The organism is Streptomyces sp. NPDC104367, assembly GCF_055583825.1.
Window position 1 is genome coordinate 112,959 of the sequence record NZ_JBVJND010000003.1, and the last position, 53,401, is coordinate 166,359.

Sequence of the window (53,401 nt, forward strand, 5' to 3'; positions counted from 1 at the left end):
CGACAGGGCGGCGGAGGTGACCCGGCTGCGGGCGCTCGGCGCCACCGACCTCGACCTCGGGCAGGGTGACGTCCCCTGGACCTGCCTGAGCGACCCCGAGGGGCACGGGTTCTGCGTGCTCGCGCCGCCGCAGGAGCGGCACCCGGTGGACGAGGGCGGGGAGCCGCGCGGCTAGTCTGCAAGCCGCTGCCCACCTCTGAGCCGGTCCGCGAGGAGCACCGCCGATGGCCCGAACGACCCCGTCCCGTCCGCTCGATGTCGAGGCGCTGTTCCCCGAGTTGGCGGCGCACCGGAAGGCCGCCGTCCGGCTGCATCCGCGGGTAGGTGACCCCGGTCCGCGGGACAGTTCGGTCGGCGGGCCCGTGCTGTGGCCGCGTTCCGAGCCGTGGCCCCACTGCGAGGACGACCACCCGGACACCGCGTACTCCCCGCCGGGGCGGGACCCGGTCCCGTTCGTGCCGGTCCTTCAGCTGTTCGCCTCCGACGTGCCGGAACTGGCCTTCGCGGACGGCACCGACGTGCTGCAGGTGCTGTGGTGCCCCTTCGACCACGAGGAGGGTTACGTACCGCGCCCCGAGGTCTTCTGGCGGGACGCCTCGCAGCACGGCATGGAGCCGGTTCGGCCGCCCCGCCCCGCCGGTGCCGACGGCGACTACCTTCCGGACCCCTGCGTGCTGCACCCGGAACGCGTCACCGACTACCCGAACCGGGATCTGCCGAAGGACGTCGCCGACGCGCTCGCACCCCGCTTCGAGCAGTTGGAGGAGGAGACGGGCTGGTCGTACTGGTCCCATCTCTCCGTGTCCGACGGCATCAAGGTGGGCGGCTTCCCGACCTGGACGCAGGACCCGGACTGGCCGGTCTGCCCGGACTGCCGGCGGCGCATGGAGCACCTGCTGACCGTCAGCAGCGCGGAGTTCGACGGCGCGAGCTGGCGGTCGTGGCTGCCCGTCGAGGACACCCCCGCCACCGGCACGGTCTGGGACCTGCCCTACGAGGAACGCACGCTGGTCCAGCGCCCGCCGGGCCTCATGCTCGGCGACATGGGCGGCATCTACCTCTTCGAGTGCCGCAGCTGCCCCGGACGGCCGTTCGCCCACCGGTCCGACTGCTCCTGACGGCCGGCCCGGTGCGCGGGTGTCTCAGTCCCACCAGAAGTCCCACTGGTTGATGCCGACGAGCCGGTCGGCGTACGCGGCCAGGGTGCAGGGGCGGCGGCCCTGCCAGACGTTGTCCGGGCAGAAGGCGAAGTGCTCGGCGGCGACCCGCAGCGCCTCGGGCCCGGTCGTCGGCGGCGCGGCGACGCTCAGGTGCAGCGTGGCGAAGCCGACCGCGACGACGCGGGCGCCGAAGCGGCGCTCCCAGTCGGCGACGACCGCGGAGTACTTGGCCGTGTCGCCGTCGTGATTGGCCGGGCCGGACCAGCCCGCCGCCGTGAGCGCCTCGGCGCCGCTCGCCGCGGCGACCAGTCCCAGGCGGGCATGGGGGTGCAGGGAACCGAACACCTCCGCGTACTCGGCGGCCAGTCCGTCGGCGTCCGTCACGTCGGCGCCGCCGGGAGCCGTGCCGGGCCAGTCCTGCCCGAAGGGGGCGGTGACGGCCAGGCGTTGCGCGCGCGAGAGCGGGTCGCCCTCCTCGCCGACGGCCGTGTGAGCGGCCCACCAGCGGGCGAGGAGGGCGGCCGCGTCGTGGCTCGCCGGGGCGGTCATCCCCTCGGGGTACAGCTCGCCCGACGCCCAGGGGCGGAACGACTCGTCGGCCGTGTCGAGCGGCTCCAGCAGCAGCGGCCACAGGCCCGAGCGCGCGTGTTCGGCGTGCGCGCGCTCCCACAGCCGGGGCGCGGCCGGCCCGTCGCTCAGCCACAGCGGCCGGATGTCCGCGTCGCCCTCGTCGGCCGCGACCGTCCGGCCCGGCGGGAGCAGGGCGTGCAGTGCGGCGCGGGCGTCCGCGCGCTCGCCGTCGAGCCCGACACCGGGTCCGGCGGTCATCGGACGCCCCCGGTCGCACCGTCGCAAAACGGCCGGAGGGCATGCGCCGAGGTGATCGTCTCGGGCGGGCGAAGCAGGAGTACGTCCCGGTTCATGACGTCCTTCCCTCACAGGAACGGGGGTTGTGGTGCCGACCGGAGCATCCTGGCAGGCACCACTGACAACGCCGCCGGCGGGACCGGAGCGGGGGCGATCCGCTGGTTGCCCACTCCTGCGGGTGATGTCCCGCCCGTGTCGGACCGGGCGGCCGGTCCCTCGGGGGAGGGTCGCGCGGGGGGCCGGTCACCGGCCGCCGACGTGCGCCGCCGCCCGTGCCCCCTGCCCTGACGGCCCCGATGACCCCGATGAGGTGTGCAGTGAGTTTCGGCAGGTATTTCGAGGAGTTCGAGGTCGGACAGGTTCTCAGCCACTGGCCGGGCAAGACCGTCACGGAGTACGACCACCACCTGTTCTCGCTCCTGACGATGGTGCGCCACCCGCTGCACCTGGACGCCCACTACGCCAGGACGGCGACCCGCCACGAGCAGCCGCTGGTCGTCGGGAGCTATGTGTTCTCGCTGCTCCTCGGCCTGTCCGAGGCGGATGTCGCGGGGCGGGCCATCACCCACCGCGGCTTCGAGCGGATCGAGCACCACGCGCCGGTCCTGCACGGCGACACCCTCTACGCGGAGAGCGAGGTGTACGCGATGCACGACGATCCCGGCCGCGAGGGCCGCGGCCTGGTGGGCGTGGAGACCCGCGGTCGCAACCAGGACCGGACCCTGGTGATGACGCTGCGCCGGGAGATCGTCGTGCCCAGGCGGCCGTAGGGTCAGGCGGGCCCGCGGACCAGCCAGCTGCGCAGGTCCTCGGGGAGCCGGCCCACCGCCCGTTCGTGCAGGGCGAGTTCGTCCTCGCAGAACCGGGTGCGCCACTGTCCGCTGGTGCCCTTGTGGAAGAAGTCCCACGAGCCGAGTGCGGAGCCGGTCGGGCCCGAGTCCCAGATCTCGTGGGTTCTCGACCTCATCTCGGCGAAGGTGCAGGCGCGCACCAGGTCGGGCCAGTGGCGGTCGTCGACGGTGATCCCGAGGAACTCCGCCAGCCGGCGCATCTGGCCCGCCAGGTCGTCGAGCAGGTCCTGGTAGTGCAGGAAATGGATCCGGGGCTCGGCGAGGGAGCGGTGTTCCCACCACGAACGCAGGTGGTGGGTGGGTGAGTTGTAGGGCCAGCCGTCGGTCTCCCCCGGGTAGGCGCCGCGGGTGAAGAACTCCCGCCAGAACGCGTGCACGTCCTCGGGCACTTCGGGGGGACGAAACGCCGGGGCGTCGCTCTCGCCGTGGGCCCGCAGTGCCGCCGTGACGGCGGTCCGGGTCTTCTCCGAGCACATGCCGCGGGCGTGGTGGTGGGTGGACAGGGCGAGGTCCCGCAGGTCCCGGCCCACCACCAGATAGGACACGTCCGCGTGGAGCGGGAGCGCGTCCGGCGGCAGATGCGTCTTGATGAAACGGCGGTGGCGCTGCGCGGAGAGCGAGGCGAGCACCTCGTCGAGCGGGGCCATCGCCATGTCCAGCCACGGGCTCAGTTCCATGAGCGGACGCGGCGGTCGGGCGTCCTGGAAGACGAGGGCGGCCACGATCCGCTGGGTCCACGTGGTGCCGGCCTTGGTGGCGGTGGAGATCACGACGTCCCCGGGCCGGGGTGTGTAGGAGTCCCAACGGGTGCTGTCGAGCAGGGCACTTCGGTACACCCGTGAGGGCGGACGCACGATCTTCGACACGGCTTTCACCGCTCCCTTCTCCCCCGCCGCCACGGTATGCCGGCATCGCCCGTGACCTGCCGCGCAACGGTGTGGTGTCACTCGATGAGGTAGCCGAGGAGCGCGTGGGTGATCACCACGGCGCGACGGCCGCGAGCGCCGTCGCGCGATGCGCGCGGACGGCGCGGGTGCGCGGTGCCGTGGGGCGTGACCGCCCCTGTGCTACGAATTCGATCTTTAGTGGCGTTTGTGGAGATTCTGCGCTTCCTGCCGGTTCCGTACCCCCACCATGGCGTGTGACAGGGCCCCGCTCCGTCGGGGCCTACGGGACGAAAGGACTTACGCATGCGAGGCAAGCGAGCGATCGGCGCCGGCGTTCTGGCTCTGGCCCTGGCGACCGGGGCCGGCTGGGCGGCCCAGGCCAGCACGGGCGAGGCCGCCACCGGCACCGCCGCTGCGGCCAAGGTGCCGACCCGGGCGGCGGCCGTGGACGGCTACCAGATCGTCCAGCTCCCCAACGCCAACGTGCCCAACTTCCAGCGCCGTACCGTCTACTGCCCCGCGGGCAAGAAGGTCGTGGGCGGCGGCGGCGAGGCGCAGGGCAACGGGGCGATCCTGGTCGGCAGCTTCCCGACGCCCGACGGCTCGGGGTGGATCGCGCTCGGCCGGCAGGACGGCTACTCCTCCGTCGGCATCAGCGTGTACGCGATCTGCGCCAACGCCTGACCGGCGGCCTCTGACCCGGGGGCAGGTCCCGCACCCGGCGGGAAACGCCCCCGCGTAGCACCGCGGCCACCACCGTCCCGGACGGTGGTGGCCGCGGTGTTCCGGGCCCGTGCCGGACGGCGAAGGGCCCGCGGGGTCCGGCGCCGGGGACATCCCGACGCCGGACCCCGCGGCGACGGACAGCACCCACCGGTCCGGCGCGGGCCCGCCCGAGGGGGGTGGTGTCAGCGCGGGCCGTCGAGGAGGACGACGTGCACCAGGTAGGGCAGTACCTCGTTGACACGGGGGTCCTGGTCGAGGAGTACCGCAACCGGGGTGAGGCCCTGGGCACGCAGGGCCTCCAGCGGCCGGGACCAGTGCACGGGGCCGGGCGGCCCGGCGCAAGGGGCGCTCTCCCGGTCCGGGCCGATCGCGGGCAGGGCGCGCTGGGCGCGGCCCGCGGCGGCGGCCCGGCCGCGCAGGGCGCGTGCGGTGGCGCGGCGGACGGCCTCGGCCCGGGTGGCCCCGGTGGCGACGACCGTGTCCGGGCGCGGGCCCACCCGGATCGCGCAGCCGGGCAGCGAGAGCAGAGCGGACAGGTCGTGGGCGACGGGGTCGCCCGCCGCGTAGAGCGGCCGGGAAGCGCCCGTGGCGCGCTGCGCGCAGCCGTTGCCCGAACATCGGCCGTCGCACAGGCCCGCGGGGCACAGGCGTGGCACGCGGGTGGCGGGCTCGGCGAGTCGCCGGGCCAGCAGCGCCTCGCAGTGCGCGGTCATCCCGGCCTCCAGGGCGCTCACCCAGGTGAGGCCCGCCGCCACGCCCACCTCGGGGTGTCCGGTCGGGTCAGCCGGGACGGCCAGTCGCCCGGCGGGGACCCGGCGCAGGACGCCGCTGTCCAGGTCCAGCCCCCATACGGTGGACCGGGGGCCGGCCGCGCCGAGGCAGGAGCGGCCGGCCAGGTGTCCCGCCAGCGCGGCCAGCACGGTGGTCAGCTCCTCCTCGTCGCCGGTCCGGCTCGCCCGGTCCCCGGTGACGGCGGGCGGCAGCAGGGCCGCCGCCCGCTCGATCAGTTCCCCGGCGTCCGCCGCCGCCCCGGCCGCCCGGGACACGAAGGCGGCCCGCGCCTCCTCCTCGGTGGGAGGGTGGGTGAACTCCTCGGTAGTCATGCCTGGTCGTTCCTCTCCGGGCTCCCCCGTCGGAGACCCTCGTCGGTCGATGAAACCGGCAAGCGATCTACAGCGGATGGACGCTCGATCCCGCCAACTGTCCGGTAGCTGAATGCCTGCCGCATGTCAGCCGTCGGCGGGGCGGTCGCGGATCTCGAGGGTGCAGCACTTCACGCTGCCGCCGCCCTTGAGCAGTTCGGACAGGTCGAGCCCGACGGGTTCGAAGCCGCGTTCGCGCAGGCGCCGGGCCACCCCGGCGGCCGACTCGGGCAGGACGACGTGGCGGCCGTCGCTGACCGCGTTGAGCCCGAAGTGCTCGGCGTCGGCCTCATCGACGAGGATCGCGTCGGGGTAGAGACTCCGCAGGACGGCCAGGCTGTGCGGGGCGAAGGCACCCGGGTAGTACATGATCTCGTCGTGGTCGAGGACGGTCAGGGCCGTGTCGAGGTGGTAGAAGCGCGGGTCGACCAGTTCCAGGCCGACGACCGGGCGGCCGAGGAACTCCTGGGCCTCCGCGTGGCTCTCGGGGGTGCTGCGGAAGCCCGTTCCCGCGAGCAGCCGGTCGCCGGCGAGCAGGAAGTCGCCCTCGCCCTCGTTGACGTGGACCGGGTCGTGCACCCGGTAGCCGCGGTCGCGGAACCAGTCCAGGTAGGCCGGGCCCTCGGCCGCCCGTTCGGCGTCGCGGAACCTGGCGCCGAGGACGCGGCCGCCGACGACCGTGGCGCCGTTCGCCGCGTACACCATGTCGGGGTAGCCGGGCAGCGGGTCGATGAACTCGACGTGGTGGCCGAGTTCGCGGTGCAGGGCGACGAGCTGTTCCCACTGGGTGACGGCGAGCGCGGTGTCCACCGGCTTGGCGGGGTCCATCCAGGGGTTGATCGAGTAGGTGACCTCGAAGTGGGCCGGGCGGCACATCAGGTAGTGCCGGCGGCTGGCGGTGCGCTGGGGGCGGAGTTCCATGGCGGTCGTCAGTCCTCACGGTGTCGGGGAAGGTTGCGGAGGGTGCGAAGGGGGCCGGCGAGCAGGACGAGGGCGGCGGTCAGCAGCACGGCGGACATGATCCAGATGGTGGGCCTGCTGCCCACGGCGCCGCCCAGCCAGCCGCCGAGCAGGGCGCCGACGGGGATCGCGCCGTAGTTGACGGTCGACGCGCTCGCCCGGACCCGGCCGAGCAGGTGGGAGGGGCAGTACGTCTGGTAGAAGCCGGCGACGATGACGTTGCCCGCGACCACGCCGCACACCGCGACGCCCCAGGCGAGGGCGCTCACCATGAGCGGCAACTGCCGTCCCGCGAAGGGCAGCAGGAAGATGAAGGGCGCCACGACCAGCATGCACAGCAACAGTCCGCGGGCGGTGCCGAACAGCCGGCCGATCCGCCCGGCGACGGCCGCCCCGGCCAGGCCGCCGACGCTCACCACCGCGAACACCGTGCCGACGGCGCCCGGCTGGAGGCCGACGTCCCGGACGAGGAAGACGGTCTGGACGGCCTGGATGCCGTTGAGGGCCAGGTTGGCGAGGGCGCCGAAGCCCGCCAGCGTCCGCAGGTACGGGTCGCGGACCACGAACCGGACGCCTTCGGCGATCTCCCGCCGCAGGGCCCTGCGTTCGGACGGCTCGGGCGGGTTCTCCCGTACGTCGATCCGGCCGAGGCAGAGCGCGGAGACCAGGTAGGTCGCCGCGTCGAGGAGGACCCCGGTGACCGCGCCGAGGGCCTGGGTGACCAGGCCCGCCACGCCGGGTCCCGCGACGTCCGCCGCCGATTCGGCGCCGTGCAGCTTGGCGTTGGCCTCCAGCATGTCGTCGTCGCTCACGAGCGCGGGCAGCAGGGCCGAGTAGGCGGTGCTGAAGAACACCTTCGCCGCGCCGGAGAGCAGGGCGACGAGCACGACCTGGGTGAGGGTGAGCACGCCCAGCCAGGCGGCCACGGGAACGCTGCCGAACAGGACCGTCAGCGACAGGTCGCTGACCAGCATGGTGCGGCGGCGGGGCCAGCGGTCCACCCAGGCGCCCGCCGGGAGGCCGATGAGCAGCCACGGTGTCCAGGCCGCGGCGGTCAGCACGCCCATCATGAACGGGGAGGCGTGCAGGGTGACCACCGCCACCAGGGACAGGGACACATGGCCGACCGCGGTGCCCAGACCGCTCGTGGTCTCGCCCAGCCACAGTCTGCGGAAGTTGCGTTCGGACCACAGGCCCAGCCGGCCCCGGGCGGGCCGCTCGGCCTCCCGCTCGGGCGTGGCGGGATCAGCGTACGCGCGGCTCATCGGTGTGCTCCCGGCTGTGCGGTGCGGAGTTGCTTGGCGACCGCTTCCGCGATCAGGGCGATCGGTCCCGGCCGGGTCATCGCGCCGTGCTCGCAGGCGAGCAGGTCGTGTTCGATCAGGCCGGTGACGTACGGCCGCCAGGCGCTCTCGTAGGGCCAGTCGGCGGGTTTGTCGAGCGCGGCGCCGATGAACAGGGCGTCGCCCCGGTAGACGCCGGGCACGTGCGCGGCGAGCAGTCTGTCGTGGTCGGCGAAGACCCGGGGCAGGGCGTCGGCGGCGTCGCCGAGCATGGCGCGCAGGGCTTCCGGCAGGCCGGCCGGGCCGTCGGCGCCGGCCTCGTCCTCCCGCCGGTCGTCCGGGGTGTGGCCGAGCGAGGCCAGCAGTGCCGCGAGCGGGTCGGCCGGTTCCCCGGCGGCGGTGGCGTCGTCGCCGGGGCCGGGGGCCGGGGTGGGCGGGTAGCCGTCCAGCAGGATCAGGGAGCCGGTCTCCTCGCCGTCGGCCTGGAGCCGTACGGCCATCTCGTGGGCGACGACGGCGCCGAAGGACCAGCCGAGCAGGTGGTAGGGGCCCCGGGGCTGGACGGAGCGGATGTGCCGCAGGTAGGCCGCGGCCAGTGCGCCGACGCTGTCGGGGGTGGCGCCGCGCAGGCCGGGGGCCTGGAGGCCGTAGACCGGGTGGGCGGCGTCGATGTGGCGCAGCAGGCCGGAGTAGACCCAGCTGATGCCTGCTCCGGGGTGCACGCAGAACAGCGGGGCCGCGGTGCCGCCGGTCCGCAGCGGCAGCAGGGTGCCGAGGGAGTCCTGCGGTCCGCGTTCGGTGTCGAGGTGGCGGGTGAGACCGGCCGGGGTGGGGTGTTCGAACAGGGCGCGGATGCCGATGTCCTCGCCGAGTACGGCGCGGATCCGGCTCAGCAGCCGGGTCGCCAGCAGGGAGTGGCCGCCCAGGGCGAAGAAGTCGTCGTCCACCGAGACCGATTCCAGCGTGAGCACCTCGGCGAACAGGCCGCACAGGGTCTCCTCGCGGGGGCTCGCGGGGGCGCGTCCGGCGGCCGTGCCCGTGAAGCGCGGTGCGGGCAGCGCCGCGCGGTCCAGCTTGCCGTTGGCGTTCAGGGGCAGCGTGTCCAGCACCGTGACCACCGCCGGGACCATGTACCCGGGCAGCACGCCCGCCGCGAACTCCCGTACGGCGGTGCCGTCCACGGCGCCGGTCACATAGCCGGCCAGCCGGCCCTCGTGGGCGACGACCACGGCCTGGGCGACTGCGGGGCAGCGGGCCAGCACGGCCTCCACCTCGCCGAGTTCGATGCGGAAGCCGCGGATCTTGACCTGGTGGTCGGTGCGTCCCAGGTACTCCACCTCGCCGTCCGGGCGGCGGCGCACCAGGTCGCCGGTGCGGTACATCCGCTCCCCCGCCGCGAACGGGTCGGCCACGAAGCGCTCGGCGCTGAGGCCGGGCCGGTTCAGATAGCCGCGGGCGATGCCCGCGCCGGCGAGGTACAGCTCGCCCGCCACCCCGACCGGGACCGGGCGCAGCCCCTCGTCCAGCACATGGACCCGGGTGTTCGTCAGCGCCTGCCCGATGAGCGGGGTGCCGTGGTCGGCCAACCGGGCGTGGAGGGCGTCGACGCTGTACTCGGTCGGGCCGTAGAGGTTGTGGCCGACCACGCCGGGAGTCTCGCGCACGGCGGTCCACAGGGCCGCTCCCGCGGCCTCGCCGCCGAGCATCAGCACCGGCAGCGGGCGCAGCTCCAGCAGCCCCTCCTCCAGGAGTTGTTCGGCGTAGGTGGGGGTGACGTCCATGGCGTCGACGCCGGCTTCCGCCACGTAGCGCACCACGGCGGCGGCGTCGCGCCTGCGGTCGTCGTCGAGCAGGTGCAGTTCGTGCCCGGCCACCATCCAGAGGATGCCCTCCCAGGAGGTGTCGAAGGACAGCGAGGCGGTCAGCGCGAACTTGAACCGCTTGGCGGGGTGGGCGCGTTCGGCCTCGGCGATGGTGGTGGCGCGGTGGAAGGCGTGGAGGTTGGCGACGCCCCGGTGCTCGATCACCACGCCCTTGGGGCGGCCGGTCGAGCCGGAGGTGTAGATGAGGTAGGCGGCGTTGCGGGCGCAGGGCCGGGGCGCGGCCGGGCGGCCCGGACGGCCGGTCGCCGTGCCCTGCTCGTCCGTCGACAGCAGGGGCAGGCCGTCCAGGACGGCCGGCAGGGGCCAGGCCGCGTGGGTCAGGGCGAGCAGCGGGGCGGTGTCGCGCAGCATGTGGGTCAGGCGGTCGGCGGGGAGGTCGGCGTCCAGCGGGAGGTAGGCGCCGCCCGCCTTGAGCACGGCCAGGAGCCCCACGACCGAGTCGGCGGAGCGCTCCAGGGCGAGGGCGACGACCCGCTCGGGTCCGACGCCGGCGTCGGCCAGCCGTGCGGCCAGGTCATCGGCGCGGGCGTCCAGTTCACGGAAGGTCAGCGAGGTGTCGCGGGTGACCAGGGCCACGGCGTCGGGGGTGCGGGCGGCCTGTGCCGCGAAGATCTCGGGCAGCAGGGCGTCGGGTTCCGGGGCGGCGGTGTCGTTCCAGCGCTCCAGCGCCGTGCGGTCGTCCGCGGTCAGGATCTCCAGGTCGCCGACGGCCCGGCCGGGGTCCTCGGCGACCTGGCTCAGCACCGCGGTGAGGGCGGTGGTGAGCCGCTCGGCGGTCTCGCGGTCGAACAGGTCGGTGGCGTATTCGAGGGCGCCGCCCAGGCAGGTCGTGGCGCCGTCGGGGCCGTGGCGTTCGGTGACGTTGAGGCACAGGTCGAAGGGGGAGGTGGTGAAGTCGGTGGTCTCGTGCTCGGCGTGCGCTCCGGGGAAGGCGATGTCCGCCTCGGTGGTGTTGTCGTAGGCGAGCATCACCTGGAAGAGCGGGTTGCGGGCCGGGGAGCGGACCGGGTTGAGCTCCTCCACCAGCCGTTCGAAGGGCACGTCCTGGTGGGCGTAGGCGGCGAGGTCGGCGGTGCGGACGCGGTCCAGCAGTTCGGTGAAGGCCGGGCGGCCCGACAGGTCGGTGCGGAGCACGAGGGTGTTGACGAAGAAGCCCACCAGGTCGTCCAGGGCGCCGTCGGCCCGGCCGGCGACGGGGGTGCCGACGGGGATGTCGTCACCGGCGCCGAAGCGGTGCAGCAGGGTGGCGAACGCGGCCTGGAGGACCATGAACAGGGTGGTGCCGTGGGCGCGGGCCAGCTCGGTGAGCCGGGTGTGCAGGGCGGGGTCGAGCTCGAAGCGGACGGTGTCGCCGCGGTGGCCGGGCACCGCCGGGCGGGGCCGGTCGGCGGGCAGGGCGAGTTCGTCGGGGAGTCCCGCGAGGGCGTGCCTCCAGTAGCCGAGCTGCCGGGCCATCAGGCTGTCGGGGTCGTCCTCGGTGCCGAGCAGTGCGCGCTGCCAGAGGGCGTAGTCCGCGTACTGCACCGGCAGCGGCCGCCAGTCGGGGGCGGCGCCGGCGCGGCGGGCGCGGTAGGCGGTGGTGAGGTCGTCGAAGAGCGGGCGCAGGGAGGCGCCGTCGGCGGCGATGTGGTGGAGGACCAGGACGAGGATCTGTTCGCCGGGTCCCTCGGGGATCAGGTGGGCGTGCACCGGAACGTCCGTGGCGAGGTCGAAGACCCGGCCCGCGGCGTCGGCGACGGGCAGGTCTCCGACGGTCAGCAGCGGGGCGGGCGGTGCGTCGAGGACGTGCTGGTGGGGGACGCCGCCCGTGGTGCGGTAGACGGTGCGCAGGGCCTCGTGGCGGGCGACGACGTCCCCGAGGGCGGCTTCCAGGGCGGTGGTGTCCAGGGTGCCGCGCAGCCGCAGGGCGAGGGAGACGTTGTAGGTGGCGCTGGGGCCCTCGGCCTGGCCGATGAACCAGAGCCGCTGCTGGGCGAAGGAGAGCGGGAGCCGCTCCGGCCGGTCGGCGGGGCGGGGCGCCGGGCGGGCCGGGGCACCGGTGGCGTCCGTGAGGCGCTCGGCGAGGCCCGCGGGTGTGGGCGCCTGGAACAGCTCGGCCAGCGGGATCTCGGCTCCGAGGACGGTGCGGACGCGGCTGACCAGGCGGGTGGCGGTCAGGGAGTGGCCGCCGAGGGCGAAGAAGTCGTCGTCGACGCCGACCGAGGGGAGGCCGAGGAGTTCGGCGAACAGGCCGCACAGGATCTCCTCGCGGGGGGTGCGAGGGGCGCGTCCGCCGGCCGGTCCGCCGAGGTCGGGGGCGGGCAGGGCGGCGCGGTCCAGTTTGTCGTTGGCGGTCTGCGGGAGCCGGTCGAGGACCGTCACGAGCGGGACCATGTAGCCCGGCAGGGTGTCGGCGGCGTGGCGGCGCAGGACGGCGGCCAGGTCGGGGCGGTCGTCCGCGGGGGTGCAGTAGGCGACCAGCCGTTTCTCGCCGTCGTCCTCCCGGACCACCACGGCGGCCTGGCCGACGCCCTCGTGCCGGCCCAGTACGGCCTCGATCTCGCCGGGTTCGATGCGGAAGCCGCGGATCTTGACCTGGTGGTCGGTGCGGCCGAGGAACTCGATGGCGCCGTCGGCGCGGTGGCGTACCAGGTCGCCGGTGCGGTACATCCGCGCGCCGGGCTCGAACGGGCAGGCCACGAACCGTTCGGCGGTCAGCGCGGGCCGGGCCGCGTAGCCGCGGGCGAGGCCGGCGCCCGCCACGTACAGCTCGCCGCGGACGCCCGGCGGCACCGGGCGCAGGCTGCCGTCCAGGACGTAGGCCCGGGTGTTGTCGAGGGGGGTGCCGATAGGTACCCGTGCTCCGGTGAGGTCGTCCTCGGTGACCCGGCGGAAGGTGGCGAAGGTGGTGGTCTCGGTGGGGCCGTACCCGTTGCCGAGGACCAGGCCGGGGCAGGCGTCCAGGACCCGGCGCAGCATGGCCGGGGCGGCCGCGTCGCCGCCGGTGGTGACCGCGCGCAGTCCGGCGAGGGCCCGCGGGCTCTCCTCGGCGACGACGTCGAACAGGCCCTTGGTGAGCCAGGCCGCCGTCACCCCGTGGCGTTCGACCGTGTCGCGCAGGACGGCGGGGTCGAGGTGGCCCGGCGGGGCGACGACGACGGTGCCGCCCGAGAGCAGGGGCGCCCAGAGTTCGTAGGTGGCGGCGTCGAAGGCGTGCGGTGAGTGGAGCAGTACGCGGCGGTGGTCCTCGCCGTCCCAGCGGTGGTCGCCGGCGAGGGCGACGACGTCGCGGTGGCGGACCGCGACGCCCTTGGGCAGCCCGGTGGAGCCGGAGGTGTACATCACGTAGGCGAGCTGGTCGGGGTGGGTCCTCGGCACCCGGAATCCGGGCACCGGATCGCCCTCGGGCCGCATCACCAGGGCGGCCGGGACGAAGCCGAGGTCGTCGCGGTCCGTCAGCAGGACCGGGGCGCCCGCCTGGTCCAGCACCCACTCCAGCCGGTCCGGCGGCAGGGAGGCGTGCAGCGGCACGTACGCCCCGCCCGCCAGTACGACGGCGAGGGTGGCGACCACGACCTCGGCCGAGCGCTCCAGCAGCATCGCCACCGGTGTCTCCGGCCCCACGCCGAGGGCGGTGAGCCGGGCCGCGAGGCTCTGGGCCCGGGTCTGCAACTGGGCGTAGGTGTAGGTGACTTCGTCGGAGACCACGGCGAGGGCGTGCGGGGTGCGCGCGGCCTGGCGGGTGAAGGCCCCGGTGAGTGTGCCGTCGCCCGGGACGGAACGCGCGGTGTCGTTCCACTCCCCCAGGATCCGGGCCCGTTCCGCCCCGCTCAGCAGGTCGTGCCGGCCGACGGGTGCGCCCGGGTCGGCGAGGGCGGCCCTGAGCAGCCGCTCCCAGCGGGCGGCGAACGCCTCGACGGTCGCGGTGTCGAAGAGGTCGGCCGCGAACTCGATGGAGCCGGTGATGCCGGCCGGGGTGCCGTCCGGGGCGTGGTTCTCCTCCATCCCGATGTTGAGGTCGAACTTCGCGACCCTGATCCCGAGCGGTTCGGGCGTGCCGGTCAGGCTGTCCGGGCCGGACGGGTGCGTGGGGTCCTGGGGGGCGTGCTCGCTGTTCTGGAGGACGGCCATGACCTGGAAGAGCGGGTGCCGGGCGGTGGAGCGGACCGGGTTGAGCTCCTCCACCAGGCGTTCGAAGGGGACGTCCTGGTGGGCGTGGGCCTCCAGGTGGGTCTCCCGGACCCGGGCGAGGAGTTCGGTGAAGGAGGGGTCGCCGGAGACGTCGGTGCGCAGCACCAGGGTGTTGACGAAGAAGCCGACGAGGTCGTCGAGGGCCTCCTCGGAGCGGCCCGCGACCACCGAGCCGACCGGTACGTCGGTGTCGCCGCCCAGCCGGGAGACGAGCGCGGCGAGAGCCGCCTGGAGCACCATGAACAGGGTCACCCGGTGGGTGCGGGCCAGTTCCAGGAGTCCGGCGTGCAGGTCCGCGTCGAGGCGGAGGGGGGTCGCGTCGGCGCCGGCGCCCAGGGCGCGCGGCCGGGGCCGGTCGGCGGGCAGGGCCAGTTCCTCGGGGAGGCCGGCCAGCTTGCCGCGCCAGTAGGCGAGTTGCTGCGCCAGCAGGCTGTCCGGGTCGCCGTCGTCGCCGAGCAGTTCGCGCTGCCAGAGCGCGTAGTCGGCGTACTGGACGGGCAGCGGCTCCCAGTCGGGGGCCCGGCCCGCGCGCCTGGCCGTGTGGGCGGTGGCCAGGTCGCGCAGGAACGGTCCCTTGGACCAGCCGTCGCCGGCGATGTGGTGCAGCACGGTCAGCAGCACCCACTCGTCGGGCGCGAGGACGAACACCCATATGCGGACCGGGAGTTCGCAGCGCAGGTCGAAGGGTTCGGCGGCCGCCGCGTCGCGTCGCGCGGGATAGCCGTCGGGGTCCGCCGTGCAGTCGACCACCGTGAAGGAGAGATCCGCCGCCGCCTGCCCGGCGGGCACCACCCGCTGCACGGGGACGCCGGCCACGGCCGGGAAGACCGTGCGCAGCGCCTCGTGCCGGGTGATGACGTCCACGGCCGCGGCGCGCAGCGCCACCGGGTCCGGCGCGCCGCGCAGGCGTACCGCGAACGGCAGGTTGTAGAGCGGGCCAGGCCCTTCGATCTGGTCGGTCAGCCACAGACGCTGCTGCGCGAAGGAAACCGGGATCACGGATCTGTCCTTACGTCACGGGCCACGGGGGCGTGGTCAGGCGGTGGGCAGGGGTGCGGCGCGGAACGCGGCGGGCGGCACGCTGGGCCGGCAGTCCAGGACGTCGACCGGCGATCCCATGGCGACGGCGATCCTGCGGTCGCCGCTGAACGGGTCGCGGCCGTGGGCGGCGAGGATGTTGTCGACGAGCATCACGTCGCCGCGCTGCCAGGGTTCGCGGACGGTGGCCGCCTCGTAGACGGCGTTGAGGGCCTCCACGTCGTCCCGGGTGAGGGGGGCCGCGTCGCCGACGCCGGTGTTGAAGGGCAGTCCGTCGGGGCCGAACTCGTCGGTCAGGGCCTCGCGGATCACCGGGTCGAGGGACCACTCGTTCCAGAACGCGAGGTGGTTGAACCAGACCTCCTCGCCGGTCTCCGGGTGGGTGATGGTGCCCGGGCGCAGCTGCCGGGTGCGCAGCCGGCCGTCCTCCCGCCACTCCCAGGAGACGAGGTTCTCGGCGCAGTACTCCTCGACCTTCGCCGGGTCGTCGGTCGCGAAGGCCGTGCGCCAGTCCAGGGAGACGTATTCGGAGTAGTTGCGGGTCAGGGTCCAGCCGCTCGCGCGCACCCGGTCCACGAGGGCGGCGGGCAGGTTCGCCAGGACCTTGCGGCAGTCGACGACGGGGGTGGCGCCGCCCTCGGCGGGGGCGGTCAGGCAGGCGAAGAGGAGCTTCCCGGGGAAGGTGAGCGTGTAGCTGTTCTCGTTGTGCATGCGGATCGACTGGTGGGAGGGCAGGTCGGTCGAGGAGAAGACCCCGTGGCCGAAGTCGCTGCGCGGGGTGGCCTTCTCCCGGTAGGGGGTGGGCTCGGGCAGCAGCACGTCGCGGACCCGGGCGACGTCCTCGCTGCCGGTGACCGGCAGGCCCCGGAGGAAGATCGTGCCGTGCTCGGCGAGGGCCGCCCGCAGGTGCGGGCTGTTGTCCTGGAGCCAGCGGACGGCCGCGTCCATGTCGTGGACGCCGGTCACCCGGGTCAGGGCCGGACGGCCGGGAGCGGTCTCCCAGCGCGGTGCGGTCGGTGCGGTCGACACGGCGGGGCCTCCTAGCGGCCGAGGGAGGCGAGCAGGCTCGCCGGGCGGATGTCGGTCCAGTTCTCCTCGATCCAGGCGAGGCAGGCCTGCCGGTCGGCGTCGCCCAGGGCGACCGTCCAGCCGGCCGGGACGTCGATCCACGCGGGCCACAGGGAGTGCTGGTTCTCGTCGTTGACGAGCACCTTGTAGGTGCCGTTCTCGTCCTCGAAGGGATTCGTCATGATGGTTCTTCCTCCGTCGTGAGCGGGGCGGAATCGCGCGGGGCTCCGGGATTCCGGGGGCCGGGGGGCCGGGGCCGGGATTTCTGATCGCCGTCCGGTTTTTCGAAGTTATCGGCGCCCGGTACGGCCGACAGGCAGGAATTCCGGCAGGAGAGCGGAAGTTCAGCGGGCGGGCAGGCGCACCGGGAAGTGGTCCAGGCCGAAGTTGATGATCGAGCGGTTGTACCGGACGGGACCGGCCGGCTCGATCCTCTCGACGTGCTCCAGCAGGGCGGTGAAGAGCGCGGTCAGCTCCGTCCGGGCGAGCGGGGCGCCGATGCAGTAGTGCGCGCCGAGGCCGAGCGCCACATGGCGGTTGGGGCTGCGGTCGAGCACGATGTCGTGCGGGCGGTCGAAGACGGCCGGGTCGTGGTTGGCCGCCCAGGTCCAGACGACGACGCGCTCGCCGCGCCGGATGTCGTGGCCGCCGAGCACGGTGTCCCTGGTGGCGGTGCGCAGGGTGTGCAGTCCCACCGAGGTCCAGCGCAGCAGTTCGTCGAGGGCCGGCCCCATGTCCGCCTCGCCGCTCTGCAGCCGGTCCCACAGCTCGGGGTGGCGGACCAGCGCGAGCAGGCCCATCACGGCGGTGTGGCGGACGGTCTGGACGCCGCCGACGACGATGTTGTCCAGGTTGAGGACCACGTCCTCGACGGGCAGCAGCCGGCCGGCGATGCGGTAGCCGGCCATCATGCTGATGAGGTCGTCGCGGGGGTCGGCCCGCCGTTTCATCACCTGGTGCATGAGGTACGGGATGAGCCGCTGGTGACCGGCCCTGCGCTCCTGCGCGGTGCGGCCGAGGAAGGCGTCGTCGCAGACCTGGACGACCATCTCGCGGTCCTGGTCCGGGACGTCGAGCAGGTCGCACATCACGGTCAGGGGCAGCGGGGAGACGACGTCGACGAGGTCGACCTCGCCCCGTCGCACGGCGTCGGTGACGATACGGCGGGACAGTTCGGTGATGCCGGGGGCCGCCCCGCGGGCTCCGCCGGGCGAGAGGAACGGGGTCGCGGGCGCCCGGAGTTCGCGGTGCCGGGGCGGGTCGGTGAGGGCCATCATGCGTCCCGCGCCGACCGGGGTGTTCCCGGCGCCGGCCCCGAGCAGCGAGCCGCCCTCCGAGCTGTAGGTGGCCGCGTCCTTGAGGACCTCGACGGCAAGGTCGTAGGAGAGCACGGACCAGACCGGCCCGTCGTCGGCGGTCTCGGTGCGCTGGACGGGGCCCGCCTGACGCAGCCGGTCGACGACGGCGGGCAGGTCGGGGCGGGTCCACAGCTCGGGGTCGCTCAGGTCGACGGCGGTGACCGGCGCGGGTGCGGAGGTCAGTGGACGAGGGGCTGTGCTCGTGGCCATCGGGGCTCCCTGGGGGTCGGATCGGGCCGGTGCCCGACGATCGAGGTCAGCAGGCCCACGGGTCCGGGCCGTTGTACGGTCGCCAGCAGGTGGCCGCCGGGGACCACCGTCAGGCCGAAGGCGCCCGAGGTGTGCTCGGCCCAGCCCGCGAGGAGGGTGGCGTCGAGCAGCGGGTCGGCGTCGCCGGCGACGGCGTGCAGTGCGGTGTCGAGCAGCGGGGCGGGCCGGTACCGGTAGGTGTCGCGCACCGTGAGGTCGGCGCGGATGGCCCGCAGTGCCAGCTCCCTCAGCTCCGGCTCCGAGGCGACGAGTTCGCCCATGCCGCAGGTGCGCAGCAGGTCCTCGGCTCCGTACTGCGGCGGGGTCGGGGCGGACCAGGTGCCGGGCGCGGAGGCCGAGGCGGCGATCACCGACTCCGGGCGGCGCCCGGCGGGCAGGGCGCGTGCCACCTCGTAGGCCAGCAGGGACCCGAAGCTCTGTCCGTAGAACCCGAAGCGGCCGGTCAGGTGCGGGAGGAGGGCGTCCGTCACAGTCCGCACCAGCAGGTCGAAGGTGGCGGGCATCGGGTGGCGGCTGCGTCCGCCGCGGGCCGGCATGCGCAGGGCCCACACCTCGGCGGCCGGGGCGAGCGCCTGGGCCAGCGGGGCGAAGGCGGTGGCGTCACCGCCGGCGTGCGGGAAGCAGAACAGCCGGTAGGGGCGGTGGTCCTGGGGTGCGGGCACCAGCAGCCAGTCGCCCTCGATCCGTGGCCGCGGGGGCACCACCGGGATCACCGGGCACCCGCCGCACCGCCGACGAGGGCCGGCCGCCGGGGCGCCGGGGCCCGGCCCGCCGTGCGGACCGCCTCGGTGAAGTCGGCGAGGTCGCGGGCGTCGAGCAGGTGGCGCAGCTGGAGTTCGGCGCCGAGGCTGCGGCGCAGGATGTGGATGACCCGCAGGGCGGCGAGCGAGTGGCCGCCGAGGGTGAGGAAGTCGTCCTCGGGCCGGATGTCGTCGCGGCCGAGGACGGTCCGCCAGACGTCGGCGACCTGTTCCGCCAGACCGGTCCCCGCCGGGCCGGCCGGCCGCGGCCGGGGCGCGGCGGCGGGCGCCGGGGCGGGCAGCGCCGCGTGGTCGAGCTTGCCGTTGGGGGTGAGCGGCAGCGCGTCGAGGACGACGGCCGCGGCCGGGACCATGTGGGCGGGCAGCAGGGTGCGGGCGTGGGCCAGGACGTCGTCGGTGCCGGGGGCCGGGGTGCCAAAGACGGTGACGTAGGCGATGAGGCGCTGGTCCCCGGGGGCGGCCTCGTGGACCTTGACGGCGGCCTCTCGGATCCCCGGGTGGCGGGTCAGGGCGCCCTCGATCTCGCCCGGTTCGATGCGGAAGCCGCGCAGTTTGAGCTGGCGGTCGGCGCGGCCGGCGAACTCCAGGGTGCCGTCCGGGCGGCGGGCGGCGAGGTCGCCGGTGCGGTACATCCGCGCGCCGGGGGCGAAGGGGCTGGCCACGAAGCGTTCGGCGGTCAGTCCCGGGCGGCCGAGGTATCCGTGGGTGACGGCGGGACCGGCGACGTAGAGCTCGCCGGTGGCGCCGGGGGCGACCGGCCGCAGCTCCCGGTCCAGCAGGTGCAGGGTGACGGCGGGCAGGGCGTCGCCGATGTGCGGCCGGGGGCCGCCGATCCGGGTGGCGGTGGAGTCGACGGTGCACTCGGTGGGGCCGTACAGGTTGAGGACGTCGGTTCCGGCGGCGGTGATCTCGTCCCAGGTCGCCTGGGGCACCGGCTCGCCGCCCATGAACAGCCGTACCGGGCGGGCCTTCAGCGGCTCGCGCAGCAGTTCCCAGTGCGAGGGCGTGAGGTCCAGGTCGGTCACGCCGTGCTCGTCGAGCAGGGCGGCCAGCCGGACCGGGTCGGTGCGGGTGGTGTCGTCGACCACGACGAGGGTGTCGCCCCGGCAGACGCGTGCCCACTGCTGCACGGAGGCGTCGAAGGAGACGCTCGCGCTCCAGCCGACCACGCCCGGCTCGGCCCGGTACATGCCGCGTTCCTCCAGGCCGGCCAGCAGGCGGGCGACGCCGCCGCGGGTGGCCTGGACGCCCTTGGGGCGGCCGGTGGAGCCCGAGGTGTAGATGACGTAGGCCGCGTCCGCCGCGGTGACCGGGGTGTCCGGGCCGGGGTCGGCGGTCGCGTCGGGGCCGAGGGCCGGGACCCCGTCGGGCAGCTCGACGGCGCCCGGCTCGGCGGTGATCAGCAGGGCCAGGCCCGCGTCCTGGGCCATGAAGGCGAGCCGTTCCGCCGGGTAGGCGGGGTCGAGCGGTACGTAGGCCGCGCCGGCCCGCCACACGGCGAGCAGCGCCACCGGCAGGTCGGTGGTGCGGCGCAGGTGGACGCCCACCCGGTCGCCGCGGCCGATGCCGTGGGCGCGCAGGGCGGCCGCCAGCCCGAGGGTGCGGCGGTCGAGTTCGGCGTAGCTGAGGCGGCCGTCGGCGGCCGTGACCGCGGTGCGGGCGGGGGTGGCGCCGGCGGCGGCCAGGAACCGGGTCAGCGGGTCGGCCGGACGGGGGCCGTGGGTGTCGGTCATGGGGTTCGTCTCGCTCTCTGTTCGGTCTGCGCGGCCGGTCACAGGGCCGCGTCCATGTCGTGCAGGGCCGTCTCGTAGGCGTCGAGGAAGGCCTCGGCGAGCGCGTCGGGCACCACGGACCGCTGGTGGTCCACGGCGAGCAGGACGCGGTCGGAGACGGGGTCCTGGATCAGCGAGGCTCCGAAGGCGAAGCTGTTGGGTTCGTGGCGCATGGTGGGCTCGCAGCCGATCCGGTCGTCCTCGATCCGCGCGCCGCCGAGGTCGCCGAGGGCGTGGAAGCGCAGGAAGCCGAACTGGCTGTCCAGCCGGGTGCCGGTCATCAGCCGGGCCAGCCGGGCGATCGGGACCCGGCGGTGCGGCATCATGTCCAGTTCCTCGCGGTGCACCTCGCGCACCAGCGCCAGCGGGTCGTCCCGGTCCTCGCCGTCCGCCCCGGCCACCAGCGGGACGGTGTTGAGGAACAGCCCGTACACCTCGGTGCCGCCGCGCCGTTCGAGGCGGCCGTTCATGGCGAGGCCGGTGGTGATCCGGCGGTGACCGGTGATCTGCCGCAGCGCGCGCACATGGGCGGCGAGCGCCACGGACTTGACGGGGACGCCGGTGGCGTCGGCGACCCGGCGCAGCCGGCCGGGGGCCTCGGGCAGCACCCGTTCGACGGTGCGGGCCAGTTCATGGGTCTCGCCGGCGCCGTCCCACAGCTCGCCACTGACGCCGTCGAGCTTGTCGCGCCAGTACGCCAGGGACGCGGGGTCGGCGGCGGCCTCCCGTTCGACGGCCACGAAGTCCCGGTAGCGGGAGCCGGGCGGGGCGGCGGGGGCGCTGTCCGGATCGGCGGACAGCTCGGCGTGGCGTGCCAGGAGTTCGGCGAGGAGCGAGGTGAAGCTCCAGCCGTCGAGGATGGCGTGGTGCTCGGAGACGGTGAGCTGGAAGGAGGTGTCGGCCAGCCGCTGCACGGTGATCCGGAACAGCGGCGGTGCCATCAGGTCGAAGGGGGTGCGGCGGTGCCGCTCGAAGACCTCGGTGACCGCCGCGTCCCGCTCGGGCGCGGTCAGCGGCCGCAGGTCGTCGAAGGTGACGGGCGGTGCCAGTTCGCCGTGCACGAGCTGGAGGGGTTCGGCGTAGCCGGAGATGTCCAGGCCGGTCCGCAGGACGGGGTGGCGGGTCATCGCCTCGGTCACGGCCCGGCGGAACGCCGTCTCGTCGAGCGGTGCGCCGATCCGGTAGCTGTTGACGTTGTGGTAGCTGTCGGTCGATCCGGCGATCTCCATGTGGAAGACCATGCTGAGCTGCATCGACACCATCGGGTAGGCGTCCACGAGGCCGGCCGGGAGTTCGGCGCGGGTCTCGGCGTCGACCAGTGAGAAGGGGCCGTCGGCGGTGTCCGCGCCGGCCACCGGGCGGGCCAGCGGCGCCAGGGCGGCGATGGTCGGGGCGTTGAAGATGTCCCGCAGGGTGACCGCCCAGCCGGCCTCGTGCAGTTCCCCGGAGAGCTGGACGGCGCGGATCGAGTCGCCGCCGAGGTGGAAGAAGTCGTCGTGCGCGCCGATGCCGGTGACGCCCAGGACCCGTGACCAGACGTCGGCGAAGTCGCGTTCGGTGTCGTTGCGGGGTGCCACGTGTCCGGCCGTGCCGCCGGTGGGCGCGGTGCCGTGCGGGCTCGGGTCGGGCAGGGCGCGGCGGTCGACCTTGCCGTTGACGGTCAGCGGCAGGGCGTCCAGGACCGTGACGGTCGCCGGGATCATGTAGTCGGGCAGTGAGCGGGCCAGGAACTCGCGCATCCCGGCCGGTTCGCGGCCGGTGACGTAGGCCGCGAGCCGCTGCTGGTGGACGGTGACCACGCAGGTGTCGACGTCGGGGTGGGCGCCCAGCGCGTTCTCGATCTCGCCGAGTTCGATGCGGAACCCGCGCAGCTTGACCTGGAAGTCGGCGCGCCCCAGGTATTCCAGTCCGCCGTCGGGCAGCCGCCTGGCCACGTCCCCGGTGCGGTACATGCGGGCCCCGGGGGCGGTGGCGTAGGGGTCGGCGACGAAGCGCCCGGAGGTGAGGCCGGGCCGGTCCCAGTAGCCGTGGGCGAGGCTGCCGCCGCCGATGTACAGCTCGCCGGGGACGCCCACCGGGCAGGGCCGCAGCCAGTCGTCGAGGACCGTCGCGCCGAGGTGCGGCATCGGTGTGCCGATCAGGCTGCGGTCGAAGTCGCCGGTGTCGGGGCCGAGGTCGTGGGTGGTGACGTGGACGGTGGTCTCGGTGATCCCGTACAGGTTGCACAGGCGGGCCGGGGGCAGCGGGTCGAGGGCGTTCCAGCGCCGCACCACGGCGGGGTCGAGCGCCTCGCCGCCGAGCATGATCTGTTTCAGCGCGGGCAGGGCGCGCGGCCGTTGCCGCAGGGCGAGTTCGAGCTGGCGGAGCGCGGAGGGGGTCAGGCACAGGAACGAGACGCCCTCGGTGGCGAGCAGTTCGGCGAACTCCTCGGGCGAGCGGCTGGTCAGGTACGGCACCACGACCAGCCGTCCGCCGTGCAGCAGGGCGCCCCACAGCTCCCAGACGGTCCAGTCGAAGGCGTAGCTGTGGAAGAGGGTCCACACCTCGCCGGGGCCGAAGGCGAAGTGCCGGGCGCCGGCGTCCATCAGGCGGCTGACGTGTTCGTGGGCGACCGCGACGCCCTTGGGGCGGCCGGTGGAGCCCGAGGTGAAGATGATGTACGCGGTGTCCGAGGGCCGGACCTCGAGGGCGGGCCGGGTGGCCGGGAGGCCGGCCGGCTCCGTTTCCCCGAGGGCCGGTTCGAGCAGCTGCCAGGGGCCGTCCGGGACGCGGTCGGGGCGGTCGGTGACGACGGCCCGGACCCCGGTGTCCCCGAAGACCATCGCGGCCCGGTCGGCGGGGGCGGTCAGGTCCACCGGCACGTAGGCCGCGCCGGCCTTCAGCACACCGAGCACCGAGACCGGGATCTCGTGCGTGCGGTCGAGGAGCAGGCCGACCCGGTCGCCGGGGCGGACACCGCGGGCGATCAGCGCGTGGGCCAGCCGGTTGGCCCGCTCGTCCAGCTCGGTGTAGGTCAGGGACCGGTTGCCGAAGGTGAGGGCCGTACGGGCGGGGTGCGCGTCGGCGGCGTCCTCGAACAGCCGGTGCAGACCGCGGCCCTCGGGTATGCGCTCCGCGGCGGCGGGCGGGCGCGGGTCGGCGGCGCGGGTCAGTTCGCGCACGGTGCGGCCGGTGTCGTCGAGGGCGGCGGTGAGCAGGGCCCGCCAGTCGTCGGTCATCCGGCGCACCGTCGCGGTGTCGAAGAGGCCGGAGCTGAACTCGACCTCGCCGCGCAGTTCGCCGTCGTCGTAGACGGACCAGGTCAGGTCGAACTTGCTGGTGCCGTTGGAGTGCACCCGCCGGTCGGCCGAGGCGGGCCCGAAGGCCAGCGGCGCGCGGTTCTCGGTGTGCGAGCCGAAGACGACCTGGACGAGCGGCGGGTGGGCGGCGGAGCGGTCCGGGGCGAGCTGGTCGACGATGGTGTCGAAGGGCACGTCCAGATAGCCGTAGGCCTCGAAGGCGACGTCCGAGACGTGGGCGAGGAGTTCGCGGAAGGTGGTGCGGGCGCCGAGCCGGATCCGCAGCGGCAGCAGGTTGACGAAGTAGCCGACCAGGTTCTCCAGTTCGGGCCGGTCGCGGGTGGTGACCGGGGTGCCGATCACCATGTCCTCGGCGCCGGTGTGGCGGTTCACCAGGAGGGCGAAGGCGGCCAGTTGCACGATGAACGGCGTCACCCCCTCGCTCTCGGCCAGGGCGCGGACCCGGGCCGCGGTGCCGGCCGGCAGGTCGAAGGGCTCGGTGCGGCCGAGGTGTCCGCGCTCCGCGGGGCGCGGCCGGTCGGCGGGCAGCTCCAGCAGGCCGGGGGCGCCGTCCAGCCGGTCCTTCCAGTAGGACAGGTGGTCCTCGAAGGAGCGGTCCGCCTCCCCGGCCGCGTGGTCGGCGTACTGGAGGGTCAGCCGGGGCAGCCGGGGTGCGCGGTGTTCGGTGAGGGCGGTGTAGGTCTCCGCCAGCTCCGTCTCGAAGACGTCGGCCGACCAGCCGTCCCAGACGATGTGGTGGACGACGAGGACGACGGTGGTCGCGGTGTCCGACCGCAGCAGGGCCGTGGCCCGCAGCAGCGGTCCGGCGGCGAGGTCGAAGGGCGCGGACGCCTCGGCGGCGAGCCGCTGCGCGGCCTGCCGTTCCCGTTCGCCTGCGGGCAGCTCCCGCAGGTCGATGACGGCCAGCGGGATCTCCAGGCCGGGGTGGACGAGTTGGCGGGGGCCGTCGGGGCCCAGGGCGAAGGTGGTGCGCAGCGCCTCGTGGCGGGCGACGACGGTGTTGAGGGCGCGCTCCAGGAGCGCGGTGTCGAGGGGGCCGGTGAACTCGAAGACCCAGGGGGTGTTGTAGGTGGCGGTCCCGGGGTGCCAGCGGTCCAGGAACCACAGTCCGCGCTGGAGGCCGGAGAGGGGTGCGGTCCTGGCGGGGGCCGGGGCGGTCCCCGCAGGGGCGGGAGCCGGCGGGACGGGGGCCGGCGGCGGAGCCGTGTCGGTGGGCGAACTCACTGTCCTTCTGCCTTCCTTGTCGAGAGCGGGGTGCCGACCCGTCGGGCGTCCGACGGCGGCGCCGGGGGCCGTGACGACGGCCGGGGTGCGCGGGGCGCGGGTGGCGCTCAGGCCGGCAGCAGTTCGGCGATCGCGCTCACGGTCCTGGCCCGGAACACCAGGTGCGGCGGGACACGGGTGCCGGTCTCCCGGGACAGCCGCATCGCGACGCGTACGGCGGACAGGGAGTTGCCGCCGATCCGGAAGAAGCTGTCGTGGCGGCCCACCTCGGCCAGGCCGAGGATCTCCCGCATCACGTCGGCCACCAGGCGCTCCCTGCCGACCAGCACGCCGTCCGCGGCCCCGGTGGCCGCCGGGGCCGGCAGGGCGCGGCGGTCGACCTTGCCGTTGGCGTTCAGGGGCAGCGCGGCCAGGACGTCGAGGGTGGCGGGGACCATGTACTCCGGGAGCCGTCCGGACAGGTGGCGCAGGAGGGCCTCGGGGGCGGCCGGCGCGGAGCCGTCGGTGGCGGCCGTGACGTAGGCGGCGAGCCGCCGGTCGCCGGGGGCGGGCTCGTACACGGTGACGGCGGCCTCCCGCACCCCCGGGTGCCGGGTGAGGAGGTCCTCGATCTCGCCCGGTTCGACCCGGAAGCCCCTGATCTTGATCTGGTCGTCGGCCCGGCCGGTGATCTCCAGTGTGCCGTCCGCCGTACGGCGCCCGAGGTCACCGGTCCGGTACAGCCGCGCCCCGTATCCGCCGCCGGGATCGGCGACGAAGCGGGTGGCGGTGAGGCCGGGCCGGCCCGTGTAGCCGAGGGCGAGGCCGCGGCCGGACGTGTACAGCTCGCCGGTGACGCCGGGTTCGACGGGCCGCAGGGTCTCGTCGAGGACGAGGACGTCCTTGCCGTACAGCGGACGGCCGATCGGGATGGAGGCGGTCGTGACGTCCTCGGGCACGACGGTGTGGCAGGTGGTGAGGCCGAGGCTCTCGACGGGGCCGTAGCCGTTGGCGACCCGGAGGCCGGGGAACATCTCCAGCGCCTTGGCGACATGGGTCACCGAGGCCCGCTCGCCGGCGGTGAAGGCGGTGCTCAGCCCGGCGAACGTGTCCGGGAACTCCTCCAGGAGGAAGTTGAACAGGCTGGCGGACAGCTGGAGCTGGGTGACGCCGTGGCGGCGGGTGAGCTCGGCGACGGTCTCCGGGTCGGGCCGCTGCCCGGGCTGGAGGACGCAGGTGCCGCCGAACATCAGGGCGCCGTACAGCTCCAGCGCGAAGGCGTCCCAGGAGACCGGGGAGCACTGGAGCCAGACCTCGTCCGGGCCGAACCGGGCGTAGTCCTGGCCCGCGTAGGTGCCGGTCAGCGCGCGGTGCGGGACGGCGACGCCCTTGGGGCGGCCGGTGGAGCCGGAGGTGAACATCACGCAGGCCAGGTCGTCGCCGGTGACGGCGAGCCCCGGGTCGTGCTCCGGCATGCGGGCCAGCTCCCCGGCGGCGGCGTCCAGGTCGATGTGCACGCCCTGCCAGGCGAAGGGAACCTCCTGGCCGCGGTGGGTGACGAGGTGTCCGGCGCCGCTGTCGGCGGTCGCCCCGGCGAGCCGTTCGGCCGGGAACTCGGGGTCGAGCAGGGTGTATGCGGCGCCGGTCTTCAGCGCCGCGAGCAGGGCGACCACGAGGTCGGGGCCGCGCTCGACGAGCACCGCGACGACCGTCCCGCGCCCGGCACCCCGTGCGGCGAGGTGGTGGGCCAGCCGGTTGGCGCGTGCGTTGAGCTGCCCGTAGCCGACTTCCTCGTCGCCCGCGATCAGCGCGGTGGCGTCCGGGGTCCGGGCGGCGGCCGCCTCGAACAGGGTGTGCGCGGGGGCGGCGACGGCCGCGGCCAGCGCGCCGAGCCAGCTGTCGCACAGGTCCGCCATGGTCCGTGCGTCGAACAGGTCGCTGTCGTACTCGAACCGGCCGGTGAATCCGGTGCCGAGGTCGTCGACGGAGACCGACAGGTCGAACCGGGAGACCCCCTGCATGTGCAGTTCGCGGGTGACGGAGATGCCGTCGACCGTGAGCGGCCGGGTGTCCAGCGGGTGCAGTTCGAGCAGGACCTGGCAGAGCGGGTTGCGGTCCCGGGGCGGCTCGGTGACGACCCGGTCGACGATCGCGTCGAAGGAGGCGTCCTGGTTGCGGTAGGCGCCCACCGAGACGTCCCGGACGTGGCGTACGAGGTCGCGGAACGACAGGTCGGGGTCGACCCGCAGCCGCAGCGGGAGCAGGTTGACGAAGTAGCCGATCAGCCCGGCCGCGCCGGCCCGGCCGCGCACGTTCACCGGCGAGCCGATGACCATGTCCTGCTCCCCGGAGCGCCGGTGCAGCGTGGTCGCCAGCGCGGCGAGCAGCACCATGAACGGGGTGGCGTCCTCCTCGCGGGCCAGGGCGCGCACCGCCCGTGCGACCGGCTCGGGCATCGTGAAACCGTGGTGGGCGCCGCGGAACGCCTGGAGTTCGGGGCGGGGCCGGTCGGTGGGCAGCGCCTCGGTCCGCGGCGCGTCCGCCAACCGCTCGGCCCAGTAGGCGAGCTGGGCGTCGGTGGCGGCGGCCACGGCGTCGTCGTACTGCCAGGCGCTGTAGTCGGCGTACTGCGCGTCGAGTCCGGCCAGCCGGTGCGGGCGCCCGGCGCGCAACGCCTCGTAGACCTCCTTCAGTTCGGTCTCCAGGACCGGCAGCGAGCCCTCGTCCCAGACGATGTGGTGCAGGACCAGGACGAGCACGGTCCCGCCGTCCGGCACCCGCAGGGCGTGGGCGCGCAGCAGCGGTCCGGTCTCCAGGTCGAACGGCTCGACGGCGGCCGCCGCGATGAGTTCGCCGGTCCGCCCGGGGGGCGCCTCGGTGACGGTGAACGGCACGGCGACGTGTTCCCGGACGACCTGGCGGGGGCCGCTGTCGCCGAGGACGAAGCAGGTGCGCAGGCTCTCGTGCCGGGCCGCCACGGTCTCCAGCGCCCGGCGCAGCAGGCCGAGGTCGGGGTCGGCGGCGAAGCGGAACACCCAGGGCACGTTGTAGGTGGCCGAGCCGGGGTTCCACTGGTCGAGGAACCACAGGCCGCGCTGGTACGCCGACAGGGGGGCCTCGGTGCGGCCCGACCGGGTCAGGGCCGGGAGCCGCTCGCCCTCGGGGGCGGTGGCGACGGCGGCGAACTCGGCGAGCGTGGGGGCCTCGAAGATCGCGTACGGGGAGACCACGCCGAAGACGTCCGCGACGCGGCCGACGACGCGTACCGCGGTCAGCGAGTCGCCGCCGAGGTGGAAGAAGTTGTCGTGGACACCGACCTCGGGCACGCCCAGCACGTCGGACCAGACCCCGGCGAGGAGCCGTTCGGCCTCGGTGCGCGGGGCGACGTACCCGTCCCGCGCGGCCGTGCTCCCGGCGGCGGGGTCCGGCAGGGCGGTCCGGTCGATCTTGCCGCCCGCGGTCAGCGGGAAGGCGTCCAGGACGGTGAGGGAGGCGGGCACCATGTGGTCGGGCAGCCGGTCCGCGAGGAACGCGCGGATCTCGTGGTACTCCGGCGGCACCGACCCGGCGGTGGTGGCGTGGGCGACGAGCCGTCCCTCGTGGGCGGTCACCACGCAGGCGGCGACCGACGGGTGGGCGGCCAGCGCCTGTTCGACCTCGCCGGGCTCGACGCGGAAGCCGCGGATCTTCACCTGGTGGTCGGTGCGCCCGACGAACTCCAGGGCGCCCCGGGTCCGGCGCACCAGGTCGCCCGTGCGGTACATGCGGGCGCCCGGCACGGCCGAGAACGGGTCGGCGACGAAGCGTTCGGCGGTCGCCGCGGACCGGCCCCAGTAGCCGGAGGCCAGCAGCGGGCCGCCGATGTGGAGTTCGCCCGGGGTGCCGTCGGGCACCGGGCGCAGGGCGTCGTCCAGCACGTGCAGGACGCGGTCGCCGAGCGCGTCGCCGATCGGGACCCCGCTGCCGCCGCCGGCCGGGTCCGCCGTCTCGCGGACGTCCTGGACGGTGGCGGTGACCGTGGTCTCGGTGGGGCCGTACGCGTTCAGCAGCGGGACGCCGGTGAGTTCGGTCCAGGCGGCCGCGGTCTCCGGGTAGAGCCGGTCGCTGCCGGAGATCATCAGCCGCAGCGAGGCGGGGACGCGGGCACCGGCCCGCAGCGCGGCGACGACCTCCTGGAAGTAGCCGGCGGACAGGTTGGCGACGGTGACCTCCTCGGCCGCCAGCAGGTCCAGCAGCTCCCCGGCCGCCAGCAGGCCCCGCTCCGGTACGACCAGGCAGGCGCCGCTCGTCAGGGTGGTGAGGACCTGCTCGACGGCCACGTCGACGGAGGGCCGCGCCATGTGCAGGACGACGTCCCGGTGGGTGATGCCGAACCGGGCGGTGGCGGCCTCGATGTGCCGCGCCAGCACGGACGCGGCGACGTGGACGCCCTTGGGGCGGCCGGTGGTGCCGGAGGTGTGGACGAGGTAGCCGGAGCCGCCGGCCGGGTCGCCGTGGGCGAGTCGGCCGGCGGGTTCGCCGGTGGGTTCGCCGGTGAGTTCGCCGTGGGTGAGGAAGGCCGTCGCCCCGGCGTCGCGGACGAGGAACTCGGTGCGCTCGGCCGGGGCGTCGGCGTCGACCGGGAGGTGGATCCCGCCGGCCCGCAGCACGGCGAGGAGTCCGACCACGTGGTCGAGACGGTCCCGGCCAGAGACCGCGACGACCTGGCCCGGGGCGATGTCCGCCGCCAGGGAGCCGGTCAGCCCGTCGAGTTCCGCGTAGCTGAGGGTCCGGCCCGCGCAGCGCACGGCGGGCCGGCCGGAATGGCGGCGCACGACCGCCTCGAATGCGAAGGGAATGCCGTCTGAGGACATGGGTTCACCCCGATGATGGAAAAGCCCGCGGAATTGGCGACGCGCTCAACGCTAGGCCGCGCTCACCCGGTGGACGGGCAGTTGGAGAGGAAGAAGAAAGGCACTTTCCAGGGCCGGTCAATTGCCGTCCGGGAACCAGACGTCCTGCTGGTCGAGCGCGTCCGGGGCGTATTTCCCCAAGGCGCTGATCAGCAGCCGCATTTCCATGGCGAGGCATTCCGTGAAACGGATCAGCCCCTGGTCCGGGTCCTCCGCGACGGACACCAGCGCGGCCCGGCCCAGCCCGACGGCGCGCGCGCCGAGCGCGAGGCTCTTGACGGCGCGGACGCCCTCCCACATCCGGCCCGACACCAGCAGGCAGGGCGGCGGACCGTCGGCCAGCCGGCGCAGACAGGCGGCGAGCGGCAGCCCGACCCGGCCGGTGAAGGCGAGGGGCGCCCAGCCGGTGCCGCCCTCGGCGCCGTCCACCGTCACCGCGTCGGCGCCCGCGGCCACCGCCACCCGCGCCGCCTCGGCGACGTCGCGGCCGGGGTGCAGCTTGACCCAGACCCGGGCCCGGGGGAAGTTGTTGCGCATCAGCCGGATCTGCTGGCGCAGGATCTCCGCCGTGAACGTGCCGGGGCTGCTGGAGCGCAGCACGTGCCGCTCGCCGAGGGCGGCCGTGTCCAGGCCGTAGCGGTCGCCGAACCGGGCGGCCGTCGCGGTGTCGAGGACGGTCATGCCGCCGAGGCCGGGTTTGGCGCCCTGTCCCGTCTTGAGCTCGAAGGCGAGCCGTCCGGAGTCCAGCAGGGGCCGTGCGGCGGGGTCGCTGTAGACGAGATTCCAGACCTCGGCGTCGGCGTCCTCGGTGCTCTGCTGCACGGCTACTCCACCGAGCCCGTCGGGCAGTTCACCGGTGTAGGCGCGCAGCCGGCCGAGGAGGGTGGCCGTGCCGTCGCCGGCCGGGTCGTCGAGGCGGCCGTAGCCGTGCACCGGGACCACGTTCTCGCCGATGACCATGGGCAGGCCGAGCCGGCCGGCCTGGCGGCCGAGCGCCAGGCCGGGGTCGCCGCCGGCGGCCCGGGTGGAGCCGAGCGCCGACACGTACACGGGCAGCGCGGAGGTGAACCCGCCGATACAGGTGGCGAGTTCGACGTCGTCGTACATCGGCTCGCGGCCCAGTTCGATCAGCTTCTTCAGCCGCTCCTCCATGAAGACGGGCGGGACCAGACGCATCCGGTCCAGGCCGTCCTCGGGGCCGGTGGGCGCCGCGGCGCCGAACAGGACGCGCCCGTAGTCGTCGGCGGCCGGGAAGGCGGCCGCCGCTCCCGAGCGGGCCCGGCGGCGGACCTCGTCCTCGGGGAAGGCGGGGGCGAGGGCGCTCACGGCGAGACCACCCCGGGCAGCTTGGGGAAGGCGTTGGCCTGCCAGACCGCGTCCCGTCCGGCGACGTACCGGGTCAGGCGTTCGACGCCGATGCCGAAGCCCGCGCTGGCGGGGACGCCCTCGCGCACCAGGTCGAGGTACCAGCGGTACTTCTGCGGGTTCTCGCCGGTCTCCCGCATGCGGGTGACGATCTGGGCGTAGTCGTTGGTCCGCTCGCTCCCGCTGCACAGCTCGCCGTAGCCCTCGGGGGCGATGAGGTCGAAGTTGCGCAGCACGCCGGGCTCGGTGCGCGACTCTCGGTCGTAGAAGCCGCGGGATCCCTTCGGGTAGTCGGTGACGAGGAACGGGCGGGCGGCCTTGGACGAGAGCAGCGCCTCGCCCGCCCAGTCGATCTCGGCGTCCGGGTTCTGGTCGTGTCCCACGGCCCGCAGTTCGGCGACCGCCTCGGCGTGCGTGAGCCGGCCGAAGGAGCCGCGCAGCAGCTCGGTGAAGGCGTCGACGTCGCGGCCGAGGAGTTCGAAGTCGACGGGCAGCGCGTCGCGGGTGGTGCGGACCATGTGGACGACGAGCTCCTCCAGGAGCCCGGTGATCCGCTCCCGGTCCGCGCCGGCCATCTCCACGTCCAGCTGGTGGAACTCCGCGAGGTGGCGGTCCGTGTCGGTGGTCTCCAGCGGCTCCAGGCGGACGTTGGGGGCGATGCAGAAGATCTTGTCGAAGGCCAGCAGGGAGGCCTGTTTGTAGAGGATGGCGCTGGTCATGAGCTTGTAGCGGTGGCCGTAGAAGTCGATGTCCACCTGCTTGGAGCCGCGGCTGCCCGGGTCGGTGACCGGCCCGATGACCGGCGGCAGCATCTCGGTGAACCCGGCCGACGTCAGGTACTCGCGGGCGGCCGCGATCAGCCGGTTCTGGATGCGCAGGGTGCTCCGCGTCGCCGGGGAGGTGAGGTGCGCCCGGGGGCCGGGCGTGGCGTGGTTCATGGCTGCTGATCCCATCTGTCGGTGGTGTCGGCGTGGACGGGGCGGGACGGGCGCCGGGCGGTCTCGGCCCGGGCGCGCCGGTCGAAGGTCCGCTGTACGTACGACAGGGCGGCCATCAGGCCGTCCGAGCCGAGGATCGGGGACCGGCCCCGGTCGGGCCGGTCGGGCAGCGGCATCGCTCCGGCGGCGGACCAGTACAGGCGGCCGTCGGCGTCCAGGCCGCTGCGGGCGCGGCCCGCGTTGTCGGGGTGGAGACAGAACGGCACGTCGAGGTAGCCGCGGGCGAAGGCGGTCACCAGGGCGCGGCCGATGTCCCGGTCGAGGTCGAGGACGGCGTGGACCAGGGCTCGCGCCTCCGCGTGGATCCCGGTGTCCGAGGGGTCGGCGGCCCTCGGCGCGGCCGACTCCGCGGCGGCGGCCCCGGCGGCCGTCTCCAGCGCGCGCACGTTCTCCGCGACGGTGGGGATGCGGTGCGCCTCGGCGGTCGTCTTCACGATCAGCCGGGCGGCTCCGGTGCGGACCGCCAGCCGGGCGGCCTCGCGCAGCAGCAGCCGCGCCCCCTGGGGGGTCAGCGGGTACATCCCCATGTGCGCGTAGACGACGATGTGCCATTCGATGTCCGGCAGCAGTTCGGCGGCGAGCCGGGACAGCGCGGTGACCGACTCCTCGTCCTGGCCGGTGTTGGCCTGCTGGGCGTAGCTGAGGGAGACGCTGCGCAGCCCGTGCTGCCGGAAGAAGAGGGCTTCCAGCACGCTGAGCGCGATCAGCAGGCCGGGCGGGCAGAGCTGGCCCATCATGCAGCCGCCGAACGTCTCCAGATGAGGCCGCGCGCCGGCCTGCTGGGCCTCGGCCAGCAGGGCGCAGCTCCGCTCCCAGCCGGTGACGGCCACGTTGAGCGGGACCCGGCTGTAGGGCAGGCAGTACGAGACGGGACCGCCCTCGGTGGCGTCGAGGCCGGCCGCGAGCAGCGCGGTGACGATCCTCTCGGGGCGGGCCGAGCCGTGCCGGACCTGCACCGGGAACGCGTCGTCCGCGACGCCCCGCAGCACCTGGCGGGTGACGGCCGGGTCGTAGGTGGTGATCGGGTAGCCGTTGAGCGCCACGCCCTGGGCGACGGCCCGCCGGGCGGCCACGGCGTCGCCGGTCCGGGTGTAGCTGTCGACGGTGATGGTGCCGACCGTGGTGGCGGCGGCGCCGCGGGTGGCCCGCAGTCCGTCCCGCATCCGGTCGGGGCGGCTCATGCCCATCCGCGGCTGCACCACGAGGTGGCCCCGGGCGCGGGCCTGGGTCACGAAGCGCCCGAACGGCACCAGCGGTGAGGCCGGTCCGGCCGTCATACCGGCACCGCCCGGGACAGCGTCCGGACGAACGAGCGCAGTTCGTCGGCGGAGGCGCTCTCCTCGAAGACCTTGTCGAAGCCGGCCGCCCGCAGGGTCCGCGCGACGGTTCCGTCGTCGGCGCCGGTGATGCCGAGCTTGCCGCCGATCACCACCTGGGTGCGCAGCAGTTCGGGACAGGCGCGGAGTCCGGGGATGACCCGCCGGGCGTCGATGAACCCGTGTCCGTTGACGCTGCTGAGGACGATCAGGTCGGGGGCCAGCCGACGGCATTCGGCGATGAGGTCGGCGTCCGGGACGCAGGCGCCGAGGTTGGTGACGTGGTGGCCGAGTTCCTCCAGCAGCAGTTGCAGGAAGACCAGATTCCATGTGTGCGCGTCCGACGCCATGGTCGAGACGACGACGTCCAGGCCGACGCGCCCGGCCTTGCCCAGTTCCACGGGGATTCCTAGTTGGTTCAGTAGGGATGGGGAGGTGGGGGGAACGGCGGAGCGGTGAGCGGCGGGGTGCGGGGGGCTCGTGGCGGGTCAGGAGACCAGCGCCGCCGGGAACGGTGTGCGGGCCAGGGGCTCGCCGGGCACCGGGGCCAGCCCCGGGGTGCCGTACCGCTCGCGGCAGACCGTGCGGACGAGGTTGAGTACGGCGAACCTGGCGCCGTGCCGGTCCGGGGTCAGCCGGAGCAGGCCGCGGGAGAGCAGTTCGTGCACGGACTGGTGGCAGTGCTGTGCGTCGCGGCCGGCCGCCTCGGTGACCTCCGCGAGGGACCAGTCGGCCGCCGAGTCGGACAGCAGCCGTACGAAGGCCAGTTGGTCGGGGGTGAGTGAGCGCAGGGCCTCGTCCAGTGCCTCGCGCACGTCTCCCCGTTCGCAGTGCGTCACCGGTGGGGCGGCGAGCCCGAAGGGGGCGGCGGCCAGCCGTTCGGTCAGCCGGGCCGGGGATTCGAGGAGCGTCCAGCCGGCCGCGTACTCCAGGGCGCGGGGCAGTCCGTCCAGGTAGGCGCAGAGTCCGGCGATGGCCAGGGTGTCGGCGTGCTCCAGGGTGAGGCCGGGGCGGAGCCGCCGCATGTGGGCCAGCATCAGCCGGACGGCCGGGGCCTCCGCCAGGTCCCGGGGTGCCGTGTGCGGGCCGGGGGTGTCCAACGGCGCCAGCGGGACCACCTGTTCGCCGTCGAGGGACAGCGGCGACCGGGTGGTGATCAGCACCCGCAGGCCCGGGCTGCGGCGGAAGGCGCGGTCCAGCAGGGTGTGGTCGAGGCCGTCGTCGGCGCCGTCGAGGACCAGCAGCGCGGGCCGGTCGCCGGTGGCCTCCGCGAGACCGGCGCCGGTGAGCGCGGCCGGGGCGGACCTGCCGGCGCAGGACACCCAGTGCACCGGCCAGCGCTCCGAGCGGTGCAGCCGCCAGGCCGCCTCCAGGGCGAGCCGGGTCTTGCCCGCCCCGCCCAGGCCGACGACCGACACCAGCCGGTCGCCGTCCCCGGTGAGGCAGTGCGCGAGCGCCGCGGTCTCCCGTTCCCGCCCGACGATCGCGGTGCGCGGCGCGGGCGGGGCCGCGGGCTCCTCGGCGGGCGCCTGGCGGCGGGCCGCCGCCTCGAAGGCGGAGCGTGTGCGGCCGGTGAGCCGCAGCGCGTCGGCCACCAGCCGTACGGTCTCGTGCCGGGGCCGTCTGACCCGGCCGGCCTCCATGTCCCGTACCGCACGCACGCTCAGCGTCGCGTGATCGGCCAGGCACTGCTGGGTCATGCCGGCGCGTTCGCGCCGGTATCTGAGCAGTTCGCCGAAGCCGGACACCGGCTGCCCACCATCCATGCCGATTTCCCTTCACATCACCACACCGACGATCGGGCCGAGGCCGGGGCCGGTCTCCGCCTGGAATGAATGGTGGTGGTGGCTGATATACGGGGGATCATCAGCGGTCCTCGGGCGTGCGGGCGCGGCGGTGATCGGGCCGCCATCCTGTGTAGATCGGCCCTCGGCAGTCTCGAAGCAGAACGAGGCACACGGCCTCACCGGGCTCCCCCCGGTACCCGAGACCCAGCTCCTGGGCACGATCCCGAAGGCGACGGCACCTGATGAAGGCATTCCCGAAGTCCCTGGTCCCGCGTAAGGCCGCGCTCCTGATCGCCACCGTCGGCTGTGCCGTCGCGCTGACCGCCACGGTGTCGGCGGCGGCGCACACGGACTCCCCGAAGCCGGCGCACTCGACGACCGTGCTGGCCGACGGCGGGTCCCCGGACGAGTGGAACAGCACGGGCTGACGCCCGGACGGCCCGCCCGTACGGGTGAGCGGCTCAGCCGGATTCCGGCTGGGCCGCTCGTTCGTTCAACGGGCCGTCCTCATCGGCCGGTTCATGTCCTCAAGGGCCCGGCGGAGCATCCGGCAGCCGTGCCGCCAGCCGCTCGGCCTCGTCGGCGTCGGGCAGTCCGAGGCGGGTGAAGACGGTGGCCGCCTGGCGGGCCCGGGCGAGGGCGGCCGCGTCGTCGCCGAGGTCGGCGAGCGCCCGGCCGAGGACCAGCAGGGCGTTGCCCTTCTCGCGCTCGGCGCCGATCTCCTCGCACAGGGCGAGCGCCGCCTCCCCCTGGGACAGCGCGAGGTCCGGTTTGCCCATGACCCGCCAGGTGGCCGCGAGCCGTGACCTGACCTGGGCCTCGCGGCCCCGGATGCGGAAGGCCGTGCAGGTCTCCAGGCACCTGGTGTAGCTGGTGACGGCGTCCGGGTGGCGGTCGAGTTCGTGCAGCGCCATGCCGTGGACGTACCAGGCGTAGGAGGTGCCGTGCGGGTCCGCCACGTCGCGCAGTTCGGCCAGGACCTCCTCGCACATGGTGACGGCCTCCCGCGCGCGGCCGCTGCGCAGCCGTGCCTGGGCGGCGTTCAGCCTGGTCACCAACTCGCCGGAGCGGTGGCCGAGTTCCCTGGCCAGTTCGATGGCGCGGTCGTAGGAGTCGACGGCGTCGGCGTACCGGTGCTGGAACTGGGCTATCAGTCCGCGGTCGTTGAGGATCTGCCGCAGGATGACGGTGTCGCCGGCCCGCCGGCAGGCCTCGGTGGCCAGCCGGGTCTGTGTCTCGGCCTCGGCGAGCTGGGTGTTCTGGAGTGCGGCGTTGCCGCACACGAACCGGGCCCGGCCCTCGGCCTGGTCGTCGCCCCGCAGTGCGGCCGCTTCGGCCACCACCCGTGCCGCCGAGGCCAGTTGGGCGTACGGGATGTCGCGTCCGAAGGGGGTGAGCGCGACCAGCAGGTCGGTGGCGGTGCGCAGCATGGGGGTGTCGGCGCCGAGCGCGAGCCGGGCGGCGGCGGTCACCGCGTTGGTGGTGCAGTCGAACTCCGAGGTGACCCAGGCGCGGGCGTCGGCCAGGGTGGCGAACCGGTGCCCCGAGGTGGCGCCGCCGCCGAGGATGGCGCCGACCGGGTCGCCGGGCACCATGCTCTGGAACGCCGCGCAGGCCACGTCGAGCAGGTGGTCCAGCAGCCGGCCCAGGGCGGCGGTGCCCTCGGCCGCCGTCGTGCAGGACTGTGCGCCGGTGCGGTGCGCGGCGGCGGGGGCGGTCAGCTGGAGTGCGAAGGAGCGGAGCAGGTCGTGGTAGCGGTAGCGGCCGGGCAGCGGCGCCTCCAGCATGGCCGCGTCGACGACCGACTCCAGCAGGTCCTCGGCCTCGTACTCGTCCAGTTCGAGGACGACCGCGGCGGCTTCCAGGCCGATGCCGGGCCGGGCGAGGGGCGCGAGCAGCCGGAAGGCCCGGGCCTGGTCGTCGGTGAGCTGGCGGTAGCCGAGTTCGAAGGCCGCGGCCACGCCCAGGTCTCCGGCGCGCAGTTCGCCGATGCGCAGCCGTTCGTCGGTGAGGCGGGCGGTCATGGCCTCGATCCGCCACCGGGGCCGGGCCGCGAGCCGTGAGGCGACGATCCGGACGGCGAGCGGCAGGTGTCCGCACAGCGCCACCAGCTCGGCGGCGGCCGCGGGTTCCTCCGCGACGCGGCCCGCGCCGGCGATCGAGCGCAGCAGGGCGAGCGCCTCGTCGGTGTCGAAGACGTCGAGATCGGTCTGGAGGATGGTGGGCAGTCCGCTGAGCCGGCCCCGGCTGGTGATGATCACTCCGCAGTCGGCCGAGCCGGGCAGCAGGGGTCTCACCTGGGCGGGGTCGCGGGCGTTGTCCAGCATGAGCAGGATGCGGCGGCCGTCGAGCGTGGTGCGGAAGAGGCGGGCGCGGTCCTCGGCGGCGGCGGGCAGGCTGTGTCCGGGGGTGCCGAGCGCGGTGAGGAAGCTGCCCAGGACGGCTGCCGGGTCGGCCGGTTCCAGCCCGTTGCCGTGCAGATCGGCGTAGAGCTGGCCGCCGGGGAAGTCGGGTTTGGCCCGGTGCGCGCCGCGCAGGGCGAGGGTGCTCTTGCCGATGCCGCCCATGCCGCTGATGGAGACGACGGGCAGCGCCACCCGGGCCGGGTCGGTCAGGGCGCCGCACAGGGCCTCGACCTCGGCCGTCCGTCCGGTGAAGTCGGCCGCGTCGGCGGGTAACTGGGCCGGGCGCAGGGGCGGGGCGGGTGCGGGTGCCTCGGCCGGTTCGGCGGGTTCGTCCGCGTCGGCCGCGGTCCGCGGGGCGGGCGCCGAGGGTCCGGCGGGGTCCGTGGCACGGCTCGCGGCGGGTCCCATCAGCCGCGGGTCCCCGGCGAGGACGCGGGCGTGCAGGCCGGTCAGTTCCGGGCCGGGGTCGATGCCCAGTTCGTCGGCGAGCACCTGGCGGGCCCGGCCGAACACCGCCAGGGCCTCGGCCTGGCGTCCGGCGGCGTAGAGCGCCCGCATCAGGAAGCCGTAGGGCCGCTCCTGCATCGGGTGTTCATGGGTGAAGGCGATGAGGTCGGGGATGACCAGCCCGTGCTGTCCCTCCCGGAGGCGGTGCTCGAAGCGCTGTTCCATCAGGGTGAGCCGCAGCGCGCTGAGCCGGGAGCGCTGCTGTTCGGCGAAGGGTCCCGGCACGCCGGTGAGGGGTTCGCCCTGCCAGAGGGCGAGCGCCTCGTTGAGCAGGCTGCCGCACTCCGTCTCCCGGCCGGCTTCCCGTGCCCGCAGGGCGTCGGCCGCGAGCGCCTCGGCGCGCACCGCGTCCACCGTGGCCGGCGGGACCGTCAGCTGGTAGCCGTCGCGCAGCGACACCAGGAGCTTGGGCGCGGCCCGGTCCTCCTCGATGACCTGCCGCAGTCTCCACGCGTAGGTGCGCAGCGTGGACAGGGCGGAGTCCGGTGGTTCCTCGCCCCAGACCGCGCTGATCAGCTCGTGGGCGGAGGCCGCCCGGCCGGATCTGAGCAGCAGGGCGGTCAGCAGCGCCTGCTGCTGCGGCGACCTGGTGGGGAGGACCGTCCCGTTCCGCAGTACCTGTACGGCCCCGAGCACGACGAACCGTATGCCCTCGGCCATTCCCCTCCCCTGACCCCCAGCCTCCCCGCCGGGCGCACCCCGATGCTCTGCCAGCCGCAACTCACCTGCAAGCCGCCCGACCGATAATCGAGATCTTTTGACCGAAAATAGCACTCGGTTCAAGCCGTCGACGCCTCCGGACCGGGTCCTGCCTGGTCGTTCGTCGGCATTCCCGCTCGTGGCGGAGGTCGCCGCGCGGCCCCGCCCGCCGGATGGTGCCGGCGGGCGGGGCCGGAGGCCGGGCGGACTCAGGGCATGAGCCGCCACTGCTCGATGTAGCCGACGTCGATCGCGGCCCGGTCCTGGACCCGGAGCTTCCAGGTGCCGGACAGGGGTTGCGCGGAGGCGTCCACGGTGAACGTCTGGTCGACGTTGTCGGCGGAGCCGCCGCTGCGGTTGAGGAGGGAGTACGCGGTTCCGTCGGGGCCGACGAGGTCGACGGTCAGGTCGCCGCGGTAGGTGTGGATGATCTTGACGTAGACCTGGGTGGTGGCGGAGGCGTTCCCGGTGCGGCCGGTGACGGTGACCGGGGACTCCACCGCGGCGCCGTTGTCGGGGATGTCGACCCGGGTGGCGTTGGCGTAGACGTAGGCGATCCGCCAGGCGAAGGACTCGGTGGCCGAGGCGCCGGTGTCGTCGGTGACCGTGACGGTGACGTCACTGGTCCCGAGCGTGGTGGGGGTGCCGGATATCAGACCCGTGTCGCTGATGGTCAGCCCGTCCGGCAGTCCGGTCGCGGTGTACGTCAGTCCGGCGCCGGAGTTGGTGGTGTAGGCGTCCGCCTGGAAGGAGACCGCCTGCCCGATGCCGCTGATCTGGTCGGCGATCGGTGCCACGTTCACGCCGAGCGCGATCCGGTTGCCGACGTTGATCGCCGCCCACGCGTCGGCCACGGCGAGGTAGGAGGGGCTGTAGGCGCCGAAGAGGTCGGCGGCGGCCTGGAGGGTGGCCGTGCGGGCGCCCGCGTAGTCCGTGCCGGACGTCATGTAGGTGGTGAGCGCCCGGTACCAGACGCGCTGGGCGTTCTCGATGCCGATGCCCGTCACCGGCCGGCCGTCGTAGGTGGGGCTGTCGTAGGAGACGCCGTTCACCGTCTTGGCTCCGCTGCCCTCGGAGAGCAGGTAGAAGAAGTGGTTGGCCGGGCCCGAGGAGTAGTGGACGTCGAGTCCGCCGAGGGAGGAGCTCCAGTAGTCGCTGGAGTCGCCGTCCTTGGAGGGCTTGTCCATGTAGCGCAGCGGGGTGCCGTCGCCGTTGATGTCGATCTTCTCCCCGACCAGGTAGTCGGGGACGTCGGCGGGGAGGTTCTCGTAGAACTCGACCGCCGCGGCAAAGATGTCGGAGGTCGCCTCGTTCAGGCCGCCCGACTCGCCGGAGTAGGTGAGGCCCGCGGTGGCGGCGGTGACGCCGTGGCTCATCTCGTGCGCGGCCACGTCGAGGGCGGTCAGCGGGTGGGTGTTGCCCGAGCCGTCGCCGTACGTCATGCAGAAGCAGGTGTCCGACCAGAAGGCGTTGACGTAGTTGTTGCCGTAGTGGGCGCGGCTGTAGGCGGCGACGCCGTCGTTGCGGATGCCGTTGCGGCCGAAGACGTTCTGGTAGAAGTCCCAGGTGGCGGCGGCGCCGAAGGCCACGTCCACGCCCGCGGTCTGCCGGTTGGCCGGTGTGCCGTCGCCCCAGACATCGTTGTCGTCGGTGAAGAGGGTGCCGGTGCCGGAGGTGCCCTGGTTCAGGTCGTAGGTGCGGTGTCCGGCGCGGTCGCCGTCGACGAGCTGGTAGGTCGAGCCGGAGAGCGTGGTGCCGAGCGCGACGGTTCCGTTGAACTGCCCGGTGCCGGTGCCGGTCTCGATCCCCTGGTACTGGAAGAGCCGCTCGCCGGAGTCCGCGTCGGTGATCACGTGGAGTTCGTTGGGCGTGCCGTCGTCCTGGAGGCCTCCGACCACGGACTCCCAGGCGAGCGCGGGCTTTCCGGAGGCGGCCCAGACGACGAGGCGGGGGCTGCCGTCGACCGCGGGGTGCTCGGCGCCCGCCTTCGCCGCGGTGGTGAGGGCCTGGGCCTTCGCGGTGCCCGCGGAGACCTTCGCCCTGGTGGAGGGGACCGCGGGGTCCGTCTTCGAGTCCCGGGACACGGTCAGGCGGCCAAAGTCGTCGTGGACGACCAGGTCGCCGCCGAGGACGGGCAGACCGGCGTAGGTGCGTTCGTAGCGGGTGTGCGTGGTGCCGTCGGCGTCCCGGGTGACGTCCTTGACGACGAGTTTCTCGCCGGCGCCCAGTCCGATGGCCTTCGCGGTGCCGGAGGCGGCGGACGCGGCGCTCCTGAGCAGAGCGGTCCGCCGGGCCGGGGTGAGCGGCGCGGGGGCGGCTCCGGCCCGGGGGGTGGCGCGGATCTCGGCGGGGCCGGGTGCGGCGAGGGCGGTGCCGTTCTGGAGTCCGGCCGCGAGCAGGGTGGTTGCCGCGGTCAGCGCCAGGGTGACGCTGTGTCTGACACGACGGTGGTGACGGTCCTGCCGGGACATGGCGTTCTCCTTCTGTGGGGTGGTCGGGCTCGGTGGAGCCCGGGAGAGCGGGTCGGCCGGGTGGGGCCGTCCGGCGGCGCGCGGGTGCAGGGGGAAAGGCCGCAGGGGTGGCGCGGGCACGGTGCGACGGGATGACGTCTGCTCGGCCGTGCGGTGAAGTGGGGGTTGGGAGTGGGGTCTTACGTGAGAAAACTGTGAGTTTCCGGTGGACTTTCGCAGAGCAGATTGACATCCGGCGATCGAGATTGTCATGAGCGGGACAGAACATCGGCTTGAACTGGCGGTTGCGAGCGGGTGTTTCGAACCCCATGACAGCGGTTTCCGGCCGGGTGCGGCGCCCGGCGGCCGGGAGGGGTCACCGGGCGGCGCCCCTCCGGGACCGCCGGTGTTCCGGAGGACTCCCCCGGCCGCGGGCGGCACCTTGGCAACCACCCTGAACAGCGGGCCGGTCGAGCAGGCCGCCGAGGTCCGTCAGGCCGGGGTGTCCCACCGCACGTGCAGGTCGGCCGGCTTGCGGAAGACCAGACCGTACGGCGAGGCGGGCCGCCGCGGGTCGAGGCGGAGCCCGGGAAGGCGTTCGAGCAGGCACCTGAGGGCGATACGGGCCTCCAGGCGGGCGAGGTGCGCGGCGAGGCAGTGGTGCGGGCCGTGGGCGAAGGCCAGTTGGAGCCGGGCCTCGGCACGGCGGACGTCGAAGCGGTCCGGGTCGGCGAAGACGGCCGGGTCGCGGTTGGCCCCCGTCAGCGAGACGCTCACCAGGTCGCCTCGGCGGATGCCGGCCGGGCCGAGGACGGTGTCGCGGGTGGCGTAGCGGTCCACCACGGCCGCGCCGGGCTCCAGGCGCAGCGACTCCTCGACGGCTCCGTCCAGCAGGCCCAGGTCGGCCCGGACGAGGGCGAGTTGGCCGGGGCTACCGAGGAGGTGGAGCAGGGCGTTGGTGATCATCGCCTCGGTCGTCTCGATGCCGCCGAACATCAGGACCGCGGCGTTGGAGGCCACTTCGGGCACCTCCAGCCGCTCGGCGGCGGAGACGAGCAGCGAGGAGGCGTGCCGGTCGGCGAGGGTGGCCTCGACGGCGTCGCGCAGCTGGGTGTAGGCGGCGGGGCCGGCCGGGCCCGCCGCCAGTCCCTCGGTGATGTCCGAGACCGACCGCACGATCGCGTCGTACCAGGACAGCACCGTGTCGGTGGTCGTCCCGACCAGCCCGAGGGCCTCGGTGACCACGGCCACGGCGAGCGGTCCGGCGAAGGAGCGGCGCAGTTCGGCGGCGCCGGCCGGTTCCAGCGCGGTGACGAGGCGGTCGGTCTCCCGCTCGATGAACCCGGCGAAGCCGTCGTGCACCCGGCGGGGCCGGAAGGGGGCGGCGAAGGGCTCGCGGTGGCGGACGTGCGCGGCGCCGTCCAGGGACAGCATGCTCTCCCCCACCACCTGGGCGGTGGTGAAGCGGGGGTCGTCCACGGTGTAGGTGACGGCGTCCCGCATCACGTCGAGCGCGAGGTCGCGCCGGGTGACCAGCCAGCCGTTCAGCTCCGGCAGCCATGACACCGGCTCGTGCGCGCGCAGCAGCGCCAGGCGCGGGTGCGGGTCCCGGGCGATTTCGGCGAGCGTGGTCGAGGCCCCGAGCGGGAACGAGACGGCGGTGCTCATCGCGTCGGCCGGCCGGAGAGAGGAGAACGGTGCACACACCATCGTAACCACGCCACCCCGAACAGCCGTTCCCCCGGCTCCCCGGCACCGGTCGCCCGGGGCGGAGAACGGAGGTGTTGCCGGCACGCGCCGACGGTGCGCCTGGTCACAAGGGTCGCCCGTCGACCGCGCGTTCAGCGGTTCGGTCAGTCCTCCCCTTGTTCCAGACGCTTCAGCAGCGCTCGCTTCGATCGCCGGGTGGCCTCCGTGCCGGCGTAGAGGAACGGCCATTGCGTGCCCTCGAACAGACCGGGCACCCAGCCCACCCGCTTGCAGAGACCGTGGCCGATCGGGAAGGACGCCGCCAGCAGACTCAGCAGGTCTCTCGCCGCGGTCGACCCCGACATCATCGGGCTGAGGGCGTACCAGAGGTCCACCCCGCCGAGCAACGCCCCCGCCGACTCCAGCAGCGACGCGTGCCGGCGCACCGCGGACAGGTTCAGGCCGGGGAAGCCGCCGTGCTGGACCTGGGAGAACAACTCCCTGGCGATGTCCGTGTTCGCCGTGTCCACACCCTGCCACTTGATCCGCTCGCAGAGGGCGGCCACCCAGGCCACGAGGGCGGCGTGCTCGGAGGTCCCGACGAACTTCCCGACGTCGGTCCGGTCCGTCTCGATCCTGCGCAGCGCGTCCAGCAGCCGCCCCGTGATCTCGGCGAGGTCCCCGGCCGTGGCGGCGGACCTCTCGGCTGTCCGGGTCCCGCCGGCTCCCGTCGTACACGGCATCGTGGCGAGCCGGGACACGAACGCCCGGTCGGTGCTGCGCATGAGGAACGAGACATCGGCATCCGACTCGCTCTGCGCGTCACCGTGGTTGTAGACGTCCCGCAGTACCACCACGACCTGCTCGCGCAGATCGTCCGCTCCCGCGCGGCGGGCCCGCTCCAGGGTCCCGGGAGGTATCGTCGCCTCGGCCTCGTCCGAGGCCAGGAGCCGCTCCCATTCCCCGGTGCCCTCCCGGTCGGTTTCGACGGCCTCCTTCGCCAGATCCCAGCCCCGCTCGTCCTCGGCCGCCACGACCCGTCGTTCCCGCCGGTCGGGAATACCGAGGTCCTCCTCCATGATGCCGCGCAGCGCACCGTCGACCGCCGGATCCCAGCGGGCCCCCTCCCAGGGGTGCTTGTCCCGTTTCTCACGGTCGATGAGCCACCATCGCCGCGCGACGATCCGGACGTGCCCGGCCTCGACGTGCTTGACGAACTGTGCCGGGGTCACCTTGCAGGCCCTGTCGTTCAGCAGCGCGCTCGACGGTGCCCACAGGTTCAGCGGGCTGCTGACCGCGATCATCCGGTGCAGGTCTGCGTATCCGGACACACCCAGGTCACTGATGTGGCAGAACGTGGCGAAGCGCGGTGCCGGGGCGCTCACGCGACCACCACGTTCCGGGTCCAGGCGTCGGGCGCGGCCGGATCGTACGCGCGGTCGCAGAGACCGGCGATCAGCAGATCGGCACCGCCGTCGTTGCGTACCGCGTGCGAGGCGAGCGGCTCCAGTTCGATGAGAACGGCGCCGCTGCCCTCGAAGGTCCTGCTGTGGAGGGCCGTTCCTTCACCGGTGTCCCAATGGAACGACCAGGCGTCCTCGTGCACGACGACCAGGACCTCCCGGCGGTCGCGGTGGAAGTGGTTACCACGGACCGCCTTCGGCACGAGCGTGGTGAGATGCACGTCGACCGGGCCGCCGACAGCCTGGAGCCAGGTCGCCGGAAGAGCGAAGCTGCTCCCTCTCTCGTCCCCGGCGTCGGACAGCACACGAATATCCACCTGAGAGTCCGTCACACCAACAGAGTGCCAGCGGGGCGCCGTTCACGAGCCGGAAACGCCCGATACCGCCTCCCGGAGTCCGACGGCCCGGGCCGCAGCGCTCCCTGGCCACCGGGCCGCCGTCAGACGTCCTCGACCGAGGCGGTCACCGGGGTGCCGGATTCGATCGTGCGGCTGACGGTGCAGAGCCGGTCGTGGGAGACGGTGACGGCTCGGGGCAGGATGGCGCGGGCGCGGTCGCCCTCCGGGCCGTCCGGGAAGGCGACGTGGAAGGCGACGGCGAGGTCGGTCAGGCGGTTGCCGCCCTCGTCGGCGGCCTTGTGGCCGCTGACGGTGACCGTGAAGGCGGTCGGTTCGGTGTGGCGGGCGGTGGAGACGTCGACGTCGGCCGCCGTACAGCCGCCGATCGCGGCGAGCAGCAGTTCCACCGGGGTGAATTCCGTGCCGTCGCCGGTACCGAACGCGACGGTGCCGCCGCGGGCGTTCGTCGCGGTGAAGCGGCCGGTGCCGGTGCGGTCGACGGTCACAAGACGCAGGGATTCTTCGCTCATGACGGAAAACCTAGGGCATCCCGCCGTCAGCGCAGGATGTTGACGGCACGTGCGACCACCAGGACCACCGTCACCAGGGAGACCGAGGACTGGAGCATCATCAGCATCTTCGCCCAGCGCGACAGCGGCATCACGTCGGTCGGGCTGAACGCGGTCGAGTTGGTGAAGGACAGGTACAGGTAGTCCAGGAACGCCGGTTCCCAGTTCTCCGGCGCGGTCTCGGGGCTCTGCATCTGGACGAAGAGGAAGTCCGCGTACTGCTGGTGGCCGCGCACCCGCGCCATCGGGCCGCCGCGGTCCCACTCCCAGTACCAGAGCGCGAACACGATGACGTTCGTCAGCCAGATGCCGCCCCCGGTCAGCAGCAGCGGCACGGCGTCCATGCCCTCGGTGCCGTTCACCAGGCCCGCCACCAGCCGGGCCGCCGCCCAGCCGTTGGCGAGGCTGATCACGCCCATCAGGGCCAGTCCCAGCAGGCGCAGCCACCGGGTGCGGGGCTCCACCCGGCGCGGGTTGCCCGCGATCAGACCGGCCAGCAGCACCGCCTCCAGGACCGGCAGCGCCCAGTACGGCTGGAAGGCGAGCCGGTGCGGCAGCATCAGCTGGAGGGCGACGGCGACCAGGATGACCGCGGTCACCGCCCACCGCGGCTCGCCCCGCGTCGCCCTGCGCCACGCCGGCACGACGTCGCGCTCGCCGCTCGCCAGCCGCCGCTCGATCCTGGCCAGCCGGTTCTCGGCATCGCTCATGCGGTCGTTCATGACGCTCATTGTCCCGGGGCAGCCCGCCGGCCGGCCGCATCGCGGCGCGGGAGTCCGCCGCGGCTCCCTTGACCGCGGCGCGTGCGCTCCCCGAAGTCCTCGCACCTCACGGGATACCTCGATTGACCAGTCGTCACCCCTGGCGGTGGGAGCCACCTGAGATCCCGGGCCGTACGCCGACGCGATGGCCGCGGCCGGCGCGGAACTGCGGGCCCGCGATCCCCGCCGGGGGCGCGCCGAGGAGTGCTTCGGTGCGGATCCGCACCCGGCGGCCCGGTTCACCGAGGCGCTCGTGGCGGGGACCCGGGAGGCCGGGGCGGTCCTCGCCCTCGGCACCGGCACACCGGCCTCGCTCTCGGCGCCGACGCGTCGGCACGCCGGCACGCCGGCCTCGGTCGACCGGGGCGGCCCGGGTCGTGGAGCCCGGTGTGGTCGCCATGGGGGCGGGTGTCGCCGTGGGGGCGGGTGCCGCCATGGGGACGAGTACCGCCGTAGGAGCAGGCACCGCCTCGGACCGCATCCGGTACGCCCTTCTCGGCGTCACCGCCCCGGAGCGAAGGGCCCGGGCGGCGGCGTCCGCACCCGAACACACCGGCGTGGACGGCGCATGCGGCGACAACACCCTTGCCCCGTAAGGATGTTGTGCGCTCTACCGGCCGTCACCGGGGCGAGGCGACCATGAGCGGGGCGTGAGTGATCACCCCTGTCCCGGTGGAAGGAGCCCACGGTGTCACGTCAGGTCCTGAGGTTCCGGGCGGCCGTACTGCGCTCCTACGACGGGCCGTTCACGTTCGAGGACGTGGCCCTGGAGTCGGGGCCGGCCGCAGGCGAGGTCCTGGTGCGGATCGCGGGCTGCGGGATGTGCCGGACGGACCTCGCGGTGCGGCGGTCGGCTGGCCGTTCCCCGCTGCCGGCCGTCCTCGGCCACGAGGCGTCGGGGACCGTGCTGGAGACGGGCGGTCCGGACACGGGGCTGCGGCCCGGTGACCGGGTGGTCCTCGGCTTCGACTCGTGCGGCCGCTGCCGCGGGTGCCTGGCCGCGGCACCCGCCCACTGCGACTCGTTCGCGGCGCTCAACCTGTTCGGCGGGCGTACGGAGCGGGCGCGCCGCTTCACCGACGCGGCCGGAGTGCCGCTGGCCCCGCGCTGGTTCGGGCAGTCCGGGTTCGCCGAGTACGCGCTGGTCGCGGCCCGCACCGCGGTACGGGTGGACCCGGCGCTGCCGCTGGAGTTGCTCGGCCCGCTCGGTTGCGGGTTCCTCACCGGGGCGGGCGCGGTCATCAACTCCTTCCGGGTCGGCCCCGGGGAGACACTCGCGGTGTTCGGCGCGGGGGAGGTGGGGCTCGCGGCGGTGCTGGCGGCGGGGGCCGTCGGCGCGGAGACCATCGCCGTGGACCGCCGCCCCGAACGGCTCGCGCTCGCGGAGCGGTTCGGGGCGCGGGCGCTGCGCACGACCACGGCGGACCTTCCGCGTCTGATCCACGGCCGCACGGGCGGCGGTGCCCACTACGCCCTGGACACCACCGCCGATCCCCGGCTGGTCAACGACGCGTTGCACGCGCTGCGGCCACGGGGCCGACTGGGCCTGGTGGCTCCGCTGCGCGAACCGCTGGCCGTGGAACCGGGGGCGCTGGACCGGGGCCGGAGCGTCGTCCACATCTGCGCGGGGGACGCGGTGCCGGGACTGCTGATCCCCCGGCTGGCCGGACTCTGGCGGCACGGACGGTTCCCCTTCGAGGAGTTGATCCGCACCTACCCCCTCGAAGCCGTCAACGAGGCCGAACGCGACTGCGAGACGGGCCGCGTGATCAAGCCGGTGCTCATCCCTGAGGAGTAGCCGGCGCTCCCGCCGTGGACACCGGTCGCCCGCGGCACGGCGGGACGCGCCTCGGCCTCGTCCCGCCGTGCCGCCGACTCCCCTCGTCGCCGGGGTGGTCGCCCCGGCCGGTGGGATCAGGCGGTGAACAGGGTGCGGAGGGTGGCGATCCTGCCGTCGTGGACGGTGATGATGTCGATGCCCCGTGCCGCCGGTTCGCCCTCGGGGCCGAACGCCCAGGCGAGGGCGCCGTCGTGGGGACCGGCGTAGCGGCGGCCGTCCTCGGTGAAGCCGAAGTCCGCCGGGACCCTGTCGAGCAGGGCGCGGGCCTTGTCCTCGAGCGCGTCCCAGCCCGTGCTGACGCCTTCCGGATCGGTGAAGACGACGTCCTCGGTGTAGATCCGTTCGATGGCCGCGCGGCGCGAGGCGTGGTCGCGGTTGCCGAAGACCTCGTGCAGGTTGGCGGCGAGCAGGTCGGTCACGGTGTGCATGGTGCTCCTCGACGGGTGTGGCCTGGGCGGCCGGCCGGACCGGTGGTCGCGGCCGGCCGTCCCGGGTGGGTCGGTGGTGCGGTGGGGTGCCGGAACGTCCGGCCGGCGGCCCCGGTCAGATCTGGCTGGCGCCGCCGTCCACGTAGATCTCGGCGCCGGTCATGTAGCTGCTGGCGTCGGACGCGAGGAAGAGTACGGTCTCGGCGATCTCCTCGGGCCGCCCGAGCCGGTTCATCGGCACTCCGGCGGCGAGGCCCTTGAGCAGCTGCTCGGCGGAGCCGGGGTCGCCGGCCAGGCCGCTGAGGCCCGGGGTCTCGATCGGGCCGGGGGCGATGCTGTTCACGCGGATGCCCCGGGTGACGAGTTCGGCGGCCCAGCTGCGGGTGAGCGAGCGGAGGGCGGCCTTGCTGGCGGCGTAGACACCGAACGACGCGGCGCCCTTGGTGTCGATGTTGGAACTGGTCAGGATGACCGAGGAGCCCGCCCCGAGCAGCGGCAGCGCCTTCTGCACGGTGAACAGGGTCCCGCCGACATTGGTGTTGAACGTGTCGGCGTAGTGCTCCCAGGTGACGTCCGGCAGCGCCGCGAACGAGCCGCCGCCGGCGTTGGCGAACACGATGTCGAGCCCGCCGCGCTCCGCGACGGCGGCGAACAGCCGGTCGAGGTCGGCGAGGTCCGCGACGTCGGCACGGACTCCGGTGGCCCGGTCGCCGATGGAGGCCACCGCCTCGTCCAGCGCCTCCTGACGGCGCCCGGTGAGGAAGACGTGCGCGCCCGCCTCGGCCAGTCGCCGGGCGGCGGCCAGGCCGATGCCCGAGGTGGCCCCGGTGACGAGAGCGGTCTTGCCGTCGAGCTGTCCCATGGTCGTTTCTCCTTGCGTGGGGTTGTTCCCAGGGGTGTTCGCCCCGCTGTTCCGCGGCGGCCACCCCATTTCCGTACCGTTCGATACCGAATAACGACGCCACCCGCGGGAGTATTTCCGTACCGGCCGGTTAATATTTTGGGGACTGCGGGGAACGGAGTGAGGATGGCCGAGCGGGGCAGACCTCGGGGCTTCGACGCCGACGCGGCGCTGGACCGCGCGGTGGAGGTCTTCTGGCGCCAGGGGTACGAGGGCGCGTCGCTGAGCGATCTCACCGAGGCCATGGGCATCAACCGGACCAGCATGTACGCGGCCTACGGCAACAAGGAGGAGCTGTTCCGCCGCGCGGTGGCCCGGTACGCCGAGGCGGACATGGCGTACGCGCGCGACGCGCTCACCCGGCCCACCGGGTACGCCGTCGTCGAGGCCTTCCTGCGGGCCAACGCGGACGCGCTCACCCAGGCAGGCCGCCCGCCCGGCTGTCTGTCCGTGCAGGGCGGCCTCGCCGAGGGCGGTGACAACGGCCATGTCGCCGCCTTCCTCGCCGAGAGCCGGCTCGCCGGCGAGCGGGCGCTGGCCGACCGGCTCGCCCGCGCCCTCGCGGAGGGCGACCTGCCCGCGGGCACCGATCCGGTCGCGCTGGCCCGCTACGTCATGGTCGTCAGCGAGGGCAACGCCGTCCACGCGGCCGCCGGGGCGGGGCGCGCGGCACTGCACGCCACCGTGGACATCGCGCTGCGCGCCGTCCCGGGGCACGGCGATGGGCGTCCCGGGCCCGTGTGATGCTGGGGCCATGACCGAACGACACGAGGTCGCGGTGGTCCGCCGGCCGTCCCGCACGCCGTCCGCGCCCGCTGCCGAGGACGGGCTGTCCGCGCTGCTCACGGCCTACCACCTGCGCACGGAGGCCGAGAAGGGCGTGCCCGTCGCCGGTCCGGAGGCACTCCCCGATCGCTACCGCGCGGAGATCTCGGACCCGGGGGCCGCGTTCGCCGACGACACCGTGCTGCTGGCCCGGTGCGGGGACGCCTCGGTGGGCTGTCTGGTGGTGACCGCGCCCGCCGCCGGGCGGTCGGAGATCAAACGGCTCTGGACGGACCCGGCGTTCCGGGGCCGCGGAGTCGGCTCCGCGCTGCTCGACGCGGCGCTCGCGCACGCGGCGCAGGCCGGCGCGGGCACCGTGCGGCTCTCGGTGTGGGACTGGCGGACCGGGGCCATCGGTCTGTACGAGCGCTTCGGCTTCGCCGTCACCGGGTCGTGGGACGAGCGGGAACGACTGGTGTGCATGGAACGCGCCGTCTGAGCTCTCCCGCCGGGGAGCCGGACGGCGTTCTCAGCCCGGGTTCCACAGGTAGGGGCCGGGACCCTTCAGGGTGCGGTGCACGGGTGCGGTGGCGCTGTGCCGCAGGCTCGGGAGCGCGGCCACGGAGTGGGTCAGGTACGTGTAGAAGGCGGCGGCGTCGGTGACCTGGACGCTGGCGTAGAGGTTCGTGGCGCCGCTGGTGGCCGCCACGAAGGGCACCTCGGGGTGGCCGGCCAGCAGGGTGCCGGCCTCCTGGAGGCGGGCCGGTTCGACCTCCAGCCAGAGCGCGGCCCGGAAGGTGGCGGCCAGTACGTCGGGGTGGAACTCGACGTCGAAGTACAGGGCGCCCGAGGCCCGCAGCTGGGCGATACGGCGGCGGACGGTGGACGGGGAGAGGCCGGTCGCGCGGGCCAGCTCCGGCACCGGGGCCCGGCCGTCGCGGGCCAGCAGGTCGGCCAGCACCCGGTCCTCGGGGCCGAGCGCACCGGACGCGGGCTCCGCCCGCGGGAGCGCCGGGGTGAGCGCGGCGATCTGGTCCCCGGTCAGCGGGCCGGTCTTCGTCAGGGCGCTGCGCTCCTGGCCGAAGAAGACGTGCAGCACTCCGTGGGCGGAGACGTCGACCACCCGGGGGGTGCGGGGCAGCTTCTCCAGCAGCAGCTGATCGCCCCGGGCGGCGGTGCCCGGGTGGCGGATCATGCAGGTGATCTCCGTGCCTCCGGCGCTGAGGTTCACCCAGGTCGTGTCCGTGCGGCGGGCCAGGGCCGCCCCGACCGCGCCGGCCGCGTCGGGGGTGCAGCGCACCCGGACGAACCAGAGGGACGCGCCGGTGCGCACCGGGTCGGTCAGTCCCAGCACGTGCAGCAGGCCGCTGCCGCGCAGCCGGGCGTAGTGGCGGGCGACGGTCTGGTCGGAGACGCCGAGGACGGCGGCGATGTGCCGCAGCGGTGCCCGCCCGTCGATCTGGAGGGCGTGCGCGAGCGCGAGGTCGGCGGTGGTGAGGACGCGTTCCGGGGCCGCCGGGGTGTCGAGATACGTCGCCATGGATGTCGATTATGTCGTATCCGCGCATCGGGATGGTCGTGGATGGTGTTCCTGTGCGCGCGTGCCGGAAGGTGGTCCGTGCGCCTGCCGTTCCCCGAAGGCCGCGCTCCCGGAGCTGCCGGAACACCCGGACCGCTCGAATCGCTCGAATCGCTCGATCAGGAAAGAAGTCTTTTCATGCGCAAGTGGTGGCCCCTCGCGGCCGTCTGCCTCGGCGCCTTCATGCTGCTCGTCGACGTGACCATCGTGAACGTCGCGCTGCCCGCCATGGCCGACGACCTGGACGCCTCGTTCTCCTCGCTCCAGTGGGTGGTGGACGCCTACGCCCTGGCGCTGGCGGCCGTCCTGCTGGTGTCGGGATCGCTGGCGGACCACCTCGGCCATCGCCGGGTCTACCTGGTGGGTCTGGTGCTGTTCGCGGCCGCGTCGGCGGTCTGCGGACTCGCCCCCACCGCCGGCACGGTGGTGGCCGCGCGGCTGGTGCAGGGTGTCGGGGGTGCCGCGATGTTCGCCGCCTCCCCGGCCCTGCTGCTCAGCTGCTACCAGGGCCGCGACCGGGGCACCGCGTTCGGTGTGTGGGGTGCGGTCAACGGCGCCGCCGCCGCGGTGGGGCCGGTCCTGGGCGGACTGCTGACGCAGCACCTGGGCTGGCGCTGGATCTTCTGGGTCAACCTGCCGGTGGCGCTGGTGGCGCTGGTGGCCACGCGCCGTCTGGTGCCCGCGTCGGTGCCCCGGCGCACCGGGACGCGGATCGACGTGCCGGGCGCGGTGGCCTTCACCGCCGCCGCGGCCGGGCTGACGTACGGGCTGATCCGCGCGGGCGACACCGGCTGGACGTCGGCCACGGCGGTCGTGCCGCTCGTCGTCGCCGTGGTGTGCGGGACGCTGTTCGTCGTGGTCGAGGCGGGCGTGGTGCGGCGCGGCGGCAGCCCGATGCTGGACGTGTCGCTGCTGCGGCGCCCTGCGTTCGGCTCCTTGATGACGGGCGCGCTGCTGATGCAGGGAGCCGCGTTCGGTTCGATGTTCCTGATGTCGGTGTGGCTCCAGTCCGTGCTCGGCCTCTCCCCGGTCACCGCCGGTCTGGCGCTGACGCCGATGGCCGGTGCCGTGTTCGTGGTGTCGCCGCTGGCCTCGCGCTGGGTGCACCGCGTGCCGCAGCGGCTGCCGATCGGCCTGGGGCTGCTGCTCATCGCGGCGGGCATGCTGCTGCTGGCGGTGGGGACCGGTCCGCACGCCGGGGCGGCCTCGCTGACGCCGGGACTGCTGGTGTGCGGCGTGGGGGTCGGTCTGGCGATGCCGGTGCTGGTCTCGGCGGCCACCACCGCGGTGCCCCCGCACAGGGCCGGAATGGCCTCCGGCGCCGTCAACACCTTCCGGCAGCTGGGTACGTCGCTGGCGATCGCCGTGTTCGGCGCGGTGTTCACCGCGCGGGCCGCCGACGGTCTGACCGCCGCGCACCCGGCCGACGGCACCCGGGCCGCGGCGTCGGCCCTGGCGGGCGGCCGGTCCGACGCCCTCGTCGCGGCGGCCGGGTCCGGGAGTCGGGAGGCGGTCCGGGAAGCGGTGCACACCGCCTTCGCCGACGGTCTGCACTCGGTGTTCCTGTGGTCGGCGGCGGCCGCGGCCGTCGGTGGGGTCCTGGTGCTGGCCCTGCTGCGGACGACCACCGCGCAGCCCGCCCGTCCCCGGACCCCCACGTCGACGACACAGGCGACGCAGACGCCGACGCCGACGCCGACGACGGGACAGGTGCCCGTCCCCAGGGACGAGACCGGCCAGGCTGCCCACGCACCCGCCGCCACCAGCCACGCCACCAGCCACGGCTCCGGCTCCGGCTCCGGCTCCGGCTCCGGCTCCGGCGAACCGTCGTAGGAGAGCGGACGGACCGGGTGAGGCGTCCCGCGGCCGGCCCGGTGTGGGCGGCCCCGGGGCGCCGCCCCCCGGGGGGCGGGGGGGGCGGGAGGTCCCGTACCCCGCCGGCCGCGGTGGG

37 protein-coding genes (1 of these 37 running past the window's edge) are annotated in these 53,401 nt (G+C 74.4%); 9 read left to right on the plus strand and 28 right to left on the minus strand.

Features of this window, described 5'->3' with window-relative positions; all coding sequences use genetic code 11:
• Positions 1 to 175: the 3' portion of a VOC family protein gene (locus tag ACZ619_RS06140; RefSeq protein ID WP_469594752.1), read on the plus strand. It extends 608 nt beyond the left edge of the window; 175 of the gene's 783 nt are visible here — the last part of the coding sequence; the start codon falls outside the window, past its left edge; it ends in the stop codon at positions 173 to 175.
• Between the two features lie 49 nt (positions 176 to 224).
• Entirely contained in the window at positions 225 to 1,118 is an 894-nt protein-coding gene (locus ACZ619_RS06145) for a DUF1963 domain-containing protein (RefSeq protein ID WP_469594754.1), read from the plus strand.
• A 24-nt stretch (positions 1,119 to 1,142) separates the two neighbouring features.
• Here ACZ619_RS06145 and ACZ619_RS06150 read toward each other — a convergent pair whose 3' ends face one another.
• Entirely contained in the window at positions 1,143 to 1,988 is an 846-nt protein-coding gene (locus tag ACZ619_RS06150; protein WP_469594757.1) for a DUF4253 domain-containing protein, read from the minus strand.
• A gap of 356 nt (positions 1,989 to 2,344) precedes the next feature.
• Here ACZ619_RS06150 and ACZ619_RS06155 point away from each other — a divergent pair, with 356 nt between their 5' ends.
• Complete coding sequence (locus tag ACZ619_RS06155) at positions 2,345 to 2,797, plus strand: MaoC family dehydratase (RefSeq protein WP_469594759.1); 453 nt, start codon at positions 2,345 to 2,347, stop codon at positions 2,795 to 2,797.
• A 2-nt stretch (positions 2,798 to 2,799) separates the two neighbouring features.
• On the opposite strand, the gene ACZ619_RS06160 is transcribed toward ACZ619_RS06155, so the two are convergent.
• Entirely contained in the window at positions 2,800 to 3,744 is a 945-nt protein-coding gene (locus ACZ619_RS06160) for a sulfotransferase domain-containing protein (protein ID WP_469594761.1), read from the minus strand.
• A 324-nt stretch (positions 3,745 to 4,068) separates the two neighbouring features.
• On the opposite strand from ACZ619_RS06160, the gene ACZ619_RS06165 reads away from it, so the two are divergent.
• A complete protein-coding gene (locus ACZ619_RS06165) occupies positions 4,069 to 4,449 on the plus strand; it encodes a hypothetical protein (RefSeq protein ID WP_469594763.1) in 381 nt (126 codons plus the stop codon).
• Positions 4,450 to 4,673: 224 nt separating this feature from the next.
• Here ACZ619_RS06165 and ACZ619_RS06170 read toward each other — a convergent pair whose 3' ends face one another.
• The 16 genes from ACZ619_RS06170 to ACZ619_RS06245 all read right to left on the minus strand — a co-directional run bounded on the left by ACZ619_RS06170 (position 4,674) and on the right by ACZ619_RS06245 (position 35,035).
• Positions 4,674 to 5,594 (minus strand): hypothetical protein, encoded by a 921-nt coding sequence (locus ACZ619_RS06170; protein ID WP_469594765.1) that lies wholly within the window; start codon positions 5,592 to 5,594, stop codon positions 4,674 to 4,676.
• Between the two features lie 126 nt (positions 5,595 to 5,720).
• Positions 5,721 to 6,554: a dimethylargininase gene (gene ddaH, locus ACZ619_RS06175; protein WP_469594767.1), complete on the minus strand. Its 834-nt coding sequence runs from the start codon at positions 6,552 to 6,554 to the stop codon at positions 5,721 to 5,723.
• 8 nt (positions 6,555 to 6,562) lie between these two features.
• Positions 6,563 to 7,858 (minus strand): MFS transporter, encoded by a 1,296-nt coding sequence (locus tag ACZ619_RS06180; RefSeq protein WP_469594770.1) that lies wholly within the window; start codon positions 7,856 to 7,858, stop codon positions 6,563 to 6,565.
• The gene (locus ACZ619_RS06185; protein WP_469594772.1) at positions 7,855 to 14,928 is read right to left on the minus strand and encodes an amino acid adenylation domain-containing protein; all 7,074 of its coding nucleotides are present in this window, start codon (positions 14,926 to 14,928) and stop codon (positions 7,855 to 7,857) included. The genes ACZ619_RS06180 and ACZ619_RS06185 overlap by 4 nt, the downstream gene beginning before the upstream one ends.
• A 36-nt stretch (positions 14,929 to 14,964) precedes the next feature.
• Complete coding sequence (locus ACZ619_RS06190; RefSeq protein ID WP_469594774.1) at positions 14,965 to 15,996, minus strand: TauD/TfdA family dioxygenase; 1,032 nt, start codon at positions 15,994 to 15,996, stop codon at positions 14,965 to 14,967.
• A gap of 11 nt (positions 15,997 to 16,007) precedes the next feature.
• Positions 16,008 to 16,217 (minus strand): MbtH family protein, encoded by a 210-nt coding sequence (locus tag ACZ619_RS06195; protein ID WP_469594777.1) that lies wholly within the window; start codon positions 16,215 to 16,217, stop codon positions 16,008 to 16,010.
• A 162-nt stretch (positions 16,218 to 16,379) separates the two neighbouring features.
• A complete protein-coding gene (locus tag ACZ619_RS06200) occupies positions 16,380 to 17,603 on the minus strand; it encodes a cytochrome P450 (protein ID WP_469594780.1) in 1,224 nt (407 codons plus the stop codon).
• The gene (locus ACZ619_RS06205) at positions 17,573 to 18,364 is read right to left on the minus strand and encodes a thioesterase II family protein (RefSeq protein WP_469594782.1); all 792 of its coding nucleotides are present in this window, start codon (positions 18,362 to 18,364) and stop codon (positions 17,573 to 17,575) included. Before ACZ619_RS06205 ends, ACZ619_RS06200 begins: the two co-directional genes overlap by 31 nt.
• An 8-nt stretch (positions 18,365 to 18,372) precedes the next feature.
• Positions 18,373 to 20,157, minus strand: a complete 1,785-nt coding sequence (locus ACZ619_RS06210) for a non-ribosomal peptide synthetase (protein WP_469594785.1) — start codon at positions 20,155 to 20,157, stop codon at positions 18,373 to 18,375.
• Between the two features lie 38 nt (positions 20,158 to 20,195).
• A complete protein-coding gene (locus tag ACZ619_RS06215; RefSeq protein ID WP_469594787.1) occupies positions 20,196 to 24,719 on the minus strand; it encodes an amino acid adenylation domain-containing protein in 4,524 nt (1,507 codons plus the stop codon).
• A gap of 107 nt (positions 24,720 to 24,826) precedes the next feature.
• Positions 24,827 to 29,551: an amino acid adenylation domain-containing protein gene (locus ACZ619_RS06220; RefSeq protein ID WP_469594789.1), complete on the minus strand. Its 4,725-nt coding sequence runs from the start codon at positions 29,549 to 29,551 to the stop codon at positions 24,827 to 24,829.
• 117 nt (positions 29,552 to 29,668) lie between these two features.
• Positions 29,669 to 30,916 carry a glutamate synthase-related protein gene (locus ACZ619_RS06225; protein WP_469594791.1) on the minus strand — a complete coding sequence of 416 codons (1,248 nt, stop codon included), beginning with the start codon at positions 30,914 to 30,916 and terminating at the stop codon, positions 29,669 to 29,671.
• The gene (locus ACZ619_RS06230; RefSeq protein ID WP_469594793.1) at positions 30,913 to 31,893 is read right to left on the minus strand and encodes an asparagine synthetase A; all 981 of its coding nucleotides are present in this window, start codon (positions 31,891 to 31,893) and stop codon (positions 30,913 to 30,915) included. The genes ACZ619_RS06225 and ACZ619_RS06230 overlap by 4 nt, the downstream gene beginning before the upstream one ends.
• Positions 31,890 to 33,230 carry a methylaspartate mutase gene (locus ACZ619_RS06235; protein WP_469594796.1) on the minus strand — a complete coding sequence of 447 codons (1,341 nt, stop codon included), beginning with the start codon at positions 33,228 to 33,230 and terminating at the stop codon, positions 31,890 to 31,892. Before ACZ619_RS06235 ends, ACZ619_RS06230 begins: the two co-directional genes overlap by 4 nt.
• On the minus strand, positions 33,227 to 33,670 hold the full coding sequence (locus ACZ619_RS06240) for a cobalamin B12-binding domain-containing protein (protein ID WP_469594798.1): 444 nt from the start codon (positions 33,668 to 33,670) through the stop codon (positions 33,227 to 33,229). Before ACZ619_RS06240 ends, ACZ619_RS06235 begins: the two co-directional genes overlap by 4 nt.
• Before the next feature lie 87 nt (positions 33,671 to 33,757).
• On the minus strand, positions 33,758 to 35,035 hold the full coding sequence (locus tag ACZ619_RS06245; protein WP_469594801.1) for a helix-turn-helix domain-containing protein: 1,278 nt from the start codon (positions 35,033 to 35,035) through the stop codon (positions 33,758 to 33,760).
• Positions 35,036 to 35,298: 263 nt separating this feature from the next.
• Here ACZ619_RS06245 and ACZ619_RS06250 point away from each other — a divergent pair, with 263 nt between their 5' ends.
• Complete coding sequence (locus tag ACZ619_RS06250) at positions 35,299 to 35,484, plus strand: hypothetical protein (RefSeq protein ID WP_469594804.1); 186 nt, start codon at positions 35,299 to 35,301, stop codon at positions 35,482 to 35,484.
• A 99-nt stretch (positions 35,485 to 35,583) separates the two neighbouring features.
• Here the strand turns inward: ACZ619_RS06250 and ACZ619_RS06255 are convergent, their stop codons facing one another.
• The 7 genes from ACZ619_RS06255 to ACZ619_RS06285 all read right to left on the minus strand — a co-directional run bounded on the left by ACZ619_RS06255 (position 35,584) and on the right by ACZ619_RS06285 (position 45,898).
• Entirely contained in the window at positions 35,584 to 38,628 is a 3,045-nt protein-coding gene (locus tag ACZ619_RS06255; protein ID WP_469594807.1) for an AfsR/SARP family transcriptional regulator, read from the minus strand.
• A gap of 248 nt (positions 38,629 to 38,876) precedes the next feature.
• Positions 38,877 to 41,138 carry a M4 family metallopeptidase gene (locus ACZ619_RS06260; RefSeq protein WP_469594809.1) on the minus strand — a complete coding sequence of 754 codons (2,262 nt, stop codon included), beginning with the start codon at positions 41,136 to 41,138 and terminating at the stop codon, positions 38,877 to 38,879.
• A 471-nt stretch (positions 41,139 to 41,609) separates the two neighbouring features.
• Complete coding sequence (locus ACZ619_RS06265; protein ID WP_469594811.1) at positions 41,610 to 42,785, minus strand: cytochrome P450; 1,176 nt, start codon at positions 42,783 to 42,785, stop codon at positions 41,610 to 41,612.
• A 185-nt stretch (positions 42,786 to 42,970) separates the two neighbouring features.
• The gene (locus ACZ619_RS06270; RefSeq protein WP_469594814.1) at positions 42,971 to 44,191 is read right to left on the minus strand and encodes a hypothetical protein; all 1,221 of its coding nucleotides are present in this window, start codon (positions 44,189 to 44,191) and stop codon (positions 42,971 to 42,973) included.
• On the minus strand, positions 44,188 to 44,601 hold the full coding sequence (locus ACZ619_RS06275) for a polysaccharide biosynthesis C-terminal domain-containing protein (protein ID WP_469594816.1): 414 nt from the start codon (positions 44,599 to 44,601) through the stop codon (positions 44,188 to 44,190). Before ACZ619_RS06275 ends, ACZ619_RS06270 begins: the two co-directional genes overlap by 4 nt.
• A 107-nt stretch (positions 44,602 to 44,708) precedes the next feature.
• Positions 44,709 to 45,137, minus strand: coding sequence for an OsmC family protein (locus ACZ619_RS06280; RefSeq protein WP_469594818.1), 429 nt, complete (start codon positions 45,135 to 45,137; stop codon positions 44,709 to 44,711).
• 26 nt (positions 45,138 to 45,163) lie between these two features.
• The gene (locus ACZ619_RS06285) at positions 45,164 to 45,898 is read right to left on the minus strand and encodes a hypothetical protein (protein ID WP_469594820.1); all 735 of its coding nucleotides are present in this window, start codon (positions 45,896 to 45,898) and stop codon (positions 45,164 to 45,166) included.
• A gap of 742 nt (positions 45,899 to 46,640) precedes the next feature.
• Between ACZ619_RS06285 and ACZ619_RS06290 the strand changes: the two genes are divergently transcribed.
• Positions 46,641 to 47,735 (plus strand): alcohol dehydrogenase catalytic domain-containing protein, encoded by a 1,095-nt coding sequence (locus ACZ619_RS06290; protein ID WP_469595265.1) that lies wholly within the window; start codon positions 46,641 to 46,643, stop codon positions 47,733 to 47,735.
• 116 nt (positions 47,736 to 47,851) lie between these two features.
• On the opposite strand, the gene ACZ619_RS06295 is transcribed toward ACZ619_RS06290, so the two are convergent.
• Together ACZ619_RS06295 and ACZ619_RS06300 are read right to left on the minus strand one after the other, a co-directional pair.
• Positions 47,852 to 48,205, minus strand: coding sequence for a nuclear transport factor 2 family protein (locus ACZ619_RS06295; RefSeq protein WP_469594822.1), 354 nt, complete (start codon positions 48,203 to 48,205; stop codon positions 47,852 to 47,854).
• Positions 48,206 to 48,320: 115 nt separating this feature from the next.
• Positions 48,321 to 49,067: an SDR family NAD(P)-dependent oxidoreductase gene (locus ACZ619_RS06300; RefSeq protein WP_469594824.1), complete on the minus strand. Its 747-nt coding sequence runs from the start codon at positions 49,065 to 49,067 to the stop codon at positions 48,321 to 48,323.
• A gap of 165 nt (positions 49,068 to 49,232) precedes the next feature.
• On the opposite strand from ACZ619_RS06300, the gene ACZ619_RS06305 reads away from it, so the two are divergent.
• On the plus strand, positions 49,233 to 49,850 hold the full coding sequence (locus ACZ619_RS06305) for a TetR/AcrR family transcriptional regulator (RefSeq protein WP_469594827.1): 618 nt from the start codon (positions 49,233 to 49,235) through the stop codon (positions 49,848 to 49,850).
• A gap of 10 nt (positions 49,851 to 49,860) precedes the next feature.
• Positions 49,861 to 50,370, plus strand: coding sequence for a GNAT family N-acetyltransferase (locus ACZ619_RS06310; RefSeq protein WP_469594830.1), 510 nt, complete (start codon positions 49,861 to 49,863; stop codon positions 50,368 to 50,370).
• Between the two features lie 30 nt (positions 50,371 to 50,400).
• On the opposite strand, the gene ACZ619_RS06315 is transcribed toward ACZ619_RS06310, so the two are convergent.
• Positions 50,401 to 51,411, minus strand: a complete 1,011-nt coding sequence (locus ACZ619_RS06315) for an Lrp/AsnC family transcriptional regulator (protein WP_469594832.1) — start codon at positions 51,409 to 51,411, stop codon at positions 50,401 to 50,403.
• A gap of 177 nt (positions 51,412 to 51,588) precedes the next feature.
• On the opposite strand from ACZ619_RS06315, the gene ACZ619_RS06320 reads away from it, so the two are divergent.
• Positions 51,589 to 53,283, plus strand: a complete 1,695-nt coding sequence (locus tag ACZ619_RS06320; protein ID WP_469594834.1) for an MFS transporter — start codon at positions 51,589 to 51,591, stop codon at positions 53,281 to 53,283.
• The last annotated feature ends 118 nt before the right edge of the window (positions 53,284 to 53,401 follow it).

Coding starts and splice junctions, on each gene's coding strand:
- ACZ619_RS06145 (WP_469594754.1), top strand. CDS start 225: ATGGCCCGAACGACCCCGTCCCGTCCGCTCGATGTCGAGGCGCTGTTC.
- ACZ619_RS06150 (WP_469594757.1), bottom strand. CDS start 1,988: ATGACCGCCGGACCCGGTGTCGGGCTCGACGGCGAGCGCGCGGACGCC.
- ACZ619_RS06165 (WP_469594763.1), top strand. CDS start 4,069: ATGCGAGGCAAGCGAGCGATCGGCGCCGGCGTTCTGGCTCTGGCCCTG.
- ACZ619_RS06170 (WP_469594765.1), bottom strand. CDS start 5,594: ATGACTACCGAGGAGTTCACCCACCCTCCCACCGAGGAGGAGGCGCGG.
- ddaH (WP_469594767.1), bottom strand. CDS start 6,554: ATGGAACTCCGCCCCCAGCGCACCGCCAGCCGCCGGCACTACCTGATG.
- ACZ619_RS06180 (WP_469594770.1), bottom strand. CDS start 7,858: ATGAGCCGCGCGTACGCTGATCCCGCCACGCCCGAGCGGGAGGCCGAG.
- ACZ619_RS06195 (WP_469594777.1), bottom strand. CDS start 16,217: ATGACGAATCCCTTCGAGGACGAGAACGGCACCTACAAGGTGCTCGTC.
- ACZ619_RS06200 (WP_469594780.1), bottom strand. CDS start 17,603: ATGGCCACGAGCACAGCCCCTCGTCCACTGACCTCCGCACCCGCGCCG.
- ACZ619_RS06210 (WP_469594785.1), bottom strand. CDS start 20,157: ATGACCGACACCCACGGCCCCCGTCCGGCCGACCCGCTGACCCGGTTC.
- ACZ619_RS06220 (WP_469594789.1), bottom strand. CDS start 29,551: ATGTCCTCAGACGGCATTCCCTTCGCATTCGAGGCGGTCGTGCGCCGC.
- ACZ619_RS06230 (WP_469594793.1), bottom strand. CDS start 31,893: ATGAACCACGCCACGCCCGGCCCCCGGGCGCACCTCACCTCCCCGGCG.
- ACZ619_RS06235 (WP_469594796.1), bottom strand. CDS start 33,230: ATGACGGCCGGACCGGCCTCACCGCTGGTGCCGTTCGGGCGCTTCGTG.
- ACZ619_RS06245 (WP_469594801.1), bottom strand. CDS start 35,035: ATGGATGGTGGGCAGCCGGTGTCCGGCTTCGGCGAACTGCTCAGATAC.
- ACZ619_RS06250 (WP_469594804.1), top strand. CDS start 35,299: ATGAAGGCATTCCCGAAGTCCCTGGTCCCGCGTAAGGCCGCGCTCCTG.
- ACZ619_RS06255 (WP_469594807.1), bottom strand. CDS start 38,628: ATGGCCGAGGGCATACGGTTCGTCGTGCTCGGGGCCGTACAGGTACTG.
- ACZ619_RS06260 (WP_469594809.1), bottom strand. CDS start 41,138: ATGTCCCGGCAGGACCGTCACCACCGTCGTGTCAGACACAGCGTCACC.
- ACZ619_RS06265 (WP_469594811.1), bottom strand. CDS start 42,785: ATGAGCACCGCCGTCTCGTTCCCGCTCGGGGCCTCGACCACGCTCGCC.
- ACZ619_RS06280 (WP_469594818.1), bottom strand. CDS start 45,137: ATGAGCGAAGAATCCCTGCGTCTTGTGACCGTCGACCGCACCGGCACC.
- ACZ619_RS06285 (WP_469594820.1), bottom strand. CDS start 45,898: ATGAACGACCGCATGAGCGATGCCGAGAACCGGCTGGCCAGGATCGAG.
- ACZ619_RS06295 (WP_469594822.1), bottom strand. CDS start 48,205: ATGCACACCGTGACCGACCTGCTCGCCGCCAACCTGCACGAGGTCTTC.
- ACZ619_RS06300 (WP_469594824.1), bottom strand. CDS start 49,067: ATGGGACAGCTCGACGGCAAGACCGCTCTCGTCACCGGGGCCACCTCG.
- ACZ619_RS06305 (WP_469594827.1), top strand. CDS start 49,233: ATGGCCGAGCGGGGCAGACCTCGGGGCTTCGACGCCGACGCGGCGCTG.
- ACZ619_RS06310 (WP_469594830.1), top strand. CDS start 49,861: ATGACCGAACGACACGAGGTCGCGGTGGTCCGCCGGCCGTCCCGCACG.
- ACZ619_RS06315 (WP_469594832.1), bottom strand. CDS start 51,411: ATGGCGACGTATCTCGACACCCCGGCGGCCCCGGAACGCGTCCTCACC.
- ACZ619_RS06320 (WP_469594834.1), top strand. CDS start 51,589: ATGCGCAAGTGGTGGCCCCTCGCGGCCGTCTGCCTCGGCGCCTTCATG.